The following is a 57,671-nucleotide window of genomic DNA, read 5'->3' on the forward strand; positions in this document are numbered from 1 at the left end:
TCACAGGATGCGTAACAGTAGCCGTCTTCTGTGTAAAAAATTTCTAGCAGTATTCCTCGGTATTTTTCGTAGAGTACTACCATGTCAAAATTCCATTTTTGTCACATTTTAGCTGCCTACTGGAGAAAAGGCGTTTTTATTCAAATTAGTCAAAATTAAATTCTGGTTATCCTTGCTGAATGAGGATTGTAGCGGATAGTGTTTGCTTGATTTAGTCAAGATTTAGTCAAGATTTAGTCAAGGATAAAATCTAGAGGCTGAAAGTAGTGGGTGACGAGGGATAAGAAAGCGCAACCAATAGATTAAGAGTCTACTGCTCTGAATGAGTAGCATTTGAGTAGCGCGATCGCTGGTTGCGATCGCTAAAAATCGGGGCAAGACATAGCTGTTTTGAGTAGCAAATGAGTAGTAAATTAGGATAGGTGCAGTAGAAGCCTTGTTATTCAGGGATTTGTTTCGGTTTTGCCAGAACCGGAGACACCCATTAGGATAATAATCATTGACTGTTTAATCATATTTTACTTAAGAAAAGTTAAGTTATTGAAACGGAGTCATAAGTCAGGACTCCTAAGAACAATTAAGCTGTTCTACAAATAATCTTGCATAATTAGGGCGAGCTTTTCGCCCCACCTCACAAGAGTTATAATTTTGATTTGCGGAAAACACCAAAATGAGAAAGCAAACTGGGGTTTGAGAAAGTAATTGCGGATTTTGCTTATTAGACCTCTTGCAAAAGTCCCTAACACCCCACCCCCAACCCCTCCCCGATATTTTGGGGAGAGGAGGGTAAGTTTATTCAAATGCAGGGTGGGGTTCTTTATTTTTGATTTATGCAGGAGGTCTATTGAAGTCAGATTTTAATGCAATAAGCAATTAAATCTTTCCTCAAAAAAAGATCCCCGACTTATTGGAGAAGTCGGGGGATCTGTCTTTGGTGCAATGCCATTAGGGATTTCCAAGAAATAAATTATCCAAATAAACGAACCTTTCTAGGCGCAGAGAACACAGAGAGAAGAGAATAGAGAAGATTTTTGTGTCAGTTTTGGGATATTTTTTTACTTGGAAGTCCCTTAATTCCGATTTAGAGCGATCGCTAAAGTTGGTGGCTCACTGGCAATACTGCTCGGATAAGACTAAAAACCTTGTGTAGAGACGCGAAATTTCGCGTCTCTACAGGTCTAAAACACTATCGAAAAATCCAAAAACCGAGCAGTATTGGGCTCACTGGTAGAAAAGAACAGCAGTATTTTGTTACAGCGATCGCGCTATATACAGACTTTCTTTTTACATCTAAGTAGGTAGGCAAGATAAAACTAAACTATGTAACGAAAAATAAAATCTCTGTATTTGGCTCCTAGTTGTGCTGTCTTGCGCTTTAGGACAACTACGAGCCAGTGATGATTTGATTATTTGCGCCCACTTACTTACAGCTGATAAGAAGCCGTCAAAGCTACCGCCAAAGCATCCGCAGCATCATCAGGCTTGGGAATATCATCTAAATCCAACTCCCGCGCTACCGCCTCTTGCACATCTAATTTATCAGCATTGCCATACCCCGTTAAAGCTTGCTTAATTTGAGCAGGAGTAAACTCTACGTAGGGAAGACGGCGCTGGCCTAACACCAAAATAAGTACACCCCGCGCCTGTGCAACTAGGATTGTATTTGACATTCGATAGAAGAATAGCTTCTCGATCGCAACCAAATCTGGTTTAAATTCTTCCATCACGGTGTGTAAATCATCAAACAAGGTACATAAGCGCTGTGCCATTTCTACATCTGCTGACGTTTTTATTACCCCAAAATCCAGCATATTTACTCTAGTCTCTTGTACCTTGTTAAGAACTTGCGTGCAGGTAATTACCCCAAATCCTAAAATTGCCAGTCCTGGATCTAATCCTAAAATTCGTTTTTCCATTAAATTCACATTTATCAAGCTAGGGTATTGTTTACCGCACTTTTCAAGTAATTGAACTACACCATTCCCTATTCCCCCTCTTAGTTGTGGTCTAAATACCTGAAAAATGCTGTAAATAGAAATACTGGCAATCTTGACCACTTGCTCTTAGTCTAAAGGGATAGACAAATATAATAGTTTCACGCCAAGTGTTTTAAACCAACTGGTGTACATTTTCTGTTAATTATTGTTTGTAGCACAGCTCCAAATCAGGTATGTCAATTGGTTTTCTCAGACAAGCCCTCAACGCCCTGCAAAAGCAGTCGCGTTCTCGTACTTCCTATCGGGTTAACCAGTGGTTCAAATGGTTATCCCCTGGATTATCGGTAAAACGTTGGTTGTTAATCAGTGTTGGGGGTGTACTGCTGGCAAGTTTGGGGTTAGCTATCTGGATTAAGCTGACCCCAATTTTTTGGACTATCGAGTTGTTTAGGAGTTTTCTCTTAGTAATCACCAACATTTTACCCAACTATGTTAGTGGACCTTTGGTGCTGCTTGGCGGCTTACTGTTAGTGCTTTGGGGGCAAACTCGCACTGTAGGCTCAATTACTAAGGTACTAAGAGCAGAAGGCGGAGAGGAACTGATTGATGTTTTACTGGCACATCATCGATTGTACCGAGGCCCGAAAATAGTGGTAATTGGTGGTGGTACGGGACTTTCTACGTTGTTGAGGGGACTAAAAACCTACAGCGCTAATATTACTGCTATTGTCACTGTCGCCGATGATGGTGGATCTTCTGGGCGGTTGCGTCAAGAATTTGGAGTGTTACCACCAGGTGATATTCGCAATTGCTTGGCTGCACTAGCAGATGAAGAAAAGTTATTAACAGAATTGTTCCAATACCGTTTTCGAGCTGGAGATGGCTTAACGGGTCACAGTTTTGGTAATTTGTTTTTAACGGCAATGAGTGATATTACTGGAGATTTAGAACAAGCAGTTGCAGCCAGTTCTAAAGTGCTAGCGGTACGGGGACAAGTACTACCAGCAACTCTTAGTGATGTTCGCCTCTGGGCAGAATTAGCCGATGGTCGGCGCATTGATGGGGAGTCTAGCATTCCCAAAGCTGGCGGTAAAATCGTCAAAATTGGCTGCATTCCAGCTAATCCTCCAGCAGTACCAGCAGCTATTAAGGCACTTAAAGAAGCTGATTACATTATTATTGGGCCAGGTAGCCTTTATACAAGCCTGATTCCTAATTTATTAGTACCAGAAATTGCCGATGCGATCGCTCAAACAGATGTCCCCCGTATTTATATCTGCAATATAATGACTCAACCAGGAGAAACTGAAGGCTATACTGTTGCAGATCATATCAGAGCAATTGATGCTGCTTGTGGGGAAAGACGGCTATTCGATGCTGTACTGATACACAAAAAATCCCCCTCAGAGCAATCACTCATGCGCTATGCCGAACAAAACTCCCATCCCGTTTTCTTGGATAGAGAAGCCGTAACTCAGCTAGGGCGAAGGATTGTTCCAGCTAATGTTTTGTATGAAGATGAAACGGGTGTTATCCGTCACAATCCGCAGAAACTAGCACAAGTGTTGTTGCGGTGGTACGGTAAAGGTCATCACGGTAAATAGTCATTTGCCATTTGTCATTTGTGAACAACCAATGCCCCATATCTAATGCCCTATGACTAATTATGAAAATTTTTCTTGCAGATACAGAGGCGACGCTACGCTTAGGTATTAGTTTGGGTAAATCCCTGACTCCTAACAGTGTAATTTTACTAGAGGGTGATTTAGGTGCTGGTAAAACTACCCTAGTTCAAGGTATTGGCAAGGGTTTGGGAATTGCTGAACCTATTGTCAGTCCCACTTTCACCCTGATTAATGAGTACACGGAAGGACGCCTCCCCCTTTACCACCTAGATTTATATCGCCTAGAACCACAAGAAGTTGTAGCCCTGAATTTAGAAAGTTACTGGGAAGGTGTTGAAGTCATACCAGGAATTGTGGCAGTTGAATGGGCAGAACGATTGCCTTACAAGCCAGATAGTTATCTAAGTGTGAGCTTGATTTATGGAAATGAAGGCACTCGTCAAGTCGAACTCATCCCATTCAATTGTGACGTTAGCGAAGTCATTGCCACGATTTCAGCTCATCTCCCGACTTAGTACGAGAAATGTCACTTTCTTGAGAACATGCAATACGATAAAATTTTTGCAAACAGTCGAGGGAGAACTCCACACTCGTTCTATCTGCCACTACCACGCTCACCACTGTAAATCACTAACATTGTTATCTCAACCCAAAATAAATGAAGAGTTTTTACAGAACTTAGTCAGCTTGGTTTTACCCGATTGGTTCTCTACTGTCATTAAAAGAACAAATCTGGATTACTTAGCAGCCAAAGCTAGTAGAGAAAAGTTAAATAACATCAAGTTATCTAAAAGTTGTCTAACTTTTCCTTATCCTCAATATACCCAAATTAAAGTAGTAATGTATACACATAAACACTGAACTTTTAAAATTATTTATTTAAATTAATTTAAATAAATAATTTTAAATAGCAATAAGTTCTTCTCTTCACCTATGTAGTTAACACCGAGATTAATAAAGCTTTAAATAAAACATCTCGTATTTCGACAATAATTATCTAGAAATACGAGATGTTTTATAGCGGTTCTCGTTTATGTGAGGTATAGCAACCGCCAAGGCAGTTAGGACGCAATATGTAAGATATGCTCAATGGCATCTCGTAAACAATCAAACTGGTCTAGTTTTTTGCGGATTCGACTTTTTAACCAAGACCAGCATTTCTCAATCTTGTTAAGGTCTGGAGAATAGGGCGGTAGGTATAGAATTTCACATCCTGCATCCTGAATCAGTTGTTGAATACGCCCACCTTTGTGGAATGTTGCATTATCCATTACTACAAATTGTCCAGGTTCGAGTGCTGGAAGCAAACAAGTTTCTCTCCCTCGTTTCAAACACCATTCGATTACACGCTCCTTCACAAGTGAAGGGAGCTATTAAGTTTTGGTTACATAGTGCTGCAATCATGTTTACCCGTCCCTGACGTCGCCCTGACTTAAGTGCATCAAAGCGCTGTCCTTTTTCATTCCAACCGTAATCATACTGGTCTCGGCTATCCATCCCAGACTCATCGAGGTAAACAATCTTCTCTCTTGGTAGGGTGGACAAATTCGCTATAAACGCCTGCCGTTTGTCTTCATCGCGTTCACGGTAGCCGTAGGTCTTTTTTTTGGAGTGAAGCCAATTTTCTTCAATGCCCGTGAGATCGTGCGATCGCTAATTTGTCCCTCCCAAAGTGAGGCCATATCAACTTGGGTTTTATCGCCATGAGATGAAGCAAACTCACGGAATTTTTCCCAGTCGGTGATTTTATGACCATTACCGGGAGGCTTATTGGGCAAGGCTTGGAAATCGTCTGTTTCCGCTCGTCGCTTCAGCCATAAGTCTATAGTGTTGCGACTGATATTGAAAACAAGACTCGCTTCACTTTTCTTTAAGCCATCGAGTTCGATGGCTTGAATCACCTTTTGACGAAGGTCGTAACTGTAGGGTTTAGGCATATGTACAGCGATCGCGCTCCCCAGCAAAAGGAAAGAAACTATTTCCAGTTTATGCCCAAACCGCCTTGGCGGTTGCTATACATCAGTAGGGGCATGGCACTGCCATGCCCCTACACCTGGCGATATAATGTTGTACCGCATCTGAATGGGAGCTAATGTATTTTAAATTACTTTTACTAATATATCTACTTAGATATACTAGTTATCTTTAATGAAAGAGGCGATCGCCTCTTTTATCGGATAACCGGAGTCATCTCTGGTATAGTACGTAAGACCTTTATCAATGAATGCAGAAGTAGTATCTATTAACTGCTGAATAATCTCCGAACTAGCGTTATCTATTTCTTTACTGACTTTTTGCCCTGTAAATCGGTTTTTTCGATCTTCTGGAGGTAATACAATGCGAGGATCTTTATAAGTCTCTTCTGGCTTGGCTTTAAATGTCTCATTTAAGTCAAACTGAAGCCGTAAGTAACGTTTAGAATCGTATCCACCCATGATTTGTCGGCAAATAGTACTATCAATCTCAGATGTAGGTTCCATAAAGATATTAGTAAGATTTTGTACCCAGTCGAAGCCTCTCCATTTGCTTATTTGCTTATATTGATATGGTTCCCCAGTTTGACCTGTACCAATAGAAAGAATAGAAATATCTTCTAATCGCAGATTATCAAGTTTATATTTTTGTTTGATTGTTGGAGAGACTGAAGATTGACTGATCCTCATAACTAGACTCAAAGCTGCGAGACAGGGGTTGTTAGCAGAAACTCCTCCATCAATGTGTGGGAATTCCCAATCACCAAATTTTTCTTTATCTACAGGTTCTAATTTATATGGTGGAAAAAAAGTAGGAGCGGAGGCAGAAGCAGTACATATCTCCCATAAATAACAGTCATCGTACCATCTGTCTCCCAGATCGGGATGACAATTTGTAAAAAAGGTTGTATTACGATATAACGTATCGTAAGCAAGAATCAAAATAATGGGTTTTTCAATATCTTTTATTATTGTGGATTTATATGTATCTTTGAGGACGCTAATAATTCCATCATGAGAATATTTAGGTGCTGAAAATACATCAATAATTGGTTGGATGATGGACGGCAAGTTTTTATAGCGCTCTTTTCTATCCAACGGGAATATAATTTTCCCTCTATCTTTATACAGTTGAATCAGTTCATGACTCTCCTTTCCTAGAGCAATTCCTCCTGCTAATATTGAACCGGTAGAAGTGCCAGAAATCAGATCAAAGTATTCGTGTAAATAGTTTCCTTTCCCCTGGTTTCTAATTTCTTGTTCTACTTCTTGAAGTATTCGGGCTGCAATGACTCCGCGAATACCACCACCGTCTAAAGCTAAAATTTTGAAGGACATAGCAATTCTCCTTGATTCTTTCTATCGTTATGTTTACGGGCATAGTTTCTGGGAACAAGCATCATCAGATTTCTTGCAATACTACCTATCCGGCTGGAAGATTTAACCAACCACCAAGTAAGTAAGTGAGCGCAAATAATCATCACTGGCTCGTAGTTGCCCTAAAGCGCAAGAGGGCGCAACTACGAGCCAAATACAGAGATTTTACTTTTCGTTACATAGTTTGGTTTTATCTTGCCTACCTACTTACGCCATCGCGCAGCGTCTCGTTAGAGAAGAATGCCTTGCAGGGAAAAGAAGAATAAATAGGTAATCTTATAGCGCGAAGGGAGTAGTTATTGAAAATTTGACTTCAAACACTTATAAGCTTAAATAAATATTTCCTATAAGAAAGTTAAAGCTTGACCCCGCACTTGTGTATTTACCTGACCTTTGTCATAAACTACCTCACCGCCGACAATGGTGGTTGTAGCCCAGCCGGTGAGGCTCCAGCCTTCAAAGGGACTCCAACGGCATTTGGTTAAGAGTTCTTCGCGCCGGACTGGACGGTATGTGTTTAAATCTACAAGTACTAAATCGGCATCATAACCAGGCGCGATCGCTCCTTTTTTGGGAATACCATAAGCCACAGCTACATTTTTTGACATCCAGTTAACAACTTGAGCAATAGTACACTTTCCCTGCATCGCCGCAGTTAACATCAAAGCTAAAGAAGTTTCCACCCCAGGCATTCCCGAAGGGCTATTGGGGTATTCTTGAGCTTTTTCTTCTAAGGTGTGCGGCGCATGATCTGTGGCGATGAAATCAATCACGCCATCGCGCAAAGCTTGCCAGAGAACTTCGTTATCGTGGGGCGATCGCAAAGGTGGATTCATCTGTGCTAAAGTGCCAATCTTCTCATAAGCACTGGTGTTCAATAACAAATGCTGTGGTGTTACTTCTGCTGTTACCCAACTAGGTTTCTCCTGACGCAGCAAATCTGCTTCTTCGGCAGTTGACGTATGCAAAATATGCAAACGACGTTGATATTTTTGAGAAAGTTTTAATGCCAGTTGGGTTGCTAGCAATGCCGCTTGATTATCTTGAATTTGCGAGTGAACGGCTGGATCGTGGATGTTGGCAAATTCTTGGCGACGTTGGTTGATTCTAGCTTGATCTTCGGCATGAACGGCAATTAAGCGAGCGCCTTTAGCAAATATCGCAGACAGTGCTGTTTCGCCGTCAACTAGTAACTGACCATGCATCGACCCCATGAAAATCTTAATTCCTGGTGTTGGGTTTGCTAAAACCAAATCTGGAAGATTCTCTGCTGTTGCCCCAATAAAAAAGCCATAATTAACCAAGGACTTTTGTGAGGCACGTTTTAGCTTGTCGTCTAAAGCCTGCTGTGTCGTTGTCAGGGGGCGTGTATTGGGCATTTCTAAAAAAGAAGTGACCCCCCCTTTAGCACAGGCACAGCTGGCGGTGAATAAATCTTCCTTGTGTTCTAGTCCAGGTTCTCGGAAATGTACCTGCGGATCAATGACTCCTGGCAACAAAGTTAACCCTTCTGCGTCAATTTCTGTGGCTAGTGCTATTTGGGAGATTTCTGGGGCAACTTCGACTATTTGGCGATCGCGGGTCAACACATCCCCAATCATCAGTTCACCATTGGGTAGAATTATGCGAGCGCGGCGAATCAGTAAAATTTGTGCAGATGACATAAGGTTAATTTTGTTGAGAGAGGGAGCTATGTATTACAGAAAACTATGCTTTTAGGTTAAACTTATTCGCGATCGGAGTAACCAATTTTTGCCGCCTCTTAAAAAAAAGTTTATTTTTAATTTATGAGTAACCCCGTCAATCAATTTTGGATTTTAGGTCGCACCTTTGGTGCGCTTCCAGCGCAACTTGGATTTTGGATTTTGGATTAACCGTAGCCTAGAGGGGATATTAAATCAGTTAACGGGAGCATCCCAATGAGTGGTTAAATCTTTTCCCTCAGCCCCTCTCCCATATGACGGGAGAGGGGAGACATAATTCTAGGTTCCCTCTCCCAAATGATGGAATTCGGGGTTAGGGGATGAGGGCTATCAAGGTTTTTGCACCTGACGGGATGCTCCCCAGTGAACAGTCAACAGTTATCAGTTATCACGGTTTCAGTGCGGGGGTTTGAAGAAAGACACCAAATACACCACTTGTTAGAAGTGGGGGACTCTGACTCCCAATTTACAATCAAATTCTTAACTGATAACTGATAACTGGTGACCGTAGCCTAGAAAGGATGCAATTTGGCTATTTTATATTGGTTTTGCCCAACAGAGGCAAGTCATAAACCACAACAAACACCCCAATCCAAAATCTAAAATCCACAATCTAAAATTGGTAGTCAAGATGGGAGCATGACTAGGAAATTAAAATTTTCCCCTTAAGATTAACAAAAAAAGTCTCGCTAGGCGAATTAATTACCTACATCTTTCCTTCAGTTAAGTAATTTCATGCAAAATAAAGTGTCTGATAACAACTCTAGTCAACAACCCGATAATTCTTGGATCGCAGAGCTAGGTAGAACAATTGTATTGAGCATTGTTTTAGCTCTGGGAATTCGTACCTTTGTTGCTGAAGCACGCTGGATTCCTTCTGGATCGATGGAACCAACTCTACATGGTACGCCAAACCAGTGGGAGGCAGATAAAATCATTGTCGATAAGTTGAAGTATAAATTTGCGGACCCGCAACGGGGAGATATTGTGGTGTTTTCACCTACGAAAGAGCTACAAAAAGAACAATACCAAGATGCTTTTATTAAACGTGTAATTGGCTTACCTGGAGAAAAAGTACAACTTAAGGATGGCAAAGTTTATATCAACAACAAACCTCTACCAGAAGGCAATTACCTCAGTTCTGGTCAGACTACAGTCATTGATGTTTGCCAATCAGGGCTACAGCCACCTTTTTTGGTAAAACCCCAGACTATACCAACCGGTTCATATTTAGTACTAGGTGATAATCGTAATAATAGTTACGATGGTCGTTGCTGGGGTGTTGTCCCCCGCGAGAATATTATTGGACGGGCTGTAGTTCGCTTCTGGCCTCTAAATCATGTTGGAGGAATAGATAAATCGCCTATATATCCATAATTAACAATATTATTGACGCTCCTCTGGTTAAACAAGTAACGCGAGTGCTTACTTGTTCGGAAAACTAGGGGAGTCATTGGTCATTGGTCATTGGTCATTGGTCATTGGTCATGGGTCATTGGTCATTGGTCATTGGTCAAGAGTTAAGTAGCTAGGCAAGATGAAACCAAACTATGTAACGAAAAGTAAAATCTCTGTATTTGGCTCGTAGTTGCGCTTCAGCGCTAAAGCGCAACTACGAGCCAGTGATAATTATTTGCGCCCACTTACTTAGAAATTCTTCCCCTGCTACCTGCCCCCTGCCCCTCCCTCCCCTGCCTCTCAATGTGATGCCTTACCTAGCCAAGATTTTACTGTATCCAGTTAAGTCACTTGATGGTGTTGAAGTTCATAAGGCTAGAGTTCTTACCAGCGGCGCACTACAGAATGACCGCGAGTTTGCCATTTTTGACGAAGAAAATAGATTTGTTAATAGCAAACGTCATGCTAAAATCAGCTTATTAAGATCGCAGTTTGCACTCTTAAATAGAACTATCTCGTTGTATATCCCAGGCGGTGATTCACAACAAATTTTTCATCTGGATAAGGAACGGCAAGCATTAGAAACAACTATGAGTAATTTTTTTGAGTTTGCTGTCAGATTAAGGCAAAATTCTTTGATGGGTTTTCCTGACGATACAGACTCACCTGGCCCAACGGTAATTAGTACAGCAACATTGGCAGAAGTAGCTTCTTGGTTTCCCGGTTTAACTGTAGATGAAATGCGCCGTCGGATGCGTGCCAATATCGAAATTGATGGTGTACCAGCATTTTGGGAAGATCGGCTATTTAGTAAACAAGGTGATTTAGTCTCCTTTCGAGTGGGAGATGTGGATTTTTTTGGAGTTAATCCATGTCAGCGTTGTATAGTCCCAACACGCGATTCTTACTTAGGAAAAGCTTACCCAAACTTTCAAAAAATCTTTGCAACCCAGCGACAAGCAACTCTGCCAAATTGGGTTGCTTCATCGCGTTTTAATCACTTTTACAGATTGAGTGTCAATACCCAATTACCCCAATCATCAGCCGGAAAAATTTTCCAAATCGGCGATGAGGTTGACATATTTCTACAAGAAAATTAATATTTATTTAAAATAAAAAATATTAAGTAATTTTTTTTATATTGACTCTGTATTTGTATAAAAATTTGAAAATTATTTTACTTATTTTTGTACAAGTTCAAAGGTTTTGAGACGGGAAAATCAAGACATCAGCGATTAAAAACTAAATTTAGGATTGCGTGCTAATGACGACCTGAATTTTAGAATGGCATACTGTAGCTTATCGGTTAAATTTCAGTTCATCCGAGAAAATTTAATAAAACTGAGTAAATTCAGGGGGAATGTCTACGACGCGCTATAACGCTTGATAGCGCAGTGTTAGCACGGTAGCGAATCATCGAGCGGTCCGACCCGCTAAGGCAACTTTTGGAGACGTTATGCGTAGCAAGATCCCCGTAGAGGGACGCTATCGGCGTCGTTAAATCTGAAAATTAAACGTTGGAGGAATTTAGCCAGTCAAAAAAGTAGAAAATAAAATTTTTGTAGTTTTTTATACTTAGAAACTTAAATAAATATTATGACAAACGCATAATATGTCGTAATTATCCTGATATTAAGTGTAGCTGATATGGCAAGAATACTCCTAATATATGCTGGGGAAGAATTAAACAACAATGTTATCCAAACTTCAGCCGATCAAATCTATTAATCGCTTAGTTGGCAAAGTTTATACCAATATGCCCCTGAGGTATGTTCTGATTGTGCCGTTTATATTGCAAATTTGTGGCGCGGTTGGACTTGTGGGCTATCTTTCGTATCAAAACAGCCAAAAAGCGGTAACGGAGCTTGCTAATCAATTAGAAAATGAGATATGCGATCGCATTGAACAGCATCTTGATGACTATTTAACAAACCCGAAGCAAATTAATCAAATCAACTTAGATGCGATTGAGCTAGGTTTGCTCAACCTTTCGGATTTTAAAACCACCGGCAATTACTTTTGGAAACAAATGCAAGTTTTCAATGTTGGCTACAACAGCTTTGCCAACTCCAAAGGTGAATTTATCGGTGTTGAACGTCTAGATAATGGCAAGCTCTTAATTAATGAAGTTAGCGAAAAGCATGACCTCGGCAAACTTTATGTTTACCCTACAGACAACCAAGGGAATCGCCGCCATTTACAGGAAGTTAAAAATTATGATCCTCGCCTAGAAGCTTGGTATACAGATCCAGTCAAGTCAGGTAAACGAGTTTGGAGTCAAATTTATCAATGGGAAGATAAACCAGAAGTCTTATCCATATCTTCCAGCTATCCTGTTTACGATAAAAATCGCAAATTTGTTGGGGTGATTAGTGTTGATTTGCTTTTATCACAAATCGGCAAATTTTTAGCCAATTTAAAGATTAATGATTCGGGGAAAACTTTTATTTTAGAGCGTTCTGGGTTAATAGTGGCTTCTTCTACTAGCGAGCCACCATATATTATTATGAATGGTAAGGGAAAACGTCTATCAGCATTAGATAGTCAAAATTCTTTAATTAGACTCACAACAGAGTCTTTGATCAAACGCTTTGGCAGTCTTAAGTTTGTTGGAGAGAAGCAACAGCTAAGTTTTACCGCCGATGGAATGCGTTATTTTGTGCAGGTAAAAAACTGGAGGGATGAACTGGGTTTAGATTGGCTAATTGTGGCGGTGATTCCCGAAGGCGAATTTATGGAGCAAATTAATGCCAATACCCACATCACTATTTTGCTGTGCCTAGTTGCTTTTTTAGTCGCTACAAGAATTGGGATTTTGACTAGTCGCTGGGTAATTAAGCCGATTTTACAATTAAACACATCAGCGAAGAAAATTGCTAAAGGTGAATGGGAGAAAATACTAGAAATCCAGCGTTCCGATGAACTGGGGGAACTAGCCAAGTCATTTGAAACTATGGCAAAGCAACTACAAGTATCGTTCAATACTTTAGAAGCAAAGAATGCTGAGATGCAAGTGTTAAATGAGGCGCTATCTCACAGTCAGAGTCGGCTAACTCAATTTTTAGAAGCTATGCCGATAGGTGTATTTATTGTAGATGCTGAAGGTAAACCTTACTACACAAATAAAATTGGGCAGCAAATTCTAGGTCAAGGAGCGATGGCAAAAGTTAGCAGCGAATTGTCAGAGGTGTATCAAGCTTACCTTGCCGGGACAGATCAACTTTACCCGAGCGATCGCTTGCCGATTTTGAGAGCATTGCTTGGGGAAAGTACCAGGATTGATGATATGGAAATTCGTCATTTTGATAAAAGTATTCCCATTGAAGTTTTAGGAAAGCCAATTTATGATAAATCAGGAAATCTTACTTTTGCGATCGCTACATTTTTTGATATCACCCAACGCAAACAAGCAGAAAACTTATTAGCAGAATACAATCGTACCTTAGAGGCTCAAGTAAAAAAACGTACTGAAGAGTTCCAGCAAGCTATCGAGCAACTGCAAATCACCCAACAAGAACTAATTCAATCGCAAAAAATTGCCGCACAAGAACAACAAGCAGCCATTCGTGAAGCAGCGCGAAGCACCGCCGCTAACCTCGCCAAAAGCGAATTCCTTGCTAACATGAGCCACGAACTGCGTACCCCACTCAATGCCATTCTCGGTTTTAGCCAAGTCATGAGCCGAGATTATTCGCTATCTGGCGAACATCAAGAAAACTTGGCAATTATTAATCGTGCTGGCGAACATCTACTCAACTTAATTAACGACATTCTAGAAATGTCCAAAATCGAAGCTGGGAGAATCACATTAAATAAGAGCAGCTTTAACTTAATTAATGTATTGAAGAAATTAGAAGAGATGCAACACGCAAGTGCTGCATCTAAAAATTTAGAACTAGTGTTTGAATATGCCCAAAACATTCCTAAATACATAGATACGGACGAAAATAAACTGTGTCAAGTCTTGCTCAACCTCTTGGGAAATGCCATTAAATTTACTAATACTGGGAGGGTGACACTAAGGGTGAGACTGGGGGCTGGGGGCTGGGAAACTGGGGAGCAGGGGGAGATGAGCGAGGAAAATCTTCTTCATCCCCCTCATCTCTTCTTCGAGGTACAAGACACTGGCTGCGGTATTTTCCCACAAGAAATTGACTTGTTGTTTGAAGCTTTTGAGCAAACCGAAATCGGCAGAAAATCCCAACAAGGGACGGGACTGGGTTTGGCGATTAGCCGGAAATACGTGCAACTGATGGGAGGAGATATTACTGTCAGCAGTATACCGGGTGTCGGTAGTAAATTTGCCTTTAATATTCAGATTGCTTTAGCTTGCCCTACAGAAATTCCGACAAACCAAATTAGATACCAAATTCTAGCTTTAGCGCCTACTGAGAAAGCATACCGCATCTTAGTAGTTGACGATTCCAAAGAAAGCCGGATGTTACTAGTTAAAATTCTCACATCTATTGGCTTTGAAGTCAGGGAAGCTACAGATGGTAGTGAAGCAGTTGCTAATTGGGAATCTTGGCAACCACACTTGATTTTTATGGATATGCGAATGCCGGTCATGGACGGTTACGAAGCGACAAGAATAATTAAAGCTAAACAAATAGGGTATGGGGTAGCCAATGCGTTGCGGAGGTTCCCAAACTCGGAACATCTGCTGTCGTCGGGGAGCCAGTACCTTGCATCTGGGTTCCCCAATTCTGGTGAGTCCGAAGTTCTCAAAATTTTACCCCTATTCCAAACCCAAGTAGGTGTAGCGTCTCCCACACCAGTTGCTTCTGGTGTCATGGAAAATGATGCCAATGGTGCGTCTAAAAAGCGATCGCCAACAGCCCTAGCTCTCCTTTGTGACTTATCTGGGACAGAGCAGAATTGCTCCAATACAGACACGATCGTTATTGCCCTAACTGCTAGCGCCTTTGAAGAAGAACGCCAGAAAATTTTATCTATTGGCTGTGATGATTTTATTCGCAAGCCATTCACACAAGAAGTATTATTGGAAAAACTGAGCCAACATCTGGGTGTAAAGTATACCAACCAAATAGAAACCACAAACACAAAAGTTGTCGATCAACCTACACAGATATTTATCAGTGTTACTGAACTCCTGAGCCATTTATCCCAAATGTCACCTGAGTCGCTCCGACAGATTTACTATGCCGCAGCTAGCTGTAGCGATGAACTGATTTTAGAGTTACTCAAGCAAATTCCATCAGAAAATAGTCAAGTTTTCAAAGTTCTCAGGGATTTAGCGAATAACTACCAGTTTGAGAAAATCATGGAATTGACTAAAACATACGTAGAATGAATTACGAGTATTTAGACTCTAAGAAAAAAGATATTTTGATCGTTGACGATATAGCTGATAACGTCCGAGTTTTATCCGCCATATTGACAAGGGAAGGGTATAACGTTCGTAAAGCCTTGAACTGGCAAATGGCACTGACCGCAACTCAGATAGTATTACCGGATTTGATTCTACTTGATATTATGATGCCAGAAGTAGATGGCTATGAAATTTGTCAGACCTTTAAAGCTTGGGAGCTAACATCTGATATTCCGGTGATTTTTATAAGCGCTTTAGATGATGTTTTTGACAAAGTTAAAGCCTTTAGGGTAGGTGGTGTAGACTATATCACCAAACCTTTTGAGTTTCAAGAAGTTTTAGTACGCGTGCAAAATCAACTGGCATTGAGGTCAGCGCGATTAGAAATATTGAAGCTAAATGTCGAATTGGAAGATCGGGTAAAACAGCGAACTGGGGAGCTAGAAAAAACTCTCCAAAAACTCGAAGAAGAAATAAATTCCCGTCATAAATTGCAAAGTCAACTGCTAGAGATAGCGCTGCATGATTCCCTGACTGGATTACCAAACCGAGTTTTGTTTATTAGGCGACTAAAAAATGCTCTAAATCGAGCTAAGAAAAAATCTAGTTATCAGTTTGCTCTCCTTTTTTTGGACTGCGATCGCTTCAAAGTTATCAATGATTCCCTTGGACATCTGGTGGGAGATGAATTACTGATAGCGATCGCTCACCGCCTGCAAGCATGTCTCATACCTATTCATACTCTAGCACGATTGGGCGGTGACGAATTTGGAATTATCCTAGAAAATATCACAGATATCAATATGGCAATTCAAGTTGCCGAACAGATTCTGCAACAGCTATCACTCGGTTTTAAGCTGTCCAGATATGAAGTATTTATGAATGCCAGTATTGGGATTAGTTGGGGTAATAAAGATTACGATCATCCTGAATATTTGCTGCGGGATGCTGATACGGCAATGTATCGGGCTAAGGCTCAAGGAAGAGGCAAGTATCACGTTTTCAATCCAGCGATGCATCAGGAAGCTATTCAGCTTTTAGAATTAGAAAATGATCTGCGAAGGGCTGTTGAAAGAAAAGAATTCCTCGTTTACTATCAGCCAATTGTTTCCCTCCCTACAGGCAGAATTTCTGGATTTGAAGCCTTGATACGCTGGCAACATCCGATTCGCGGTCTGGTTTCTCCCATAGAATTTATTCCTGTGGCAGAAGAAACAGGTTTGATTAATGCTATCAATATTTGGGTATTACAGTCAGCTTGTCATCAACTCAGCATCTGGCAACATTATCCAATAACACCAGAACCTCTAACTATGAGTGTAAATTTGAGCGCACGGTTATTTTTACAGCCTAATTTGTTAGAGCAAATTGACCGAATAATTTATGAAAATAAAATAAATCCTGCATACTTAGAATTAGAAATTACAGAAAGTGTAATTATGGAAAATACTAATGCGATTGAAATAATTCTTGAACAATTAAAGCAGCGAAAAATAAAGTTGATTATGGATGACTTTGGTACAGGATATTCCTCTTTGAGTTACCTACACAGCTTTCCTTTAGATGCACTCAAAATTGATAAATCTTTCGTTAAACGGATGCAGGAAAACAAAGAGAATATGGGACTAGTCCCAGCAATGATTGGCATTGCCAACTCAATGGGCATGAGTGCGATCGCTGAAGGTGTCGAAACCCAAGAACAGCTAGCCCAATTAAGAAGTTTAAACTGTAATTTTGCTCAAGGATATCTGTTTTCTAAACCTATAGAAGAACAATTGGTTACTAAGTTTATTGCCGCATCACCTCAATGGTAGTTATCAAATAATACCTGGAAAAAGTTTAGTGTTGAGGGTCGGCTAGATAATCTGGCTCTATTATCTACTATACTGCTATAGGAATCCGATTTGATTCCTGAAATTATTTGCGTAGGCTGAGAGTAGGGAGTAGGGAGTGGGGAGTAGGAAAGAAGACTTTTTGAGTTGAGGGCGAGTTTTTTCACGCAATCAAATCATACTCGTATATAAGCGGGCTATCAAGTTCGCAAAGTTCCTAATTGACTAATGGCTGTGGTAGTCTGTAGAACTCTTTAAGCAGTGTGGGAGTTAGATTATAAATACAAGTATTTCGGTGAAATTGATAAAAAAATTTTAAGATTATTTTAAATAAGCATTTACTATTCTTAATTTTTAGAAATATAGCTTTTGATACATAATGGATTTAAATCAAACTAACCATCATAAAAGAAATATTTTAGTGGTCGATGATACCCCAGATAATTTGCGACTTTTATCGGCGATGTTGACTGCACAAGGTTTTGAAGTTCGCAAAGCTTTAAACGGTAAAATGGCACTGACTGCTTGCAAAATGGTTTTGCCAGATGTGATTTTGCTGGATATCAATATGCCCGATATGGATGGCTATCAAGTTTGTCAACAGTTGAAAGCTAACGAGAAAACTTGTGAAGTCCCAGTAATTTTTATTAGCGCCCTAGATGATGTTGTAGATAAGGTAAAAGCCTTTGATGTTGGTGGTGTAGATTATATTGCAAAACCTTTTCATGGGGCAGAGGTTGTGTTGCGAATTCAAAATCAGATTAATTTACGTATGCTTCAAGTTAAACTGCAAGAAAAAAACTTATTACTCCAACAGGCTATTGACGGCTTGAAAGCCTCTCAAGTTCAACAGATTCAGAACGAAAAGATGGTGGCGCTGGGACAGTTAGTGGCCGGGCTTGCTCATGAGATTAATAACCCCATCAGTTTTATTTATGGGAATCTCCAATATGCTGGTGAATATGTGAACGACCTAATTAATCTGATCGAAGCTTATCAACAGGAATATCCCAAAGCTACACCAAAAATTCAGCAAATAGCTAAAGATATAGACCTGAATTTTATGATTAAGGATCTGCAAAACCTGATAGGTGCAATGTATAGAGGATCTGATCGCATTCAGGAAATTGTACTAGCATTACAACACTTTTCTCGGCATGATGAAGCAGAGATGAAGCAGGTTAATATCCACGAAGACATGGAAAATACTTTGGTGATGTTACAACATAGACTCAGGGAAACAGCAGACCGTCCCGCAATTGTTGTAGTGAAAGATTATGGAAAATTGCCCTTAATTACTTGTTATGCGAGTGAATTAAACCAAGTATTTATGCATCTGTTGAATAATGCTATTGATGCAATAGAAGAGGGAGTGGGGAAACAATTTTCTACTCCCTACTCCCTACTGCCTACTCCCCAAATTCGGATTCATACAGAGGTGACATTGAATACGATCAAAATTGCGATCGCAGATAATGGCCCTGGTATTGAAGAGTCGTTGCGATCGCGTTTATTTGATCCATTTTTTACCACAAAACCTGTGGGGAAAGGTAGTGGGCTAGGATTATCGATTAGCTATCAGATTATTGTCCAAAAACACCGAGGAAATATTACCTGCACTTCTTCTGTTGGGCAAGGAGCAGAGTTTGCGATGGAAATTCCCATTGAGCAAGAGCCTTAGCAACAGCGAACTCGGTTAATGAAGAGGGCAGTTCTTGCTCCCCTGCTTATAAAAATCACTAATCACTCTGACAGGGTTAACGGCAGTTGAACTATGAACGTTGTCCAGCCCTGAGAACTGGTAACTTCAATTGTGCCTTGGAGATATTCTACTAACTTCTTCACTAATGCTAAACCTAATCCTGTACCGCTATGTTGCCAGCGATCGCTTTGAGGAATTCGGTAAAACGGCTCAAAGATCCGAGATTGTTCTTTTTTAGGAATTATTACCCCAGAATTGCTAATTATGATTTGAAAGAATGAAACTTGAAGATTATTTAATATATCAGATTCAGCATTCTCATTTATAATACTTTTTGTGGTGTCGATTAGCCGAACATTCACCGTAATCTGTTCATTAGGAGGAGTAAATTTACAAGCATTTTTGAGTAACTCTGAGACAATTTCGGTCAAGCTAGCCAAGTCTGTTACTAAAGGTGATAAATTTGGAGGAACACTAACTTGGAAAGTCTGTTGCCTAACTCCAGCCTGTTGCTCAAAATACTCGGCAACGTGAGGCAGCCAAGTTTGCAGTTGAATTGAAGTTAATTCCAACGGATAGACATCTGCATCAATCATTCGCATATATAGTAAATTGTCTACTAAATCTAGCTCTTGTTCGCACTGTTCCCGCAGGATAGTTAAGTAGCGGCTTATAGATTCAGAGAAGGAAAGTTCGTTTGAATTTAAGATCCCCTGCCGATCAAGAAGATTTTCTAGCACGGAAATAGTCATTTTGATGTTTGACAAAGGCGTTCGCATTTCATGAGAAGTGGTTGCGAGAAAATCTTCTTTCAACTGATTTAGGCGTTGGAGTTCTGCCACTTGAATTTCTAGTTGCTGGGTACGTTCAGCTGCGAGATTGCGTTCTTCAGTTAGTCGTCGTTGTGTGTCATCCCGAAAAACTAGTACAGCTCCTGTAATTACACCATTATTATTTCTCAGCAAAGTAGCGCTATCAGCTACTGGTATAGTTTTTCCGTCTCTAGCAACTAGTAAGATCCGATTGCCTAAATAGATAGTAGTTTCTTGTTGCAGGGCTGTGATAATTGGATTTTGGGTGGGGATCTGAGTTTGTTCATCAACAAGCTTGAATACCTCGGTTAACATCTGTCCCTTGGCTTCATCGCATCGCCACCCTGTCAATGCTTCAGCAACCTGATTTAGGTACTTGATTGTTAACTGAAGATCGACTACAATCACCCCCTCCCCCATTCCTCGAAGCACAGAACTCAAAAATTGCTCGCGATCGTAACAATTGAGTGCTGTTTGAATGGCAACGTAGAGTTCTTGCTCCTTGATTGGTTTAAGAATATATCCAAAGGGAGATGTCAGCGTTGCCCGATCTACAGTACTCTTATCAGAGTGTCCAGTGACGTAGATAGCAGGAATTTGCAAATTATGCCAAATTTCTTCTGCTGCCTGGATGCCGTCCATTTCACCGCTTAACCTGATATCCATTAGAATCAGATTTGGGCGTAATTCGGTTGCTTTTACAACTGCCCCTTCTGCGGAATCGGCTATATCTAAAACAGTGTATCCCATAGACTCTAAACTTTCTTGCAAATTAATTGCAAGAATGTATTCATCTTCAACAATAAGGATTCTAATTGTCTCCTTTGTCTCTAGATTTAATGGGATGCAAATCGTGTTCATGCCCGGCTGTTTGTAAAAGTAATTTTGAACTGTGTTCCCTGGTGAGAGTTAATTTCGAGCTTTGCTCTTAGTTGCTTGACTAAACCCTGAATAAGGGTTATACCAAGTGTTTTAGCTTTCTTGCTATCAAAATTTTCAGGTAACCCAATACCATTATCTCGGATAACGAGTGTCAAAGTAGACTTTGATTCTTGAGAAAATTTAACCTCAATTTCCCCTCTCCGATTACCAACAAAGGCGTATTTTAAAGCATTGGAAACCAGTTCATTGATAATTAAACCACAGGGAATAGCGGTTTCGATGTCGAGGCTAATATTATCAACTTGAATCTTCAGTTGAATTTGGCTAGAACTGACATTATAGGAATCAAATAAATGAGTTGTTAAATCTGGGATGTATTGAGCGAAATCAATATCAGCGAGGTCTTCAGAGCGGTATAACTTTTCATGAACCAAGGCAATGGAGGCAATGCGGTTTTGGCTATCGCGCAAAATTGCAGTTACTAAAGGATCTTCTGTGCGTCTGCACTGCATTTGCAGCAAACTACTGACAATTCCTAAATTGTTTTTAACACGATGGTGAATTTCTTTGAGTAATACCTCCTTTTCTTTCAAAGAGGCTTTGATTTTTTCCTCTGCTTGTTTATTCTCAGTTATATCTTGTTGGACAGCGACAACGACGCTTCCATACTCAGGATGCTCAAAAATGCAAGCTTTCGCCCTACACCAGAACGGAGTGCCATCTTTTTTAAGATTATAAACTTCATAGGTTGCTTGTTTGTGTTGCAAGACAGCAGTCTTAATTGCCTGGTTAATTTCTTCAGGTGTATTATGTTCATCACCATAGTTGACAATCGACACATGCTGACCGATTAATTCACCAGATTCATAGCCAAACATCTGCTCAAATTTAGGATTAGCGTAAACAAACACGTCATCTGTGGCACGAGCTAGACAAATTCCCTCTCCCATATTGCGGGTAATCACTGCTTGCAGTTGTAACATCTGTTCAGCACGTTTGCGATCGCTGATTTCAACTACAACAATGCCTATGCTAATGGGTTGATCGGTTTCAGACTGAATCGGAAAGTAGGAAACTAACCAAGTCCTGATTATACCTGGGAATTTTGGGGTTTCTCCACTGATTTCTAAATCCAAAATCGGTTCACGCGTTCTCAAAACATGTTGAAACACCTGCTCCTGTTTTGGTGCCAAATCAGGGACAACATCCCACGGTGTCTTGCCAATATGGGCGGCTGCGGGAATGCCATTAATTTTTGCTAATGCTTCATTAATGAATGAAAAACGCAGTTCCCCATCAAGAATGGTTATACCAACAGGTGCGTTAATCATAAAAGTATCTAATAACTTTTGCTTGTGAGCCAGTTCTCGCTCCAAAATCTTGCGTTCTGTGATGTCGATCGCTACCCTACCCACTAGCTTTTGTGCAGACAATCCCACAATCGGGAACTTATATACCAAGAACTCTCCAAGGGTGCCGTCTGGTCGGGAAGCAACTTCCATCGCCTCAATTACCTGATTTGTCTGTATAACGGTCTGAATGCGATCAAAATGCTGCCGAGCAATTTCATCTGGGTAGAGGTCAAAAATGGATTGTCCAATCACCTGTTCGGGTAGTAATTTGAATGTATCCAGGGATGTTTGGTTTAAGTAAAGTACACGCCCGTTTGGATCGGTGATCCAAGCTAGCACCGGGCTATTGTTCATAAATGCCTGGAACCGCGCTTCACTTTCTTGCAGGGCTGCTTCTGCTTGCTTGCGTAAGCGAAGCTCGTCGTAGACATCGCTGATATCAATAATTACCCCTAACATCCGAACAGCCTCACCTGCTTCGTTGTAAATGCCGCGTCCTTTCCCCATCAGCCAGTGAACTTTGCCATTGGGATAAATCGCTCGATATTCACCTTCAAAATTAGTATGTTGTGCTAAAGCATCTAATAAAGCTTGTTCAATTCGGTCAACATCCTCTGGATGAACCCGATCGCGCCATCGCTGATAGCTGGCTGTTAATGTTTCTGGCTCTAAACCTAACAAACGAAAATGGTTGTCATTCCAGATAACTTCATTTGTTTTAACATTCCAATCCCAGATACCGATGTGGTTAAATTCTAACGTTAGTCTGAGTTGTTCTTCACTTCTGGCTAAGGCTGCTTCAGTTTGTTTGCGTAAGCGAAGGTCATCGTAGACATCGCTGATATCCCGATGAGTACCAGTCATCCGCAAAGGGTTACCCTGTCCATCTCGGATTACAACTTTACCGTAGTTGGCAATCCATTTGCATTCGCCCGATTTAGTTCGGAGTCGATAGTTAAATTTGTAGAGGACTGAATTATCCTTTAAGTGATCTGCTAAGATTTTCTCAACCCAAGGCAGATCGTCTGGATGAACTAATCGCTCCCAAGTACTAAAATCCTGTGGAAGTTCATCGAAACTGTATCCAAGCATTTCTAAATAGCGCGGGCTGTAATAGACCTCTTGAGTGAGAATATTCCAGTCCCACAAAGCATCCCCAGAAGCTTCTAGTGCTAATTGTAATCTTTCTTCACTTTCTCGGAGTTTTTCCTCAGCTTGTTTGCGTTCGCTAATGTCTCCAAGTGAACCGACCAATCGAACTGGATTTCCTTGCTGATTCCAGATACCTTTGGCCCGCGATCGCAACCAGCGATAATTGCCATCTTTGCACCGCAGACGATACTCAACATTATAATCGGCAACTTGCCGAAGCAAATAAGCTTCTTGTGCAGCCATTACTCTGGTATAATCATCAGCATGAATGCGAGTACTCCACTCATCATCGCAATCGCTGATTTCGTTGGGTTCATATCCCAAGATTGTGAACCAACGCTCAGACCGGAAGGTTTCATTAGTAGTTATATCCCAATCCCAAATTGCTTCATTAGTACCTGCGATCGCTAATTGCCAACGTTCTTGACTTTGGCGTAATGTTTCTTCAGCTTTTTGGCGATCGCGCAATGCAACTTCCTGTCCGGTGACATCTTGGGCAGTACCATAAAGGCGGATTACCTGTCCATCGGCGTTCAATTCTGCATGTCCAATGGCCTCAAAGTAGCGATGAGAACCATCTGGCTGGGGTACACGGAGAATTTCTTTGTAGGATTCACCAGTGGCGATCGCTTGCTCAACAACTTGGTGCAATTTCTCCCCATCTTCAGGGTGATACAATTGCAGATTTTCCTGATAATTTGGCTCAAGTAGTGCGGGTTCTCGATTGAAGAGGTCAAAAAGCCCCTTCGACCAGGTAATTTTGCCACTAGCAAGTTCAAACTCCCAATTACCAAGACCAGCAACTCGCTGCGATTCTTCTAGCAGGGTTTGACTTTTGCGTAGTATTTCTTCACTGCGCTTGAGATCGGTGACATCTATCACCAATCCATCCCAAACCACACGCCCATCTTTCAACTGATGTGGTGTAGAGCGAAAATGAAACCATTTGAGTTTACCACTGGGCGTTCGGATTCGCAGTTGAATATCAAATACAGACAGATTCAGGCAAGACTCTGCAACGGCTGCTTGTAGGCGGGGGATATCCTCTGGGATAAACTGGCGATAAAGCAGAGATGAATCTTTGAGTGCATCTTCTAGCAAGACTTCCATTAGTCTTTCAATTCCCCGACTCAGGTAAGAAAAGCGATCGCTACCATCCAATTCGCGGATCACCCGATAAACTGCGCCATTGGACAGATTATTTCCAATCAAGTACAACATGACTTCACGTTCAGACAAGGCGAGTTCTGTTGCTTTGCGTTCGGTGATATCTCGCCCTTCTGGAATCAACAAAACAACTTGGCCTGTCTCGTTTGGCAACGGACGCAGTGAAAAATCGATTGTTGCTACTCGGTTATTTGCGCCGAGAACATCAACTTCATAGCGGACAAATTCTCCTTGAGCTGCACGAGCGATCGCTTGTTTTAATTCTTGTTGAGTTTGAGGTGAAATCGTCCACCAGTGTGCTTCCCAAAAAGGGCGATTAATCACATCTTCAAGCTTAAGTCCGCCAAAACTTAGCGCAGTCTGGGTCGCCTCCAATAAAATACCATCTGGCGTTAGCAGTCCTGTTAATTGGAAAGTGTTATTGAAAATTGCCCGGAATCGGCGATCGCTTTCCTGTAGTGCAGTAGTGCGTTCCTCCAGTTTGGCTTCTAACTCAGTCTTGAGGGTTTGTAGGTTGTCGTGAAGTTGGGCTTGTTGGATAGCGATCGCTAGTTGCACCGTCAGTTGGTTAAGGAATTCTACCTCAAATGTTTGCCATTCGCGGGGGGCAGAAAATTGATGCACGATGAATAACCCCCATTCAGCTGCTATCCCTTGGTTCTCTAACAAAATAGGCACAACTAAATTTGCCTTGACTTGAAACTGTTCCAATTGAATATGGCGATCGCTTAAACCAGCTTCGTAGATATTCGTCGCTGTCGAGATTTTTCCTTGGCAGTATTCTTCCCCTTGGCTATGCTGAAAATGCTCCCTTTCCTCTTGTTCAATCTCCAGTCCCAAGGTTGTTGTCCATTGGGGTAAAATCGACTCTGCCACCACCTTACCCCGCATCTGATCGGTAAATTGATACACCAACACGCGATCGGCCTTGAGTAACTGGCGGACTTCTTGGACACTTGTAGCAAGGATATCTTGAAACTTTTTGGACTTGAGAATATCAAGAGCGATCGCTCCAATCAACTTTTGTTGTTCCTGTAGCTGTTTTAGCTGCTGCATTAATTGTAATTTTTAGCTTTTAACCTACGTATAAGTACTCAATCCTTTGTTCCTCAAACGCAACTTCACTCATGGAACCCCGGCAGATGAGTGGCTCCCCAACCTACATTGGAGTTATTTTTTAGGCAAAACCTACACAATATTGGAATAACTCCAAACTCCAAACTCCAAACTCCTAACTCCTAACTCCTAACTCCTAACTCCAAACTCCTAACTCCTAACTCCTAAGTAGGTAGGCAAGATAAAACCTACCTATGTAACGAAAAGTAAAATCTCTGTATTTGGCTCGTAGTTGCGCCCTCTTGCGCTTTAGCGCAACTACGAGCCAGTGATAATTATTTGCGCCCACTTACTTAACTCCTAACTCCCAACTCCTAACTCCAAACTCCAAACTCCTAACTCCTAACTCCAAACTCCTAACTCCTAACTCTTAACTCTTAACTATTTTGCCCGAAGCCCTAAATCAAGAAATCCGGACTTTTTCTTGATTACAGACTACTATTTTTAGTCGCATAAACGCATAATAGAATAGTGACTGATCTGTTCGCCCCTTTACAATCTCTCAAACAAGGTGACTGGTTCAAGCTGATCTGCGGAGCCAGCTTCCAGCATTTACCGGCAGTCAGAAGTTTAACGTTAGCCTATACTTTGGCGGGCGCTGACTGCATAGATGTTGCAGCTGATCCAGCCGTAATTGCAGCAGCGCAAGCAGGGCTACTTGTAGCTAAATCTCTGGCTACGGATGCTCAAAAGCGAGGCTTTAGCTACAAAGGCAACTCACCCTTTTTGATGGTAAGCCTGAACGATGGAGAAGATCCCCATTTTCGGAAAGCAGAATTTAATCCTACTGAGTGTCCTAGAGACTGCCCTAGACCCTGTGAACGGATTTGTCCGGCACAAGCAATCGTGTTTAATAATAAAGAAAACTTTTCGGGAGTAATATCACAAAAGTGCTATGGCTGCGGTCGTTGTATACCAGTTTGTCCTTATGGTATAATTGATACAAATTCATATATGTCAACGCCCGGAGCGATCGCGCCATTGGTAATCTCAACGGGAGTAGATGCCGTAGAAATCCATACAAAAGTCGGGCGGTTGACAGAATTTAAGCAATTATGGCAGGCAATTTCACCGTGGGCTGATCAATTAAAGCTATTAGCTATCAGTTGTCCTGATGGCGAGGGGATGATTGACTACCTAAGAGCAGTATATGACCTGATTAGCCCACTCAAGAGTGCCTTAATTTGGCAAACCGACGGTCGTCCCATGAGTGGTGATATTGGCGATGGCACCACAATAGCCGCGGTGAAATTAGGGCAAAAAGTTTTGGCAGCTGAGTTACCAGGATATGTGCAGTTAGCAGGCGGGACAAATAGCTATACCGTTGCTAAGTTAAAGGCAATGGGACTACTCAAAGAGGCAGAGGTCCAGGGGGCGGGGGGCAGAGGAGAAGAATTTTTCCCCCTGCTAATAGCTCCCTGCTCCCCCTCCTCCATCGCTGGGGTCGCCTACGGTAGCTACGCCCGCGTACTGCTGTCACCAATTCTTGAACAGTTAGAGAATAAGGAGGTAAATAACACCAATGTGCAAACGAATCTTCGCCTCGAAGAAAATGATGTATTACTTTGGCAAGCTGTAAAACTTGCCCATTCTCTCGTTTCCCAGATAAAGTCACAGTACGAGCGCTAATCGCTATATGTTTTGAGCATTAGGATGAGCATCTAAGAAAGAGCGAAGACCGAAAGTATTGATTTACGTTGTTTCCGTCACCAATAGAAAGCATGACGATTACAGACGATCTCCAAAAGTTATTAGATATTTTGCCCCAAGACCTGCAACAAGTACTAGAGAGTCATCCCAAACGAGATAGTTTAGTAGAAGTGGTCTTGGATTTGGGTCGTCGCCCAGAGGCTCGGTTTCCTAATCAAGCTGAGTATCTGAGTGAAGTACCTGTTACTCAAGAACAGATAGATGATTGTATTCAACGAGTTGGAATCTTTGGCGGAGATAATCGAGCAGGAATTGAGCAAACTTTGCATCGGATCAGCGCCATCCGCAACCGCACGGGTAAGATTATTGGCTTGACCTGTCGCGTTGGTCGAGCGGTATTCGGAACCATTGGCATGATCCGCGATTTGGTAGAAACTGGTAAATCGATTCTCATGCTGGGGCGTCCAGGCGTGGGCAAAACTACTGCCTTACGGGAAATTGCCCGTGTTTTGGCGGACGATCTGCATAAACGGGTAGTGATTATTGACACCTCCAACGAAATTGCTGGGGATGGTGATGTTGCTCACCCCGCCATTGGTCGCGCTCGGCGGATGCAAGTGGCTCATCCAGATCAACAGCATCAGGTGATGATTGAGGCAGTGGAAAACCACATGCCAGAAGTCATCGTCATTGATGAAATTGGCACAGAACTGGAAGCTTTAGCGGCTCGTACCATTGCCGAACGGGGTGTACAGTTGGTAGGTACTGCCCACGGGAATCAGATCGAAAATCTGATAAAAAACCCCACCTTGGCTGATTTAGTTGGGGGTATCCAAGCAGTGACGCTGGGAGACGATGAAGCTAGACGGCGAGGTTCTCAAAAGACTGTTTTGGAGCGGAAAGCCCCTCCTACCTTCGAGATTGCTGTGGAAATGTTGGAGCGCCAACGCTGGACAGTACACGAAAGCGTAGCTGACACAGTAGATAATCTGCTGCGGGGGCGTCAGGCTACCCCACAAACAAGAACCGTTGATGACCAAGGTAAAATCGCTGTTACAAGGCAGTTAGCTGTTGTCAATGGTCGCGGTGGACAGCTAGCGACAGTGGAAGAATCTTTCCCACCGGCGCGACCGTCTAATGGCTGGCGTTCATCTGGACAAATGGTAGCACTGCCGCAATTGCCTGTAGAGCGGGTGACTGGGCGCAGTGAGTTTGACCGTTTGCTGGATGAATCCTTCAATTATTCTGAGACCATTGATTTTGATGCTGCTACCAGACAGCCTGGGCCAAATGGTGAAGATTTGCCCCTGCACGTTTATCCTTATGGGGTTAGCCGCCATCAACTCGAACAGGTGATTAGTGTGTTAACTTTGCCCGTGGTCTTGACAAAAGATATAGATAGTGCTGATGCAATTTTAGCACTGCGATCGCACGTCAAAAACCACGCCAAATTACGCCAAATGGCCAAAGCCCGTCATGTACCCATCCACATGATTAAGTCCAGCACCATTCCCCAAATTACCCGTGGTTTGCGGCGATTGCTGAACATGGACGATCCCGAAATGGCCGATGACCTAGAATTGCAACTGTTTTTGCACAATGGTAGCGATGATGAAATGGATGCCTTGGAAGAAGCTAGACTTGCTGTTGAGCAAATTGTGATTCCCAAAGGACAGCCAGTGGAGTTATTGCCGCGTTCTCCCCAAGTTCGGAAAATGCAACATGAGTTGGTAGAACATTATCGCCTCAAGTCGCATAGTTTTGGTGAAGAACCAAATAGAAGATTACGGATTTATCCGGCTTAACCTCACCCCCAACCCCTCTCCGAAAAGGAGAGGGGATGTCACTAAAAGACACTTAAGTTAATGTCCTATAGAGAGTTTTCTTTAAGAAAAGTAAAACAAGACTTTAATCTTATCCTAGTTGAAGGTGGGCGATTTTTACCTCCTATAGAACCAATTTCACCGAGTCCTCTGCTGGCTGAATTTTTAGCAGAAAGTATCCAGTTAGCAATTGCAATGGGTTCTGAAAAAGCTAGATCAGAATTGATTATCAGCCCAATATTGTTTGAAGTCCGAAAAATTCTCAACAGACAAATCAGTTTTTTTTCTGGAGAAGAATTTAATGTTGAACCAGAAGTTGGACTGGTGGGATTTTGCGATTTTCTAATTAGCCTTTCGCCAGAACAGTTATTTATTGAAGCCCCAGCAGTGGTGATAGTGGAAGCCAAAAAGGAAAATCTTAAAGGTGGTTTGGGGCAGTGTATTGCAGAAATGATCGCCGCCCAAAGGTTTAATTCTAAATACGAAAAACCGATTGCTACTATCTACGGTAGTGTTACTAGTGGTAACTTGTGGACGTTCCTAAAGTTAGAGGACAGCACTGTAACTATTGATTTAACTGAATATTTAATTAGTCCAGTAGAGCAAGTCCTAGGTATTTTAGTGTGGATGATTCAGTCACAATCAACTTACAGCAGTTTTCATGTATTTAGACCACAATTATAAGACCTAACCCCCAGCCCCTTCCCTGCAAGGGAAGGGGAGAAAATCAAAGCCTCTCTCCTCGTAGGAGAGAGGAATGGAAGTGAGGTCTATTTGTGGTTCATTTACCTGAAAATCGCTGTAAGTTGAGGTTTTACTAGGATGGCCTCTGTAACTACAAATTATCTCATCGGCAATCTACGGGTACGTACACTAGCATCTTCTATAGTTACAGCACCACCTTCCCTAAGTATTTGTTGTACTTGAGAAATTGTGTTCATGAGCCTTTTAGTAATGATGTCTGGGTCAGTTAATGATAATCTCAACGTGACTAAGCTTGGTTGACTGTAGCCTCCCAAGGCTAGCAACATAGAAAAGTCTAAATCTTGAGTTATAACAACTCTATTTTCCTGGCGGGCAAATTCTAAGATTTCCAAATCGGATGTAGTTGCAGGCAAAACATCAGAGACTCGAATAATATCCCATCCTTCCCCTTGCAACGCAGCTACAGTCTGAGGTGAAATATTCATGTCTGCTAATAGCCTGATATCAGTCATACTATGTCCGCATAATTAGTTATGATTCTCACAATCATTTCACCCCACCCCCAGCCCCTCCCCTTGCAAAGGGAAGACGAAGCGTAGTTTTGATTTAATAAGTAATTAAACGGACATGATATCACAGATATTCGTCAAGCAGTTGGGACTATCTGAATTTGATCGGAAACAACCCAAGCGGCGTATTTGAGTGCCTGCTGAATATCTTCAGCTTCTAGTTCTGGATAGGCTTGTAATACGTCTGCCACTGACTTACTATTCGCTAGCATCTTGAGGATGACACTAACAGTGATTCGCATACCCCGAATAGTCGGTTGCCCCAAGCAAATATTAGGATTAAGGGTGATGCGATCAAGTTTTTCCATGTTTCTCTGCGTGCAGCTGCCTTGCAGTTCAATTATAGTGCGTACACGCGCTAATTTATCTAGTTTAACCGTTGTAGTCAGCGATCGCCTCTTTATACTTTTTAGTATTTTTTAACAGTAATTTTACTTCTTCATCTCACAAAAAATTGTAAATAAAAACCGTGTTGACTCTGAAGCCAAGAATGATGTTTCTGTTGAATCATTAAGGTATTTAAGCTAACCACATACTTGTAAAAATACTGAAAAAAATGGCGACTGACTTTAATCAAAACCAAACCCCAGATTCTCCTTGGAATCCTTTCCTGCCCACTAAAAGAGATATAAGGAGAACTGAAGAACTAGCAGAAAAAAGCCCTGTAGTTGCTGGTATATTAACATTTTTTCTTGTCCCTGCTGCTATGATTTATCTCAACAGAGGAGTAAATAATCTGAAAATTCTTGGATATGTATTTGTCACTGCTTTTATGGTAAGTATAGTTTCATACAAAGAAAACGATGCTGGAAAAATGGAAGGAATGAGTAATCTAGTTGGATTCTGTGGACAAGTAGCTATAATTACCGAGAATGTCAAAGCAGTTACTCTAGCCCGTAAGCGATTAGCTTCTAAGCAGTCTTAATAATTACCAAGTGTTAAGTACTGTACCTCAGCAAAAAATTCCAAACAAGCTTTTACTACTTAGTATATAAGTTTGCCACTAGAGAAAAAAGCCTGCTTTTGCAGGCTCAGATATATTTAACACAAAGGCGAAACACTACTCCGGTAACTTATATTGCCCAACAATACGCTTGGCAAATTCTGGAACATGCGCTTCTAATTTCTCTGGATAATTTCGCTTTACATACAAATAATTCCGAGTAAAGTGAGAATCAATGGAAAACCGCGCATATTCCAAACCCTTGGGGCCGATTCTTTCGATTACCACACCCATGAGTTTTGCCGCCCACATCGGCAGGGTAACGCCTTTATCGTAAGCGGGAATACTTTGCTGTACAGCTTCCTTCCGGTTGCCTTTAGATGTCACTGGTTGAGTATCTAACTGGTCTTTCACCAAATCCAGCATTTCCTTACCTATGTCATTTCTAACTACAATCCATTGCCAGCCGAAGGGTGCGCCCATATAGCCAACGACTAAATCGGCTAGGGAGTTGACGTAATCAAAGCAACTCATACAAGATGGGGCAAAAACATCTTTAAGCTGGTTAGTCTTCAAGCCAAAGAAAGGCACAGTTTCAGATGAGCCATCCTCATGTTTGAAGTGAACCCGGAAGTCTTGCATGAATTCGTAATGCACAACTGTATCAGGCGATCGGCTGGTGGTTTCTAAGAATTTTTGCAGACCGGCGCGGTTCACATTATCTACGCAGGGTGTACCCAAAACATACAGCTTTTCTAAACCAAGTTGTTTTTCTACGGCTCGTAATGCCTGGATTTGACAACCAACACCAATTACTAATAGCCGTTTCATCCCCGATTTTTCTATCTGTTCCAACACAGAAAGGTTCGGGGAAAGTGTTGGTTTATTTACCCGCGCTGCTAGTATTTCTTCTGGAGTCCGGGCGATGATCGGCATGGGTTGAAAGCGGTCTTCTTTGGTATTTTGCACACAGACGACACCTTCAACTAAGCCGCGATTGAGCATTTCAATGGCGATGCTGCTAACAATACCCGTCCATTGTGCGCCTTCGATGGGCTGTTGTTTCCGCGCCGCTATCATGTCTTGATGAACACCAAAGTAGAGTTCATCGGGGTTGTCGAGATGGCGCGATCGCGTGTGTGTTTCTTCTTCAAGTTCACCTATCTGCTGATTAATAAAAGCGCAGGCTTCCTTGACATAGTGGATATAGTATGTATCGCATAGCCCACACTCGCTACAGAGTTCTTTAGCAGGGCGGCGGCTAGTAGGTTTTAAGGCTTTGGCTTTTTTGTGCTTGCTAGAATCAACTGAAGTCATATAAATTTTTTGTTTTATTCAGGAATAGCTTTTATTACAATACCTTCACTGGCTATGAACTTCACGATAGAGATTGAACAAGAAGAAGATGGACGCAATAAGCTCAATAAAAATGATAATCGTGTGTGGGGGAGGGGAGTTAAACCAATAATGTTTTTCCACAATCGGCTGGTGATATAAAGTCATTAGCTGATTAGCATTTAAACCCACATTCCGCACTTCAAAATGTATTATCTATCTTTTCAATAAAAATTCCTAATAATGTTCAAATTATTAAGTATTAATATTGAATACCATTGGCGATTTATGTTGTTGATTTAACCATTTTTTTCCACCTATGGGAAATCTACGCATATTACACGATGAAGTGCGGAAAGTCGGTTTAAAGTTTCTACTGCATAAGCTCGTCCTGTTAAGTCGCTGAATTCTACTTCAAAAACTCCAGGCTCATATTCATCTACAATCGTTCCTACTTGGCCGCGATATAACTCCAATTCTGGTAAGTCTTCGGTTAGGGCAACGACATCTAAAAATTGTAAATTATCATTCATTGTCTTGATAAGCTTTAATTTTTTCGTACAAGCTATCAACATCCTCCTGAGCAAACAGCTTGTCTTTTAGTTGTAAATAATCACCTTCGCCTAATTTACAAGCTGCCCAAAATTTCATCACTTTGGATGGCTCTAAATGTGCGAGTAAAACCTGTATTACTTCTTGTAGGTTTTGCTGTTCGTTAATAACTTTAATTGTCATTTTCTATATCCAAAATAAAATCAGTGGGGTTGATTGTTTTGAGTGTTAAACCTTGACAGCGATTGATTAATCTCTTATCGCAAGTGATAAAATAATCACTTTGAGAAGCTTCGGCACAAGCAACGTGGAGAGCATCAATGGCTTTAGTCCCTTGTTGTTCTAGGTGTTTTGCTCTCCCTCTAATGTTTTCATCTAGCAATACTCTCAATGTAGCTATTTGTAAGTATCGCTCCATTGACTGTTGGTTTATAGGAAAAGGGTTACGGCTATTTTCATATTCTAGAACTGAAGAACTAACTAATTCTATTAATTTTGCTTCGACCATTTGTAAAATAAAGATGACAGCTTGTGTTTCTAGAAATACTTTTGGCTGTGTTTGGTCATCAAAGGGGCGGTTATAAATACTTGTGTCTAAATAAACTCTGGCCATTTAAGCGCCTCTAATACTTTTTCAGCTTCTTTGACGCGGATTTCGCCTGATAGGAGTTTGGGGAGTAAGGTGTCACGGATAGATGCAAGTACTTTTGACTGTAAACCATTTGCCTGTCGTTTTTTAAAGAACTGACTCACTATTGTCTCAAGAGAATTTTGGCCTTTTGCTGCTTTGCGTAAATTACTGGTGACGTTGTAGCTTATGTTTCTTAAGCTGAGGTAGATCGCTTCCGTGATTTATCAACATTAAATTAAGACAATAAATCTTATGCAACGTTTATTTCAAAAGGCTAAAAGACTGATTTCGATGTGTATAGTTACACTACTTATAGTGACTAGCGCTCTGACTATTTCACCTGCTCCAGCTAGGGCATTAGGAGATGTAAAGATAGAAATCTTCAAGTGTGAGTCAGAATGTGGAAATATGACGGCATTTGCTGCGGGAGTGGCTTCGGGCAGCGCGGTAACGCTGGTTGCTACGGGACACGCGGCAACTCTAGCAGTGGCTGGGGCTGCGGTTAGTTCAGCAGTAACAACGGCTGCAAGTGGAACTATAGCCGCCGCGGGGGCTGCGGTTGGTTCAGTCGTAGCAGCTCCGGTATTAGTTCCAGTAGCCGTAACAGCAGGAGTTGGCTATATTGGATACCGCGCATGGGAAGCTCTTAACCACAGTGAGCCAAACGCTTAAATTTAGTTTATTACAAGAGTTGTGCAAGATTAAATTTAAACTTTGCACAGTACCTCTGGGACAAATATTATTTTTAGCCCTTCGGTGAACTTACCGAAGGGCTTTCACTATTTCATAAATCTCTCTTCCTCTGCTTTCTCTGCGCCTCTGCGGTTTATTAAAAACTTACATATCCTATCAAGATTTCATAAATTTCCCTGAAGTCAGAAAAATTTATTAAGTCTATGCTGTAAGGAACTTAAACTACCTATAAATAAAACCAGTGACACAAAACTCTAAAACAGGTGCAGCATTTATCGCAGGCGGAACCCTAGCAGGTGCTGGTGTTTCTGCAACTGTAGGCGGGATGGGATTAGCAGGCGGATTTGGTGCAGTTGGTATTGGTGTAACTCCTGTAGTAGCTGCTGGCGCTGTGGCTGGTGCAGCTGCTTATGGCGCAATTAATGCGATCGCACAGGGAGATGCAGCTGCTTTTGGTACAATAGGAATTGGTGCAGTCGGCGGTGCTGGCATTTATAACGTCGTCGGTGGTATGGGTTTAGTCGCACCTAAAGTAGGGCTGGCATTTGGGATTGGTGGAGTACCGATGGCAGGAATTGGTGCAGTGGTGGGACTCGCCGCCTATGGGATTGCCAAACTGTTAGATGAATCGGGAATTAGCGAAACTCCAGCACAGCTTTTTGAACGAATGGAAGAAAAAGTTTTGCTGATGGACTACTATTCCGAAGCAGTGATGGAATTAGAAGCATTTTTATCTGGTGAGGATCTCAACCAAAAATTTGCTGCTTTGGAAGTCGAAGATGAGTTACAAGCACTTAAGGCTGAATTCAAGAAAAAATCAGAATTTGTTACCCCTAAACCTTCTATTCCCAATATTGAAGTAGAAAGAATATCTCTGACAACCCAGCTACCTGAAACCTGGAGATGTGTACGCACACTCAAAGGACACTTAGCGGCAGTTAATGCGATCGCTATCAGTCCTGATGGTACTACCTTAATCAGTGGCAGTGATGACAGACAAGTTAATTTGTGGAATTTGAAAACCGGAAAATGGCTTTACACGTTCTCTGGACAAGCAGAGGCAGTTTTATCTGTTGCTATCAGCCCTGATGGACAGCAGATTGCAAGTGGTAGTGTCGATTGCAAAATCAGCAGTTGGCAGATGGATACAAGAAAATTTCACGGGACATTCTTTTATTTAAGTTCTCCTTACAGTCATAATGGCTTTGTTAACTCGGTAGCATATAGTCCTGATGGGGCAATTCTTGCTAGTGGTAGTGCTGATAAGACAATTAGAATTTGGGGACGCTACACGGGAACAATAAAACGCACCTTAAATGGACACTCAGATCCAGTTTTGTCTGTGACAATCAGCCCCGATGGTAAAATCCTTGCAAGCAGTAGTGCTGATAAGACAATTAGAGTTTGGGATTTAAAAACTTGGCAACAGCGTTATATTCTCACTGAACATTTGGGAGCGGTGAATACAGTTATTATTAGTCTTAACAGTCAAACTCTTATTAGTGGTAGCACCGACACCACAATAAAGCTGTGGAATCTCCAAACTGGAGAATTACTCAGTACTCTGGTTGGACACTCAGCAGCAGTTTTGTCTGTTGCCATCAGCCCCGATGGAAAAACTCTCGCCAGTGCCAGCAGAGACAGTATCATAAAACTTTGGAACCTACATACTGGGGAACTGCTACAAAGTCTTTCTGGGTGTAGTCCTGTTGCTTTCAGTGCTGATGGCAAAACGCTGGTAAGTGGCAGTAATGGCGGAAGCATCAAGATTTGGAGTCAAATACCAAACTTTGATAAATTTACTCTCGACTCTGTATTATCTGGGGAATGGTGGGAAGTCTTGGGTGTAAATCAGAGCGATCGCCCCAAACATGTCAAACTTGCTTACCTTCAATTAGCAAGATTGTATCATCCTGATATCAACAGTTCTACAATCGCAAAAGCCTCAATGCAAGCAATTAATCAAGCTTATAAAGAATTCCAGGAGCAGTTAAACGCTCACCAATGTCAAATGCGGTAAAATATATAACTCTTCAGAAGTATTGACATCTTGACTTTTTGAATAATTCATCTTGCATATTTTGAAAAAACGTTATAAATTATTAGATTATAGGGGAATAATCTGACTTCTTAGTGTCAAAAACTAATCCGGATCAAGTAAATATACTGCAACTAATTTTAACTTCATGCAAATCCTAAACAGCACTGAAGATATGTTCTTATTTGGTAAAGCAAAAATTCTGTACATGAAACGGAACAATAAATAATCTAAAAATATATCTTGTGTGACTGTTTTAAAATCATGTTACTGCTTGCGGTGAGGAACAACAACTATAATTCACCAAAAGAGTAATCTATTATAAGCAAATTAACTAACAATAAAGCTGCATCTGTAAGCCGATTTATTCGTTTTTAGTTGATTAATTTTTCTCCAAATTATATTTGCTATTCAAAGAATCGTTTTTGTTATGCTGAGAATGGCAAAAATAATAAATGAAGACGCATCTACCACAAATTCACAATCCAAATGGAGCTATTCTGGCGATGCATGTAAACGAATTGGAAACTACTGAAAATTTAAAAGAAGTCGAAGAAGCTTGGCGAACACTAGAAAAATCAATTCTCTATTATCAGGGACGGCCTGTTGGGACGGTAGCCGCTTATGATGCATCTGTAGAAGCGCTTAATTATGACCAGTGCTTTGTTCGGGATTTTGTCTCTTCAGGTCTAATTTTTCTGATCAAAGGTAGAACAGATATTGTTCGCAATTTCTTAGAAGAAACCTTAAAATTACAGCCTAAAGAAAGAGCATTAGATGCCTATAAGCCTGGACGAGGATTAATTCCAGCTAGCTTTAAAGTTGTATCAGAAAATGGGCAAGAATATTTAGAGGCTGATTTTGGTGAACATGCGATCGCTAGAGTTACACCCGTAGATTCTTGCTTATGGTGGATTATTTTATTGCGTGCTTATGTAGTCGCCACAGAAGATTTTTCTCTAGCCTATCAACCTGAATTCCAAAATGGTATCAGGTTAATCATGGAAATCTGCTTGGCGAATCGTTTTGATATGTACCCAACGCTGTTGGTTCCTGATGGTGCTTGTATGATTGACCGTCGTATGGGCATTTATGGACATCCTATAGAACTACAAGTACTTTTTTACACGGCATTGCGTGCATCTCGTGAACTGCTAGTTTGCCAAGGTAATTCTGATATTGTTGCAGCCATTGATAACCGGTTGCCTCTTTTATGCGCTCATATTCGCCAGCATTATTGGATAGATATTAATCGCCTGAATGCAATTTATCGCTTCAAAAGTGAAGAATATGGCAAGGGTGCTATTAATCTGTTCAACATATATGTAGATTCTGTTCCCTATTATGAATTAGATAAGTGGCTGCCAAGAAAAGGTGGTTATCTAGCAGGTAATGTCGGTCCGTCGCAGCTAGATACTCGCTTCTTTTCACTCGGAAACTTAATGGCAATCATTTCAGACTTAGCCACCGAAGAACAGTCACAAGGAATTATGACTCTCATTGAGGAACGATGGGATGATTTGGTGGGAGATATGCCAATGAAAATTTGTTTCCCAGCTTTAGAACATGAAGAATACAGAATTGTAACTGGATGTGACCCTAAAAATATCCCCTGGTCGTATCATAATGCTGGTAGTTGGCCAGTTTTAATGTGGATGTTAGCGGCGGCGGCGGTGAAAACTAACAAAACAAGTCTTGCACAAAAGGCTATTGAAACTGCCCAAGGACGCCTCAGTACAGATGAATGGCCAGAATATTACGACGGTAAGAAAGGGCGACTAATTGGCAAACAAGCTCGCAAATATCAAACTTGGACAATTACTGGATTCTTATTAGCAAAAGAACTGATGGCAAACCCCACTTATTTACCATTAATCAGCTTTGGTAAATTACCAGCAGAACAGGTTTCGAGAGCATGTGAGTTTGAAATCGCCAGTGTAGACCCGTATATGACTTGATAGGGAAGTTAGGAGTTAGGAGTTGGGAGTTAGGAGTTAGGAGTTAGGAGTTAGGAGTTAGGAGTTGGGAGTTGGGAGTTAAAATACAGAAGCCTCCTGACTCCTGAATTAAGTTTCCATGACAAACCCCCGTCAACTAGCTTTTATCGCCCTGCGAGATGTTCATAAGGGGGCTTATGCTGATGTTGCCTTAGATAGAGTGCTGCAAAAAGTTAGTTTGCCTGATAGCGATCGCCGCTTGCTGACAGAATTGGTTTATGGAAGCGTCAGAAGGCAGCGCACTCTTGATACTCTCATCGATCAACTCGCCAAAAAGAAATCTCATCAACAACCGCAAGACCTCCGTACTATCTTACATCTGGGCTTCTACCAACTGCGTTATCAACAGCGTATTCCCGCCTCAGCTGCTGTTAATACCACCGTCCAACTCGCTAAAGAAAACGGTTTTTCTGGACTCACAGGTTTTGTAAACGGTCTATTACGCCAGTATCTTAGAAAAGCAGGGGGAGCAGGGGGAGCAGGGGGAGCAGGGGGAGCAGGGGGAGCAGGGGGAGCCAGGGAAGAAAATACTCCTTTATCCCCCCACATCGATCCGTTACAACTTCCAGAAAACCCAGTCGAACGGTTGGGTATTTTACACAGCTTTCCTGACTGGATTATTCAAGTCTGGTTAGAACAACTGGGTTTGGTTGAGACAGAACAACTGTGTAAATGGATGAACCAAACACCAACAATTGACTTGCGTATCAACCCACTTCGCATTTCCATCGAAGAAGTTGAGGCGGCTTTGCAATCTGTTGGTATTTTGGTGAGACGGATTGCTCATTTACCTCAAGCTTTACGATTACTTGGTAATGCTGGGTCAATTCAAAAACTACCTGGTTTCAAAGAAGGTTGGTGGACTGTCCAAGATAGTAGCGCCCAATTGGTAAGTCATTTGCTCGACCCCCAACCCGGTGAGGTGGTAATTGATGTCTGTGCTGCACCAGGGGGTAAAACAACCCACATTGCTGAGTTAATGGCAGATAAGGGTAAAATTTGGGCTTGCGATCGCACTCCCTCTCGGCTTCGCAAACTCCAAGAAAATTCTCAACGGCTGAATTTACAATCTATTCAAATTTACACTGGTGACAGCCGCCACTTCAACCAATTTAAAAACACCGCAGACCGGCTATTATTAGATGCTCCATGTTCTGGACTAGGAACTATGCACCGTCATGCTGATGCTCGTTGGCGACAGACACCAGAATCTGTCCGGGAACTTTCGGTGCTGCAAAAAGAATTATTAACACATACATCAACTTATGTCAAACCTGGTGGTGTACTAGTTTATGCCACCTGTACATTGCATCCAGCAGAAAACGAAGAAGTAATTTCGGCATTTTTAGCTGAGTTTCGTGATTGGCAAATTCAGTCTCCAAGCGGCTTTGAGTTGCCTGTGTCTGGATATAGCACGCCTCAAGGTTGGTTTAAAGTCTGGCCTCATAGACAGGACATGGATGGCTTTTTTATGGTGCGCTTAAGAAAAACCAATAATTACGAATGAATACTGTTTGGGATTGTACTATTTGGTGGAGGCTTGAATCTACCAGAGGAGGCAGCAATGGTTACCCCTTACAATGTCAAAAACTTAGTTAAAATCCTGATTGGAGCCGCCTGGATTGATGGCAGAATCCAACCAGAAGAACGGCAATATCTCCGCGAAATAGCTCAAGCAAAAGGTTTGGCTAACGATCCAGAAATTAAGCCTTGGCTGTATGAATTCGTTCCTGTACAGCCAAAAGAATGCTATGAATGGGTGCGGGAGTATTTAGGCGATCGCCCCAGTCTTGAAGATTGTGAAAATCTAATTGAAGCAATCAGTGGCTTAATTTATAGCGATGGCGAAGTTGCCGTCGAAGAAGCCAGACTCTTGACCCAATTACAGGATATAGGGAAGCCGAATGATTCAACTCAACCGGCTCACAATGCACTTCTCAAACAAATTCAAAAGCTTTACCGTCGTTGGGTTGACGTGCAAAACTAATCATAGTCAAAAGTCCATAGTCTAATAACTAATAACTAATGACCTTCACGGGTGATGCCTCCGGCACGCCAAGGGCGAACGCCAGTCACTCATGGGGGAAACCCCCAAGACCGCGCTGGCTCACTAATGACTAAATTATGACTTCGGATCGCCCAGACCCGGAGTTTCTTCTTTATCAACCTTAGGCACAAAATCAGGACGCTCTTTGCTTTCCCAACCTGCGGGGCGTTTCGAGTTGTACCAAGCTATTGAACCAATGGTTACAGCAGCAATAAAACCAACGACATACACCAAGGTGAAAGCAAAAGGAAACTGACCACCACCTGTTGCAACTGAATCTGCTGCCTGCATCAATATAAGCATGAGTATATTCTCCAATGTTAAGTAACACTACTTGACACACTATAGAATGAGCGTATCACTTAACATCCCTCTGGAGTTTAGTTTGAGTAACTTCATATTGCATAGAAAAGAGGATGGGGGCAGTTCTTGCTGGGGGATGAGGGAGCAGGGGAAGAAGAACTATTGATTATTGACCAATTCCCAATGCCCACTTGCCCTGAGCGACTTATGCCAAGCGTTGCCAAGGTAAGCCGTTCGCGTAGCGTCTCCAAGAGTTGGGATGCCCAATGCCGATTAGTTAGAAGGTTTAAGTCTATCGCGCCAGGATGGCTGTGATGATGAATCTGAAGAACCGGAACTATTTGCCGGAGAAGACGAGCGCCGACTTCTTTGAGGCGTGGGAGAAGAATCAGATTCTCCTCTTCTAGATCGCCTCTGTGGACTTGATGATTCTGAGGAAGAGTTATTGGAACTTGATTCTTCGGTGCGTAGGCGTAGCCCGCCGTAGGCATCGCGCCTTCTGTGTCTTGGGGTATAATCGCTCGATTGCTGTTCTTCTTGAGAATAGCTCCTCCTCTTACGTCTCCTAGATGAACTACTATCTTCAGAATTAGAATTTCTAGCAGTTTGCCTTTCCCCTTTTGAGTCATTCTCATCAGAAGAGATAGAACGATTCAGCACTTGTTTGGGCTTGATGGTCTGGGCTTTGATGGTGCCTTTTCGACCTTCTAAATTGGGACGTTTGGGAAACTTTTCTATCGGCATCCCTTCTGCGGCTTTTTCCATAAATTCGTGCCAGGTGTAAGCCGCACTACCACTACTGCCGTCTGTGGGGTGGTTATCATCGTTACCTAGCCAAACGCCTGTCACCATTTGGGGAATGTAACCAATAAACCATAAATCGCGGGCTTCATCGGAGGTGCCGGTTTTGCCTGCAACTGGTCTATTACCTAATTGAGCAGCAGCACCAGTCCCCTCTTCTACGACGTTGCGTAACATCCAAGTCATGATGGCGGCACTGTCAGGGTCAAGGGCCTGTTGTGGCTTGAAATTAGCTGACCAGATCACCTTGCCTTGGCGGTTGAGGATGCGAGTAATACCATGAGGCTCTGTGTGCAATCCCTGAGTAGCAAAACTGCCATAAGCGCTGGTCAACTCTAGCAAATTCACTTCATTTGAGCCGAGAGCTAAGGAGTAGGTGGGCTTTAACTCAGATTTTATCCCCATATCATGGGCAAGTTTAATTGTTGGGGTAAACCCTACATCAATCAACACTTTGACCGCAATAATATTAACAGAGCGGGTGAGGGCATCTCGCATGTTCATGGAACCGTGGAACTTTTCACTATAGTTTTTCGGTTCATAACCATCTACGACAAAGGGCGCATCTTCATAGCTATCGTAGGGGCTTTTACCGCTAGCGATCGCAGTGGCATATACAAACCCTTTAAATGTCGATCCTGGCTGCCGTTGTGCCTGAGTAACCCGATTAAACTGGTTTTTACCAAAGTCTTTTCCCCCAACCATTGCCTTAATTTCACCGTTGCGGGGGTCAATGGCTACCATTGCTCCTTGCTTAAAGCTCTCCCACCGTCCTTGATTTCGCAGGGTTTTGGCAACTGCTTCTTCTGCGACTTTCTGCCAAGTCGGGTTCAGCGTAGTTTCTACTACTAATCCCTCACTTTTTAGCACGTTAGCAGAAACATACTTCGGCAATTCTTTTTGGATGTAGCTGGTAAAGTAGGGTGATTCTACTTGCACTCGCTTGGGTAAACTGGTTTTGAGAGTCAGTGGTTCTTGGACTGCTGCCTGCCTTTGTTCTGGTGTAATTATTTTATCTTCTTGCATCCGTTGCAATACTAAGTCCCGCCGCCGTTTTGCCGCTTCTGGATTCTTGTCTGGAGCGTATAAGCTAGGAGCAGGGGCTAATCCAGCTATCGTTGCCATTTCGGCTAAAGAAAGCTGGTCTGGCGTTTTACTAAAGTATACCCAGGATGCATCTGCCACACCATAAGCTCCACCTCCCAAATAAACCAGATTTAGGTAACGCTCTAAAATCTGATCTTTGGTTAATTCATTCTCCATTTTTTGTGCTAGACGGATTTCTTTGACTTTGCGCCAGATTGTCTGTTCTTGTTTCAAAAACAGAATCCGCGCTAGCTGTTGGGTGATGGTGCTAGCACCTTCTACCACACCTTGCGATCGCAAATTATTCAAACCGGCTCTGGCAATCCCTTGTGGATCAAATCCGTTGTGTTGCTTAAATCTTCTATCTTCTGAGGCGATGAAAGCTTTTTTTAAATTATCTGGTATTTGTTCCAGCTTTAGCTGTTCTCTGGCCGTTTCACCTTGTTGTTGTAATATAGTTCCATCAGCAGCTTTTATGGTCAGTGTTTGCTCTCTAACCACGGCATTCAACTGTGCCTGATCTGGCAAAGTCCGATCTATTAAATTGATGCCGTAGATGAAGGCAGCTATCCCACCACCTACACCCAAGCCTGCCCAAAACCAGATGCGACGATAGAGTGGTTTACCACGAGTTGCCTGATTAGCCTTCATCCTAGATGGGAAAATTTTCATTTGCTCAGTAACTGCCTCGCCTGCGCCAGATGTGCTAGTGGTAAGCTTCTCATTTGTTCCTCCTTGTCCAGAGTCACTCAAATTAGTTGGTCTTCGCTTGAACCAGGAGGTAAGCTTCCCCACGTCAGTTCCTCGCTCAAAGTAGCAAATGTATAACCACCATTAATCAGCTTTGGGGTTATAGCACTACCTCTGTGTTAGTATAATATCCTATAAATAATTAACTAAATTCACTATAAAAAAAAATAATGTCTTTTAGATTTGATTAATTGAGTTTTGTAAAAAAATTGCAACTTTGATAACTATTCGGAATATAAAACTTATTGGCATTTTTTGGAACTGGTATACCGAAGTATCCCCATATACAGCCCAACTCTAGGTTAATTAAGGCGAGCTACGCCGAAGCAGAGCTAAGAAGAAGCGCCGTTGCCCTTGGTAGTAATATCGGCGATTCACAGACAATTTTAGAAACAGCTATAGAAACTTTAGCCCAAACCCCAGGTATTGTCTTAGAAGCTAGATCAAATTGGTATCAAACCAAAGCTGTCGGTCCCCCACAGCCCGATTACCTAAATGGCTGCGTCACATTGCAGGTAGAAATCACAGCCCAAGAGTTATTAGAAACTTTGTTAGGAATTGAACAACAATTTGGGCGTGTGCGTCAGGAACGCTGGGGGCCACGAATCCTGGATTTAGATTTGTTATTATTTGATGACATTATTCTTGATACACCAAATCTTCAAATTCCGCATCCACGAATGCGGGATCGAGCTTTTGTGTTAGTTCCACTGGCAGAAATTGCCCCAGATTGGATAGAACCAGTATCCGGGTATGTTATTAAAGAACTGCTGAAAGATGTAGACTGTTCTGATGTACACTTATTGATGGGCAATTAAAAATACCATCATTAAACGCAGAAGAAGGCTGATTTCACCTCTGTATTCACAGATAATCAGATTTTATTATGCCATTAGGTAGAGAATTACCACAACTACTAAGACAGCGCCTGTTTTATAAAGGACGCAAATTTGATTTTGAAGTTAATCGCTTGCGTTTGCCTAATAAATCAGAAGGAGAATGGGAATGTATTCGTCACCCTGGTGGCGCTCTAGCTGTGCCGATAACGCCAGAGGGTAAACTTGTTCTCGTGCGCCAGTATCGTTTTGCAATTCAGGGACGGATATTAGAATTTCCGGCGGGAACTGTAGAACCAACTGAAGAACCTTTAGAGACGATACAGCGTGAGATTCAAGAAGAAACTGGCTATAGTGCCAAAAAATGGGATAAACTAGGCGAGTTTTTCTTAGCTCCCGGCTATTCTGATGAAATTATCTATGCTTTTCTGGCACGAGATTTAGAAAAGCTGGAAACACCACCACCACAAGATGGAGACGAGGATATCGAAACTGTGTTTTTGACTCCCGAAGAATTAGAGAAAGCGATTCTGGAGGGAGAGCCGGTAGATGCTAAATCAGTTTCTAGCTTTTTTATGGCGCGTCCGTTTTTAGTTTGATCCGAATATGCTGCTAGAGTTAGGGATTGCAAATGCTTACGGTGCACGCTTTGAATATAGTGACGAGATAATCGTTAACAATGATTTTAGTCGATACGTCGAACATCCGCGTTTTCAACTCAATCCTGGCAACTACACCGACGACACCCAGATGAGCATTGCAATTGCTGAAGTAACTACATTTTTTCGATATTCTTACAGTAATTCAGGTAAACATAAAGCTACTCTAACCTCCACTAGCTGAAAGTTGGGGTAGTAAAGTACACATTGTCGGCTTAACTATATGCCTGTATATATATTGAACACATTAACTGCTCAGTTATATGAAAATTGACTTAGAGCCAAAGTTATAAGAGTATAGCCCGAAGAAGCTTACAACTCCGTATGTGTCTCTAAGTAGGTAGGCGTAATTAAACATAAGATAAAACCTCACCCTCAATCCCTCTCCGAACTCGCAAAGAGGGAAGCCGAATTGAGGGTGAGGTTTTATATTTAATTTGACTAGTTACTTATGCAAGACACATACATGTTTCACACAGATGAAAAAAAATACAACTTTTAACAGTGCTGGTAAACTAACTGCTCTTTTGTTCCTAATAACTCTCCTTCTCACGCCTTGTGTGATTGTAAATGCAGGTGAACGTGGTGTATTGATGAAATTTGGCGAAGTACAAAACCAGATATTAGGTGAAGGACTTCACTTAATTATTCCTGTAGTTAATACTGTAAAAAAGTTGAGTATTCGAGTCCAAAAACAGGAAATTTCGGCTGAGGCTTCTTCTAAAGATTTACAAAATGTTTTCACTGATGTTGCTATCAATTGGCATATTATTCCCCAGCAAGCAAATGCTATTTTTCAAGAAATTGGAGATGAACAAAATGTAGTTATTCGGATTATTAACCCAGCAGTTGAAGAAGTGCTAAAAGCAGTAATGGCAAAGTATACTGCTGAAGAAATTATTACTAAACGAGGAGAAGTCAAAGGCGGAGTAGATGATGCATTATCCACACGATTGGGTAGCTATCACGTTGCAGTTGATGATATTTCTCTAGTTCATGTCCGTTTTTCTGAAAGATTTGGTGAAGCGGTGGAGGCGAAGCAGATTGCTGAACAAGAAGCAAAACAAGCAGAGTTTATCGCCTTGAAAGCAACAAAGGAGGCTGAAGCAAAAGTCAATTTAGCAAAAGGAGAAGCTGAAGCACACAGATTATTACGTGATGGTTTAACTCCCGAAATTCTGCAAAGGCAAGCAATAGAAAAATGGAATGGTAAGTTACCATTAATTATCAGTAAGGAGGCTCCAAAATTGTTGAATTTAAGTGAGTTTTTAAAATTTGATGAAAATTGAGATTATTTTTCAATGATTTGCTTTATACTGAGACGATTCAGATCGCCGACTTCTTTAATAAGTCGGCGATCTTTTTGTTATGTATAAATGTGATAAACTAAATTAACCGTTGGAGAATAAAATAGGAGAATCAAGTATTTTCAACTGGAGCAATAGCATAATCAACAAGGTATAAGCTGTTGAAGAAATTAAACCGGTGATTAATTCTTTTTTGAGGTTATGTTGAGGTTCTTTTTGAAAAATGTCTTTAGAACCGAATTGCATCAAGAGAATCCCCACAATATTAGAGAGCCAATATCCGATAATTGAACAAGGTAGAAGTAATTTTGGGGAAAGTAAACTACATGCATACCCAAAACCATAAGCTATTGGCAAATTAAATAGTAGGTCATTCCACCAACATAGGGGTGACAATAAATATCCTAGTACTAAAAAGAATCCACCTCTGAGTTTTTTGAAAATGTCTTTTTTGAACTCTTTTGGAGTGAACTGTTCTAAGTCCTCCAGAGTTGTGTCTCCTGCTACATTCAACTCTTGACTGACGTTTTGGAGGCTTTCCATAAAAACCCATTATTTCTATCGGCTTACTGTAGTTTAATATATAAACTAAACCAAAGTCTAGTAAAGGAGAGATTATATTTTGGCTTTTTTATGCTGAAAATTTTACCAGTGTATAGTTTCAGCAAAATAGACGTTTTGATTTATATCAGAGATGCGTGAGTGCAAAGCCGAATAGCCAGCACAACTCTTGGAGACGCTGCGCGAAGGACAAGCTTAGTGAGCATCGGAGACATCGAATCTTGCAAAATCTGACTTTGTTCTTTGATAAGCTGGAAAACATCTAAGTAGGTAGGCAAGATAAAACCAAACTATGTAACGAAAAGTAAAATCTCTGTATACTGAGACTCATGTTAGAGTTTGATTTTTTTCTGTGTCTATACGTCATATCAAATCCGGTAGCATCTGAATGATTAAAAAATCGCTCCAGACGCAGAGGGAGAGGAAAGAGCAATAATTTTTATACAAACGGATTTGATATCAGCCTAAAAAATAAGCTTTTAAGCAGACATAATATTACTCCTTAGTTATCAACTCTCTTTCTTCAGGGAGTAAAGTAGTTTCATCCTCAGGGCGATCGCCATTTACGGTGGCTATAGTTCTAGAGGGTTTGATAATTAGACTAACGCCAATTGTCCAACCTAATGCAACCATCCAACCCGCGAGAATGTCACTGGGAAAATGTACCCCCAGATAGAGACGACACCACGCAATAGCTATTATGTATAAACTGCCGAAGATGAGAACCAACCAACGTCGGGAGCTATCCCAAGTTAAGAATAGCAAAACTGCTACTACAGTTACACTCGTCATCGCATGACCACTGGGAAATGCAAAACTAGACTCAGGCGCAATAGACTGCCACAATTGTGGACGCACTCGATGCATTAATTGCTTTGCTGTGCGGTTGATGATCACACTTCCCACTGAGGTGGTGAGTAAATAAGCTAGCGATCGCCAGCGTTTTTGAAGTAATAATATTAGTGCGATCGCAGCTAAAATCGGTATCGCCGTCCAAGGCAATCCAATTATAGCTAGCATCACTGCTAAAACATCAAGCTGTGGGTTTGCTGTAGAATGAACTGCTAACAGAATAGGCACATCCCACGGGAAGCCAGGTTGATTTTCCCATATTTTCACTGTCAAAATTTCAAAAACCTGCAAAGGTAAGTATACTCCTATCAAGAGGAGTAAGAGCGATCGCCAACGGCCAATCAACAGGTTTTTCAGAAAAGAAAGAGGCGACTGACTCTCTATATTGGCTTTTTTCACTTTTTCCATATTAAGTTCGTTGTCATCAATTAACTAAAAGTTATTTCTTAATGTCATCTATCAGTAGACAGTTTTAGTTATTTTTAATCAAAAACATCAAACAAATTTAATAGTGTTGTTCTGAATTAAGCATATCGAAATCACGACACCGATTACAAAATATTAAGATTTTGAGAAGCTCCACAATGTTTACAATACGGCAAGTTTTTATATGTAAGATTATGACAGTTTTGACATTCAATGTCTTGATAATAACCACAGTGCGGACAGTAAGTATCAAGTTGTCGAATTTTCTTGGCGCAATTTACACAGTGTGATTTTTGGACTCGGCTAGCTGCCTGGACTTTAACGTTAAAGACAACTTTTTGAAAAAACTGAATAATTCCAAAACCGATAATTGGAATCAGTAAGATATAAACATAATTTATTAAGAAAACTAAACCACCAAAAAGGACGCTAATAATATCAAAGAAAAATTTAAATATTGCCCCGACTTGAAAAAATTCAAATATTTTAACGATTAGTGGAATAAAAAAGATGACTAGCAAATGCCAGCTAATTAGCGAGATTAGTCCAAATCCTCTTCTTTGAGCAAATTTGTGAACTAATAAAGCAATGAGAATCAACGGTAGAAGAAAGACAAACTCAAAAGCAAGCTGGATACTTGGATACCAAAATGATGCATGTTGATAGCCTTTGTCAACTTCTTGGAAGTGATTATCATCTTTAATAAAGGTTATAAAACTAATGCTTTCCGGTTTGGCAAGCAGTTCATTTTTAAGAGTATAATTTTCTTGTTTAAGGGTAGAAATTTGGCGATTATTTTGTTCTAATGTCTGTTTAGCTTTTTCAGCACTGACTTGATTAATTGATTGTTCACGACCCTGACCTGCAATTTTTTCTAATAGCGTTGAGTCATATTGGGCTTTAATAGTGCGATTGGCTTGTTCAAGCGTACTGATTTTCGCTTGTTTTTGCTCAATAGTTTTGATGATTTGCTGCTTGTCAGGGTTGTTAATTTTATCCTTGTAGTCGGCATATTGCAAACACGTTTTAGAAACATTACCCAGATGTCCTGCTTCGGCTTGTTGATAGTTTCGCTGAAAACTGAGTTGATTATTCGGATTATCTGGCAATGAAAGTTTAACAATTTCATAGTCTTTATCTTGAGTGGTTTTTGTCCGGTAATTTTGCCACTCTGAATAACATGGATAAGCTTGGGTCGGGCTGATATGCCATCTGCTAATATCATCGAGTCCGCTAAAAACATTAATCAAGATAAAAATATCAATTAAAATAATAACAATCAAGCTTACTTTATTCAGTGGTTCGTTATTGATTGTCCTTGAGTTCCTAAAAAATTGGTTCAAAATTTGACGGATTCTAGCAAACATATTGTATGTTGAATAAATTGAAATTCAATTTTAGATGATAAATAGTGAATATAGCGGTTTCCATTCAGATGCGGTACAACATTATATCGCCAGGTGTAGGGGCATGGCAGTGCCATGCCCTTACCGATGTACCTCACATAAACGAGAACCGCTATAGCTGGACAAAAATACATTTACCCATCTGAAGATTTGTTAATTGCTGACTTGAAACTTGATATATAGGAATCCGGTTTGATTTCTGAAAATATGCGTTTGATGTGTTAGCGATAGCATAACGCATCAAACCCTTGATAATAGTGCGTTACGAACTCCGTTCTAACACACTCTACAATATGTATCAGGTTAGATGTTTTCAGTTGAACCACGAAAACATCCAAAAAATCACTGATGCTATAAAGCTAAAATTTTTACAAAATATAAGCTGATATCTACTTAATTTCAAGAAGTATGGGATTGATTGTGGTGGTTCTGATCATCAGCTTATCACTTGTCTTAATTAAACTGTGGTCATCTCAACCACGGGGCAAGGGTTCTAAGCCATACTTCAGTGACCCGAAAAACAGAAAACTGCAAAAACGTTTACTGATTTTACTTAACGGTGATGCGACAACAGCCGAACGATTACTTAAACAGCAGCGCCAGAGGCGTCCGAGTGAATCCGATGAATGGTATTTGGAGAAAGTGATTTATGATTTGGAACGCGATCGCCGTTGCTAAAACTCAATTATCCAAGCACGATCTTTGAATCCGTTGTATAAACGCACATCTGTGCATTTGTGTCAACAAAACCCTAGAAATATCTTAAATGTTGGCTTCCTCACCCGCACCCGCCTGGAAGTAAAGTTCTTTGGCTTTTAGCTAAAGTCTACTTCAGTAGACTAAAAATTTTTGGCTATATTTAGTCATCAACAGAAGACTTCTGCTATTAGCCAAGGAACTTCAGTTCTTTGCGGGACATCACTTTTAAGTTAATTTGACACGTATGACATCTGTGCGCCCCTAGTGAAAACTATTTAGCGGCGAAGTAGGCTTCTAATGCCTCAGAACCACCAATTAATTTACCATCGATAAACACTTGGGGAACTGTTGTCGCACCTGTAACTGCTCGTAAGGAACGTGTGGTGATATCCTTACCCAAGGTAATTTCCTCGTAGTTGATATCATGTTCCTTGAGCATCGCCTTAGCACGCGCACAGAAGGGACAACCCACTTTGGCAAACAGAGAAACGAGTTCAGGCTTCACTGCTTGGGGGTTGATATATCTGAGCATTGTCTCAGCGTCGGATACCTTAAAAGGATCTCCTGGCTCGTCTGGCTCAATAAACATTTGGTTAATTACACCATCTCTTACCAGCATCGAGTAGCGCCACGATCGCTTCCCAAATCCCAAGTCTGATTTATCTACCAGCATCCCCATCACTTCAGTAAATTCACCATTACCATCGGGAATGAGTGTAACATTTTCTGCTTCTTGATCTTTTGCCCATTCGTTCATTACAAAGGTATCATTGACAGAAATACAGATAATGTCATCAACCCCATTTTCTTTGAAAACTCCGGCCAATTCGTTATAACCAGGGAGATGAGTTGATGAACAAGTCGGTGTATAAGCACCTGGTAAGGAGAAGACAACCACTGTCTTATTAGTAAACAATTGATCCGTTGTCACATCCACCCACTTGTCGCCCAAGCGTGTATGAAAAGTGACATTGGGAACTCTTTCTCCTCGGCGATTGGGGAACATAATGTTGCTTGCCTTTAGTAATCAATTCCAGTCATAACCTATCATGGCAACTCTGGTATGATCTAACTATCAATCAGCTAAAAAATTTCATTAATAAATGGTGCGATCGCTGCAACAAATTCAGCAGTTGATTCATAGGGTAAAACATTGCGCCCATTTATTTTTATACCTCGACCTTGAGGCAAACTGGCGAGGTAGTGAGTCAAGCGTTCGTCTGGCGTTTCTTTTTTACCTTTTTGACTAATACTCGATGCAGTCTCCCCCATCACCGCTAATGTTGGTTCCTCAATAGAGGCGATAGAATTAGTATAATCCTGTCGCCAGAACCCTGCTAGAAAAGAAAACACTGCATAACGACTAGCAGGATTTTCTGCACCTGTAAGCAATGTATTCAACCACTCTGCATCCACAGCATTCTCAGAAGCAAAAAGTTGACGAGTCGAGAAAGAATGTAAAAACTTTCGGGTGCGTGCATAGCGATAAAAAGCACTTCCAAAAGGTGAGTCTAACAGATTCCAAGTAAATTTTTGCCGCCATTCTGGTGATTTATTTGTCATCAAAGCCCAGGTTGGAGGCCCAGAGAGGACAAGTTTGGCAATTAAGTTTGATTGCTTTTGGACTAATGCGATGCCTGCGGCGGGCAAAGCCAACGCAACTGGTAATAAAGCACCTTGTACTACTACAATCACAGGTTTTTGCACTACTGTTTGTAAAAAGTGCTGCAACTGTTCTGCCCAATCACTAGGAGTATAAGCCATATAAGGCATATCACTTTCGCCACATCCTAGTAAATCAGGGTTGTAAATTAAATTACGCTGACCTCCATTATACCATTCGCCGCAAAATCGCTGCCAAAATTGCCGCGACAATCCAACGCCAATCGGATGAATTAACAGTAAGGGAATGCCTTCAGGTGTTGTGTTAGTTGGTTGATGAACTTCGTAGGCGCAACGATAATTATGCCAAGTGTAAAACTGGCTAGGAGATGCTGTCAAATTTGTTGTGTTAGTTATACCAGATGGTTGCATAATTCCTAATTTTTAATACTTCCTAAAAAATCATCTGTGGATGAATTAACTGGTATCCAGCTTCTTTGAGCTTTTCATTCGATACCAAAGCATTATATGGACGGGTACTTTTAATAGAAGTATCCCAGATAACTTTGGGTAAATTATGTTTTTCAAATAAACTATCTAGCAAATCCCGACTGGTGAGATGTGCATCATCTACCAGATTATAAATCCCTTGCAAACGACGGTGACGGGCAAATTCTATCGCACCAACAATATCATCCAGGTGAATCCAATTTGTGATATCCTCGCCGCCGGGACGGGTTGTACCAGAATATCTGCTAAATATTTTCACCAGTTCTCTATCAGGGCCATAAATTCCTCCTAAGCGAAAAATACAAACGCGGAGATTTTCGCTAGATGCTGATAGCAGCACATCCTCTGTTTTTCGCAGAATTTGTGCATTTAAATTAGCGGGTGCAAGCGGTGTTTCTTCATCTACCCATACACCATTTCTGTCACCATAAACTGCATAGCTACCTGTGTATATTAATTGTTTTACACTCGGAACCTGCTGTAAGGATGAAACTAAAGTTTGGGCAGTTTGTAGATAAGTTTCTTCATAAACTTCTGCACCTTTTGCACCAACGCTCAAAAGGACAACATCTTGATTGTACAAAATTGATTTTAGAGTATCTAAGTCATTACCACGGCTAACTACAACTCTTTCGGATACTGATTTAAGTGCAGGGACACGCTCAGAGGAAGTTGTGGTTACACTGACAACAAAATCCCTCTTTTCCTGCCAATATTTAGCAACTTTATAACCAACATAACCACAACCAATGATTGCAACTTTCATGACAAATTAAACACAAATAAATTAAACTACTTCTTGAGACAATATTCTCAATTAAGGAACTGGACGTAAATAAATCTAACATTCTATACCTAACAGTCAATATGACATAACTTTTTACTTAATGATTAATAACTATTTAGCTAATTCTTTCTCAATTATGGCAATGATTTCTGGTGAATTTGGCTGGACACTACTATTAAATCTAGCTATCACTTCACCTTGTTTATTAACTAAAAATTTTTCAAAGTTCCAAGCAACAGTTCCCGTTGGCTCAACGGCTTTGGTAAGTTTCTCATAAAGTGGATGCTGCTGCGAGCCTTTGGCATGAACTTTATCGAATAGTTCAAAGGTAACACTATATTTACTCGTGCAAAATTTCACAATCTCTTCATTGCTTCCTGGTTCCTGCGCTCCAAAATCGTTACAGGGGAACCCCAAAATACGTAACCCTGTTTCTCCATACTTTTGGTTCAACTTTTCTAACCCCTCGTATTGCGAAGTATAACCGCAGTAGGATGCCACATTGACAATTAACAGTACCTTGCCGGTATAGTCGTTTAATTGTTTATCCTCACCATTGATCGTCTTAACTGCAATGTCCGAAATTGTGTTACTCATCTTGAATCTGATTTATAGGGAATATTGCCAAGTCTCCCATATTACAGGTACTTTAAACCCTCTTTTTTTCAGGAAATTAGATTTGTTAGCCTTGTTTCCTCCTAGTGTTCTATTTAATTCAGGCTATAAGCTTGTATGGGAGTTTCGATAGATTTTTCCGTCATTGATTACTGCTTAATGAGCAAGGCTATATTTAACGACAAGCCAGAAGGTGGAGAGTCTTTGCTCAACTAGTAGTCTGTCAAGCCAACAATGCTTAAGTAAGCCAAGTTTTAGAATCTTTCTCTCTGTGTTCTCCGTGCCTAGAGCGGTTGGTTATTTAATCCAAGCATTGCTCCCGCTTGACTTCTATCCGACTTATTTAGACAAAATATAGCAGGATGCTTGCGAGTATTGACTCAATAATGCCACCATGAATCTGCCCGATCGGAATCAAAGTTAAAACTTAATTTCAGCAAAACTTATTTTACCTTAAGAAATTTTTATGGTTAGAGGATTAAGAATTAGTATGATGCTATTGGCAGTTATAGGAAATCTGGCGTGGTCATTTAGTGCCAAGGCAAATTTTAACGGCAAACTCACCGTAGAAATTGATGGCTTGAAGAATAAACAAGGACAAGTGTGTGCCAGTATATTTGCTAACAGTAAAGGATTTCCTAGCGATGGCGATCGCAGCTTACAAAAGCAGTGTACCAAAATTACTAGCACTCCCTTAATCATTACCTTTGAGAACTTGAAAGCAGGTAGTTACGCCGTTGCTGTCTTCCACGATCAAAATAACGATGGTACTCTCAATAGGAATGTTTTTGGTATACCAAGCGAAGGCTTTGGATTTTCCAGCAATCCAGAAATTCGCACAAGGGCTGCCAAATTTAGCGAAGCAGTATTTTTGGTGGCTGGGCCAAACACTGATATCCGCATCCAATTGAAATATTTTTAGGTTTATTCTTGTGAATCGTTATGTGAATCTTCTGGTAGACTTTGTTGTTCCGGCAAACCACGCATTCGATTCATCTGAGTTAAAGCATATCGTGCTGTTGCTTGCACCTCGGCATCTGGGTCATCTAAGGCGTGCTGCAACATCTGACTCATTTGACCCATCATGTCATAAACGCGCGTCAGGTCACGGATCGCATTTTGCCGTACTTGTGGACTTTCATCTTGCAGTGACATTGCTAAACCACGGTTCATTGGTTTAAGTGTGCGGATGCCAATTTCTGCCAAAGCTGCCAAAATTAAGCTGCTTTCTTGAGAATCGGCATCAATCATCAGGTCAACCATAGGCTGAATTGCCCGCGAATCTCCCTGTTGACCCAAATCCCAAATGGCCTTGCGCCGCTTCGTTGGGTCAGAACTGCGTAAGTCTTGAATTAATTCGTCAACAATATTGAGTTTAACAAGCCGGGAAGTTTTTTCTGGTAGCAGTAATTGTGTAGTGAATGGTGGCGTAGCTGTTTGTGGATTAGTTACAGTCTCTGGGGAGGGTGATGTCATGGGGTTTTTGTTAGCTTCACTCAAACTTTTAGTCTCTGATATTTCCGATTGCACTTGTTTGGACTGACGAAACCACTTCAGCAGGTAAACAAGTGCGCCAATACTTCCTAGAACTGCGATGGATAATATTAACCACCAGATAAAACCTTTCTCCCTTGGCTTGGGTGTTGTAGTTGGTTGGGAAGTCGCAGCAGCATCAATAATTGGAGAAGCAACAATCTGATTTTTGGCTACCATTGCTGCTTGCAGTCTCCCCCTAGTCGCCAGCCCAGCAAGACCATCTACTTTTAAACCCTTTGCTTTCTGGAATTTAGTTACAGCGATTTCCGTACTGGTGTTATACTCTCCATCTACCACCCCACTGTAGTATCCCAACTGCTTTAATTGGGTTTGTAATGTCTGTACATCTGATTTTCGACTACCATATCTCAAAACACCCGAACTAGCAGCGACTGGCGAACTAGCTTGTGCAAGTTCTAAAATTTCAGGTGCTAGGTTAGGTGTTGCTGTGCTTGCACGATTTGGGTAAAAACCCACGCAACAAAAACAGGTAAATATCAAAATTGAGGAACGGCATAGCCTCATATTGCAAGTTTCAGCCTGAAGGTGCTTTTGAAGTATTCGATACCACAATACCTTCAAGATTACCAAATTACCAAATGTTAACTGTCATTTTTTATTGGGCATTGGCCAAAACATTGCTGAGTTAGGAGTTAGGAGTTAGGAGTTAGGAGTTAGGAGTTAGGAGTTTGGAGTTTGGAGTTATTCTCCCCTCTGCCCCACTCCCCACTCAGCACGGGCTAAACCCTAGCTATTCGCTAACCGAACTCAGCACTCTTGAGGGGCATTGGGCATTGGTTATTAATTCTTGTCCCTCATCCCCCTACTGAATTACGAACTTGTACTGAGCGACTTGCCTTGTTGAAAGTCGAAAGGAGCCGAAGTATTACGAATTATCAGTTAGGGTAAAATTTCTCGTTCAGATTCTCTCACTCCAAAAGTTATGGGGTTTAATTTTTTAGCAGATGCTTCTAAAACTGGTTGCTGTATATTAGCTATTTCGCCGACAGTAACTGTGTCGTTTTGCGCTGCTAAAGTATCACGTTGATTAATCAGATAGATGCTGATTAAAGTTAGGAAAACACCTACCCACTGCAACGGACTGAGGACTTCTGAGAGGAAGAGATTGCCGAATAGTAGTGCAAAGATGGGTGTGAGGAAGGTGAGGGAACTAAGACTGGTGAGACTGCCACTAGAGGCAAAGTAGAAGAATAATCCGTAGGCGATCGCACTGCCAAATACGGTAGCATAACCCAAAGCCACTAAATCAGATGCTCCCAGATTCTGCCATTGCTGAGATTCGACAACTGATGAAACTCCCCATAGTGGCAATCCACCCAAAATCATGTGCCATCCCGTAGCGGTTACTGGGTCAGAATGTCGGCAGACAAACCGAATCAAGACTGTTCCCACTGCCATTGATAGCGCTGCTAACAACATCAACCATTCGCCACTAGCAAACAAATCTTGCCAATTGCCAATTGTAATATTTGCGCCTGAGTCAAGAAAATGTAAAATCAACTCATCAGGTAAGCCGATTAAACTAATGCCTGTGACACCCAAGCCTAGCCCCAGCCATCCCCAAAAACCAATATGTTCTTGAAATAGCCACAACGACATTAAGGCAACAGCCAAGGGTTGCGAGTCAATCATCACAGACCCTAACCCCGCACTGGTTCTAACTAATCCCTCTGCCAAAAAACTTTGAAACAGCGTCCCATCTATGAGCGCAAATAAGGCAATCCACAGCCACGCAGCCCAACCCTTCGGCTGGGGTTTACCCATGAATGCTCCTGCAATCAGAATTAACATCCCTGCTGGTATCAGACGCACTCCCGCCATAAATAGCGGTGTGGTATGGGGTATTACTCCTTTCATGGCTACCATTGCCGTTCCCCATAGGAAAAAGGGGGCAATTAAGAGGAGAGGGGCGAAGGGAAGTTTAGATGCACTTAGTTTCAGTTGCATGGGTTTGCTGATGCCTTTGTTGTAACAAGCGCAAAAATTGCTTTACCCAATTTTACCGAAATTATGTAGTTTTGCGTAGGCATAGCCCGTCGTAGACATCGCCTCTTTACTCGCACCAGAACTTTTAAAATCTGGCAAGCCTAGTAGCACTGTCGCACTAACCCTGCCATCTTCTTCATTTTCAATCAGTACATCTTAATTTAGCTTAGGTATAGTTTTAGTCGGGGAAGTTTATACAGATAAATTAATCAGGTTTTTCATATCAAGCTTTGATCTCGATCAAAGCTCCCAAACCTGATGAATTATCACAATCAATATGTGTAATCTTTATGGTGAAGTCTGAGTATTATCACTCGATAAAACTGAGCAATTTAAACTGTTTAATTAAAATTTTACATAACGATATCTAAGTTTTCCCAGCTTAGATATCCAATAGCAACATAACCCGACTTTCCGCACTTCATCGTGTAATATGCGTAGATTTCCCATAGGTGGAAAAAAATGGTTAAATCAACAACATAAATCGCCAATGGTATTCAATATTAATACTTAATAATTTGAACATTATTAGGAATTTTTATTGAAAAGATAGATAATACATTTTGAAGTGCGGAATGTGGGATA

General features: G+C 41.3%; 46 protein-coding genes and 1 pseudogene. 22 read left to right on the forward strand and 25 right to left on the reverse strand.

Going from position 1 to position 57,671, the window contains the following annotated elements; all coding sequences use genetic code 11:
- Positions 1 to 1,424 precede the first annotated feature (1,424 nt).
- On the reverse strand, positions 1,425 to 1,916 hold the full coding sequence (ruvC, locus tag V7K32_RS00995) for a crossover junction endodeoxyribonuclease RuvC (RefSeq protein WP_334989874.1): 492 nt from the start codon (positions 1,914 to 1,916) through the stop codon (positions 1,425 to 1,427).
- A gap of 254 nt (positions 1,917 to 2,170) precedes the next feature.
- On the opposite strand from ruvC, the gene V7K32_RS01000 reads away from it, so the two are divergent.
- Together V7K32_RS01000 and tsaE are read left to right on the forward strand one after the other, a co-directional pair.
- Positions 2,171 to 3,541: a gluconeogenesis factor YvcK family protein gene (locus V7K32_RS01000; RefSeq protein ID WP_334989504.1), complete on the forward strand. Its 1,371-nt coding sequence runs from the start codon at positions 2,171 to 2,173 to the stop codon at positions 3,539 to 3,541.
- Between the two features lie 62 nt (positions 3,542 to 3,603).
- Positions 3,604 to 4,077: a tRNA (adenosine(37)-N6)-threonylcarbamoyltransferase complex ATPase subunit type 1 TsaE gene (gene tsaE, locus V7K32_RS01005; RefSeq protein WP_334989506.1), complete on the forward strand. Its 474-nt coding sequence runs from the start codon at positions 3,604 to 3,606 to the stop codon at positions 4,075 to 4,077.
- Between the two features lie 546 nt (positions 4,078 to 4,623).
- Here the strand turns inward: tsaE and V7K32_RS01010 are convergent.
- From V7K32_RS01010 to V7K32_RS01030, 4 genes and pseudogenes are all read right to left on the reverse strand, one after another.
- Positions 4,624 to 5,059, reverse strand: a pseudogene (locus V7K32_RS01010) (IS630 family transposase).
- A 53-nt stretch (positions 5,060 to 5,112) separates the two neighbouring features.
- Positions 5,113 to 5,499, reverse strand: a complete 387-nt coding sequence (locus V7K32_RS01020) for an IS630 transposase-related protein (RefSeq protein WP_334989512.1) — start codon at positions 5,497 to 5,499, stop codon at positions 5,113 to 5,115.
- A 198-nt stretch (positions 5,500 to 5,697) separates the two neighbouring features.
- The gene (locus V7K32_RS01025) at positions 5,698 to 6,873 is read right to left on the reverse strand and encodes a patatin-like phospholipase family protein (protein WP_334989514.1); all 1,176 of its coding nucleotides are present in this window, start codon (positions 6,871 to 6,873) and stop codon (positions 5,698 to 5,700) included.
- 383 nt (positions 6,874 to 7,256) lie between these two features.
- The gene (locus tag V7K32_RS01030; protein ID WP_334989516.1) at positions 7,257 to 8,576 is read right to left on the reverse strand and encodes a dihydroorotase; all 1,320 of its coding nucleotides are present in this window, start codon (positions 8,574 to 8,576) and stop codon (positions 7,257 to 7,259) included.
- A gap of 774 nt (positions 8,577 to 9,350) precedes the next feature.
- Here V7K32_RS01030 and lepB point away from each other — a divergent pair.
- The 5 genes from lepB (at position 9,351) to V7K32_RS01055 (ending at position 18,858) form a co-directional block, all read left to right on the forward strand.
- On the forward strand, positions 9,351 to 9,992 hold the full coding sequence (lepB, locus tag V7K32_RS01035) for a signal peptidase I (RefSeq protein ID WP_334989518.1): 642 nt from the start codon (positions 9,351 to 9,353) through the stop codon (positions 9,990 to 9,992).
- 329 nt (positions 9,993 to 10,321) lie between these two features.
- Entirely contained in the window at positions 10,322 to 11,113 is a 792-nt protein-coding gene (locus V7K32_RS01040) for an MOSC domain-containing protein (protein ID WP_334989519.1), read from the forward strand.
- Positions 11,114 to 11,706: 593 nt separating this feature from the next.
- The gene (locus V7K32_RS01045) at positions 11,707 to 15,327 is read left to right on the forward strand and encodes an ATP-binding protein (RefSeq protein WP_334989521.1); all 3,621 of its coding nucleotides are present in this window, start codon (positions 11,707 to 11,709) and stop codon (positions 15,325 to 15,327) included.
- Positions 15,324 to 17,159 carry a two-component system response regulator gene (locus tag V7K32_RS01050; RefSeq protein WP_334989523.1) on the forward strand — a complete coding sequence of 612 codons (1,836 nt, stop codon included), beginning with the start codon at positions 15,324 to 15,326 and terminating at the stop codon, positions 17,157 to 17,159. The genes V7K32_RS01045 and V7K32_RS01050 overlap by 4 nt, the downstream gene beginning before the upstream one ends.
- A gap of 397 nt (positions 17,160 to 17,556) precedes the next feature.
- Positions 17,557 to 18,858 carry a hybrid sensor histidine kinase/response regulator gene (locus V7K32_RS01055; protein WP_334989525.1) on the forward strand — a complete coding sequence of 434 codons (1,302 nt, stop codon included), beginning with the start codon at positions 17,557 to 17,559 and terminating at the stop codon, positions 18,856 to 18,858.
- 62 nt (positions 18,859 to 18,920) lie between these two features.
- On the opposite strand, the gene V7K32_RS01060 is transcribed toward V7K32_RS01055, so the two are convergent.
- Both V7K32_RS01060 and V7K32_RS01065 read right to left on the reverse strand, forming a co-directional pair.
- Positions 18,921 to 20,552 carry a hybrid sensor histidine kinase/response regulator gene (locus V7K32_RS01060; RefSeq protein ID WP_334989527.1) on the reverse strand — a complete coding sequence of 544 codons (1,632 nt, stop codon included), beginning with the start codon at positions 20,550 to 20,552 and terminating at the stop codon, positions 18,921 to 18,923.
- Complete coding sequence (locus V7K32_RS01065) at positions 20,549 to 25,300, reverse strand: PAS domain-containing protein (protein ID WP_334989529.1); 4,752 nt, start codon at positions 25,298 to 25,300, stop codon at positions 20,549 to 20,551. Before V7K32_RS01065 ends, V7K32_RS01060 begins: the two co-directional genes overlap by 4 nt.
- 531 nt (positions 25,301 to 25,831) lie before the next feature.
- Between V7K32_RS01065 and ldpA the strand changes: the two genes are divergently transcribed.
- The 3 genes from ldpA to V7K32_RS01080 all read left to right on the forward strand — a co-directional run bounded on the left by ldpA (position 25,832) and on the right by V7K32_RS01080 (position 29,517).
- Entirely contained in the window at positions 25,832 to 26,989 is a 1,158-nt protein-coding gene (ldpA, locus tag V7K32_RS01070; RefSeq protein WP_334989531.1) for a circadian clock protein LdpA, read from the forward strand.
- Positions 26,990 to 27,081: 92 nt separating this feature from the next.
- Positions 27,082 to 28,815, forward strand: a complete 1,734-nt coding sequence (locus V7K32_RS01075; RefSeq protein ID WP_334989533.1) for a R3H domain-containing nucleic acid-binding protein — start codon at positions 27,082 to 27,084, stop codon at positions 28,813 to 28,815.
- A 60-nt stretch (positions 28,816 to 28,875) separates the two neighbouring features.
- Positions 28,876 to 29,517, forward strand: coding sequence for a hypothetical protein (locus V7K32_RS01080; protein WP_334989535.1), 642 nt, complete (start codon positions 28,876 to 28,878; stop codon positions 29,515 to 29,517).
- Positions 29,518 to 29,675: 158 nt separating this feature from the next.
- Here the strand turns inward: V7K32_RS01080 and V7K32_RS01085 are convergent, their stop codons facing one another.
- Entirely contained in the window at positions 29,676 to 30,050 is a 375-nt protein-coding gene (locus tag V7K32_RS01085) for a DUF5615 family PIN-like protein (RefSeq protein ID WP_334989537.1), read from the reverse strand.
- 134 nt (positions 30,051 to 30,184) lie between these two features.
- Entirely contained in the window at positions 30,185 to 30,415 is a 231-nt protein-coding gene (locus tag V7K32_RS01090; protein ID WP_334989539.1) for a DUF433 domain-containing protein, read from the reverse strand.
- A gap of 248 nt (positions 30,416 to 30,663) precedes the next feature.
- Here V7K32_RS01090 and V7K32_RS01095 point away from each other — a divergent pair, with 248 nt between their 5' ends.
- On the forward strand, positions 30,664 to 31,032 hold the full coding sequence (locus V7K32_RS01095) for a hypothetical protein (RefSeq protein ID WP_334989541.1): 369 nt from the start codon (positions 30,664 to 30,666) through the stop codon (positions 31,030 to 31,032).
- A gap of 135 nt (positions 31,033 to 31,167) precedes the next feature.
- On the opposite strand, the gene V7K32_RS01100 is transcribed toward V7K32_RS01095, so the two are convergent.
- The 5 genes from V7K32_RS01100 to V7K32_RS01120 form a co-directional block, all read right to left on the reverse strand.
- Positions 31,168 to 32,367 (reverse strand): Coenzyme F420 hydrogenase/dehydrogenase, beta subunit C-terminal domain, encoded by a 1,200-nt coding sequence (locus V7K32_RS01100; protein ID WP_334989543.1) that lies wholly within the window; start codon positions 32,365 to 32,367, stop codon positions 31,168 to 31,170.
- Between the two features lie 335 nt (positions 32,368 to 32,702).
- Complete coding sequence (locus tag V7K32_RS01105) at positions 32,703 to 32,918, reverse strand: DUF4926 domain-containing protein (RefSeq protein WP_334989545.1); 216 nt, start codon at positions 32,916 to 32,918, stop codon at positions 32,703 to 32,705.
- Positions 32,911 to 33,120: a hypothetical protein gene (locus V7K32_RS01110; RefSeq protein ID WP_334989547.1), complete on the reverse strand. Its 210-nt coding sequence runs from the start codon at positions 33,118 to 33,120 to the stop codon at positions 32,911 to 32,913. The genes V7K32_RS01105 and V7K32_RS01110 overlap by 8 nt, the downstream gene beginning before the upstream one ends.
- Entirely contained in the window at positions 33,110 to 33,550 is a 441-nt protein-coding gene (locus V7K32_RS01115; protein ID WP_334989549.1) for a PIN domain-containing protein, read from the reverse strand. Before V7K32_RS01115 ends, V7K32_RS01110 begins: the two co-directional genes overlap by 11 nt.
- Complete coding sequence (locus V7K32_RS01120) at positions 33,532 to 33,690, reverse strand: type I restriction endonuclease subunit S (protein WP_334989551.1); 159 nt, start codon at positions 33,688 to 33,690, stop codon at positions 33,532 to 33,534. Before V7K32_RS01120 ends, V7K32_RS01115 begins: the two co-directional genes overlap by 19 nt.
- Positions 33,691 to 33,820: 130 nt before the next feature.
- Here V7K32_RS01120 and V7K32_RS01125 point away from each other — a divergent pair, with 130 nt between their 5' ends.
- The 5 genes from V7K32_RS01125 (at position 33,821) to V7K32_RS01145 (ending at position 40,283) form a co-directional block, all read left to right on the forward strand.
- Positions 33,821 to 34,240 carry a hypothetical protein gene (locus V7K32_RS01125; RefSeq protein WP_334989553.1) on the forward strand — a complete coding sequence of 140 codons (420 nt, stop codon included), beginning with the start codon at positions 33,821 to 33,823 and terminating at the stop codon, positions 34,238 to 34,240.
- A gap of 262 nt (positions 34,241 to 34,502) precedes the next feature.
- Entirely contained in the window at positions 34,503 to 36,281 is a 1,779-nt protein-coding gene (locus V7K32_RS01130) for a DnaJ domain-containing protein (protein WP_334989555.1), read from the forward strand.
- Between the two features lie 524 nt (positions 36,282 to 36,805).
- Positions 36,806 to 38,257, forward strand: coding sequence for a glycoside hydrolase 100 family protein (locus tag V7K32_RS01135; protein WP_334989876.1), 1,452 nt, complete (start codon positions 36,806 to 36,808; stop codon positions 38,255 to 38,257).
- A gap of 118 nt (positions 38,258 to 38,375) precedes the next feature.
- Positions 38,376 to 39,803, forward strand: coding sequence for a 16S rRNA (cytosine(967)-C(5))-methyltransferase (locus V7K32_RS01140; protein ID WP_334989556.1), 1,428 nt, complete (start codon positions 38,376 to 38,378; stop codon positions 39,801 to 39,803).
- 57 nt (positions 39,804 to 39,860) lie between these two features.
- Complete coding sequence (locus V7K32_RS01145; protein ID WP_334989558.1) at positions 39,861 to 40,283, forward strand: tellurite resistance TerB family protein; 423 nt, start codon at positions 39,861 to 39,863, stop codon at positions 40,281 to 40,283.
- A gap of 135 nt (positions 40,284 to 40,418) precedes the next feature.
- On the opposite strand, the gene psb35 is transcribed toward V7K32_RS01145, so the two are convergent.
- Both psb35 and V7K32_RS01155 read right to left on the reverse strand, forming a co-directional pair.
- The gene (gene psb35 / locus V7K32_RS01150) at positions 40,419 to 40,646 is read right to left on the reverse strand and encodes a photosystem II assembly protein Psb35 (protein ID WP_334989560.1); all 228 of its coding nucleotides are present in this window, start codon (positions 40,644 to 40,646) and stop codon (positions 40,419 to 40,421) included.
- Positions 40,647 to 40,919: 273 nt separating this feature from the next.
- Positions 40,920 to 43,205 carry a transglycosylase domain-containing protein gene (locus tag V7K32_RS01155; protein ID WP_442938680.1) on the reverse strand — a complete coding sequence of 762 codons (2,286 nt, stop codon included), beginning with the start codon at positions 43,203 to 43,205 and terminating at the stop codon, positions 40,920 to 40,922.
- 383 nt (positions 43,206 to 43,588) lie between these two features.
- On the opposite strand from V7K32_RS01155, the gene folK reads away from it, so the two are divergent.
- The 4 genes from folK (at position 43,589) to V7K32_RS01175 (ending at position 46,067) form a co-directional block, all read left to right on the forward strand.
- On the forward strand, positions 43,589 to 44,101 hold the full coding sequence (folK, locus tag V7K32_RS01160; protein ID WP_442938681.1) for a 2-amino-4-hydroxy-6-hydroxymethyldihydropteridine diphosphokinase: 513 nt from the start codon (positions 43,589 to 43,591) through the stop codon (positions 44,099 to 44,101).
- Between the two features lie 68 nt (positions 44,102 to 44,169).
- Positions 44,170 to 44,718 (forward strand): NUDIX hydrolase, encoded by a 549-nt coding sequence (locus V7K32_RS01165; RefSeq protein WP_334989564.1) that lies wholly within the window; start codon positions 44,170 to 44,172, stop codon positions 44,716 to 44,718.
- Positions 44,719 to 44,725: 7 nt separating this feature from the next.
- Positions 44,726 to 44,962, forward strand: a complete 237-nt coding sequence (locus V7K32_RS01170) for an ADP-ribosylglycohydrolase family protein (protein WP_334989566.1) — start codon at positions 44,726 to 44,728, stop codon at positions 44,960 to 44,962.
- A 295-nt stretch (positions 44,963 to 45,257) separates the two neighbouring features.
- Entirely contained in the window at positions 45,258 to 46,067 is an 810-nt protein-coding gene (locus V7K32_RS01175; protein ID WP_334989568.1) for a prohibitin family protein, read from the forward strand.
- A gap of 102 nt (positions 46,068 to 46,169) precedes the next feature.
- Here the strand turns inward: V7K32_RS01175 and V7K32_RS01180 are convergent, their stop codons facing one another.
- The 3 genes from V7K32_RS01180 to V7K32_RS01190 form a co-directional block, all read right to left on the reverse strand.
- Positions 46,170 to 46,628: a hypothetical protein gene (locus V7K32_RS01180; RefSeq protein WP_334989570.1), complete on the reverse strand. Its 459-nt coding sequence runs from the start codon at positions 46,626 to 46,628 to the stop codon at positions 46,170 to 46,172.
- A gap of 513 nt (positions 46,629 to 47,141) precedes the next feature.
- Positions 47,142 to 47,906 carry a phosphatase PAP2 family protein gene (locus V7K32_RS01185; RefSeq protein WP_334989572.1) on the reverse strand — a complete coding sequence of 255 codons (765 nt, stop codon included), beginning with the start codon at positions 47,904 to 47,906 and terminating at the stop codon, positions 47,142 to 47,144.
- Positions 47,907 to 48,049: 143 nt separating this feature from the next.
- Complete coding sequence (locus V7K32_RS01190) at positions 48,050 to 49,291, reverse strand: hypothetical protein (protein ID WP_334989574.1); 1,242 nt, start codon at positions 49,289 to 49,291, stop codon at positions 48,050 to 48,052.
- Positions 49,292 to 49,750: 459 nt separating this feature from the next.
- Between V7K32_RS01190 and V7K32_RS01195 the strand changes: the two genes are divergently transcribed.
- Positions 49,751 to 50,008, forward strand: coding sequence for a hypothetical protein (locus V7K32_RS01195; protein ID WP_334989576.1), 258 nt, complete (start codon positions 49,751 to 49,753; stop codon positions 50,006 to 50,008).
- Positions 50,009 to 50,300: 292 nt separating this feature from the next.
- Here the strand turns inward: V7K32_RS01195 and V7K32_RS01200 are convergent, their stop codons facing one another.
- From V7K32_RS01200 to V7K32_RS01215, 4 genes are all read right to left on the reverse strand, one after another.
- Positions 50,301 to 51,035: a glutathione peroxidase gene (locus V7K32_RS01200; RefSeq protein ID WP_334989578.1), complete on the reverse strand. Its 735-nt coding sequence runs from the start codon at positions 51,033 to 51,035 to the stop codon at positions 50,301 to 50,303.
- Positions 51,036 to 51,112: 77 nt separating this feature from the next.
- Positions 51,113 to 52,063: an alpha/beta fold hydrolase gene (locus tag V7K32_RS01205; protein WP_334989580.1), complete on the reverse strand. Its 951-nt coding sequence runs from the start codon at positions 52,061 to 52,063 to the stop codon at positions 51,113 to 51,115.
- 22 nt (positions 52,064 to 52,085) lie between these two features.
- Positions 52,086 to 52,907 (reverse strand): SDR family oxidoreductase, encoded by an 822-nt coding sequence (locus tag V7K32_RS01210; RefSeq protein WP_334989582.1) that lies wholly within the window; start codon positions 52,905 to 52,907, stop codon positions 52,086 to 52,088.
- Positions 52,908 to 53,039: 132 nt separating this feature from the next.
- A complete protein-coding gene (locus V7K32_RS01215; RefSeq protein ID WP_334989584.1) occupies positions 53,040 to 53,525 on the reverse strand; it encodes a glutathione peroxidase in 486 nt (161 codons plus the stop codon).
- A 484-nt stretch (positions 53,526 to 54,009) separates the two neighbouring features.
- On the opposite strand from V7K32_RS01215, the gene V7K32_RS01220 reads away from it, so the two are divergent.
- Positions 54,010 to 54,465 carry a DUF2141 domain-containing protein gene (locus tag V7K32_RS01220; RefSeq protein WP_334989585.1) on the forward strand — a complete coding sequence of 152 codons (456 nt, stop codon included), beginning with the start codon at positions 54,010 to 54,012 and terminating at the stop codon, positions 54,463 to 54,465.
- A 2-nt stretch (positions 54,466 to 54,467) separates the two neighbouring features.
- Here V7K32_RS01220 and V7K32_RS01225 read toward each other — a convergent pair whose 3' ends face one another.
- Together V7K32_RS01225 and V7K32_RS01230 are read right to left on the reverse strand one after the other, a co-directional pair.
- On the reverse strand, positions 54,468 to 55,604 hold the full coding sequence (locus V7K32_RS01225) for a peptidoglycan-binding protein (RefSeq protein WP_334989586.1): 1,137 nt from the start codon (positions 55,602 to 55,604) through the stop codon (positions 54,468 to 54,470).
- Between the two features lie 375 nt (positions 55,605 to 55,979).
- On the reverse strand, positions 55,980 to 57,047 hold the full coding sequence (locus V7K32_RS01230) for a DMT family transporter (protein ID WP_334989587.1): 1,068 nt from the start codon (positions 57,045 to 57,047) through the stop codon (positions 55,980 to 55,982).
- Between the last annotated feature and the right edge of the window lie 624 nt (positions 57,048 to 57,671).

It is taken from the genome of Nostoc sp. (assembly GCF_036917635.1).
Taxonomy (GTDB): Bacteria; Cyanobacteriota; Cyanobacteriia; order Cyanobacteriales; family Nostocaceae; genus Nostoc.

What these genes read in the sequence shown, in the direction of transcription:
- ruvC (WP_334989874.1), bottom strand. Translation starts at nt 1,916, where the DNA reads ATGGAAAAACGAATTTTAGGATTAGATCCAGGACTGGCAATTTTAGGA.
- V7K32_RS01000 (WP_334989504.1), top strand. Translation starts at nt 2,171, where the DNA reads ATGTCAATTGGTTTTCTCAGACAAGCCCTCAACGCCCTGCAAAAGCAG.
- tsaE (WP_334989506.1), top strand. Translation starts at nt 3,604, where the DNA reads ATGAAAATTTTTCTTGCAGATACAGAGGCGACGCTACGCTTAGGTATT.
- V7K32_RS01020 (WP_334989512.1), bottom strand. Translation starts at nt 5,499, where the DNA reads ATGCCTAAACCCTACAGTTACGACCTTCGTCAAAAGGTGATTCAAGCC.
- V7K32_RS01025 (WP_334989514.1), bottom strand. Translation starts at nt 6,873, where the DNA reads ATGTCCTTCAAAATTTTAGCTTTAGACGGTGGTGGTATTCGCGGAGTC.
- V7K32_RS01030 (WP_334989516.1), bottom strand. Translation starts at nt 8,576, where the DNA reads ATGTCATCTGCACAAATTTTACTGATTCGCCGCGCTCGCATAATTCTA.
- lepB (WP_334989518.1), top strand. Translation starts at nt 9,351, where the DNA reads ATGCAAAATAAAGTGTCTGATAACAACTCTAGTCAACAACCCGATAAT.
- V7K32_RS01040 (WP_334989519.1), top strand. Translation starts at nt 10,322, where the DNA reads ATGCCTTACCTAGCCAAGATTTTACTGTATCCAGTTAAGTCACTTGAT.
- V7K32_RS01045 (WP_334989521.1), top strand. Translation starts at nt 11,707, where the DNA reads ATGTTATCCAAACTTCAGCCGATCAAATCTATTAATCGCTTAGTTGGC.
- V7K32_RS01050 (WP_334989523.1), top strand. Translation starts at nt 15,324, where the DNA reads ATGAATTACGAGTATTTAGACTCTAAGAAAAAAGATATTTTGATCGTT.
- V7K32_RS01055 (WP_334989525.1), top strand. Translation starts at nt 17,557, where the DNA reads ATGGATTTAAATCAAACTAACCATCATAAAAGAAATATTTTAGTGGTC.
- V7K32_RS01060 (WP_334989527.1), bottom strand. Translation starts at nt 20,552, where the DNA reads ATGAACACGATTTGCATCCCATTAAATCTAGAGACAAAGGAGACAATT.
- V7K32_RS01065 (WP_334989529.1), bottom strand. Translation starts at nt 25,300, where the DNA reads ATGCAGCAGCTAAAACAGCTACAGGAACAACAAAAGTTGATTGGAGCG.
- V7K32_RS01075 (WP_334989533.1), top strand. Translation starts at nt 27,082, where the DNA reads ATGACGATTACAGACGATCTCCAAAAGTTATTAGATATTTTGCCCCAA.
- V7K32_RS01080 (WP_334989535.1), top strand. Translation starts at nt 28,876, where the DNA reads ATGTCCTATAGAGAGTTTTCTTTAAGAAAAGTAAAACAAGACTTTAAT.
- V7K32_RS01085 (WP_334989537.1), bottom strand. Translation starts at nt 30,050, where the DNA reads ATGACTGATATCAGGCTATTAGCAGACATGAATATTTCACCTCAGACT.
- V7K32_RS01090 (WP_334989539.1), bottom strand. Translation starts at nt 30,415, where the DNA reads ATGGAAAAACTTGATCGCATCACCCTTAATCCTAATATTTGCTTGGGG.
- V7K32_RS01095 (WP_334989541.1), top strand. Translation starts at nt 30,664, where the DNA reads ATGGCGACTGACTTTAATCAAAACCAAACCCCAGATTCTCCTTGGAAT.
- V7K32_RS01100 (WP_334989543.1), bottom strand. Translation starts at nt 32,367, where the DNA reads ATGACTTCAGTTGATTCTAGCAAGCACAAAAAAGCCAAAGCCTTAAAA.
- V7K32_RS01105 (WP_334989545.1), bottom strand. Translation starts at nt 32,918, where the DNA reads ATGAATGATAATTTACAATTTTTAGATGTCGTTGCCCTAACCGAAGAC.
- V7K32_RS01110 (WP_334989547.1), bottom strand. Translation starts at nt 33,120, where the DNA reads ATGACAATTAAAGTTATTAACGAACAGCAAAACCTACAAGAAGTAATA.
- V7K32_RS01115 (WP_334989549.1), bottom strand. Translation starts at nt 33,550, where the DNA reads ATGGCCAGAGTTTATTTAGACACAAGTATTTATAACCGCCCCTTTGAT.
- V7K32_RS01125 (WP_334989553.1), top strand. Translation starts at nt 33,821, where the DNA reads ATGCAACGTTTATTTCAAAAGGCTAAAAGACTGATTTCGATGTGTATA.
- V7K32_RS01135 (WP_334989876.1), top strand. Translation starts at nt 36,806, where the DNA reads ATGCATGTAAACGAATTGGAAACTACTGAAAATTTAAAAGAAGTCGAA.
- V7K32_RS01140 (WP_334989556.1), top strand. Translation starts at nt 38,376, where the DNA reads ATGACAAACCCCCGTCAACTAGCTTTTATCGCCCTGCGAGATGTTCAT.
- V7K32_RS01145 (WP_334989558.1), top strand. Translation starts at nt 39,861, where the DNA reads ATGGTTACCCCTTACAATGTCAAAAACTTAGTTAAAATCCTGATTGGA.
- psb35 (WP_334989560.1), bottom strand. Translation starts at nt 40,646, where the DNA reads ATGCTTATATTGATGCAGGCAGCAGATTCAGTTGCAACAGGTGGTGGT.
- V7K32_RS01155 (WP_442938680.1), bottom strand. Translation starts at nt 43,205, where the DNA reads ATGAAAATTTTCCCATCTAGGATGAAGGCTAATCAGGCAACTCGTGGT.
- V7K32_RS01165 (WP_334989564.1), top strand. Translation starts at nt 44,170, where the DNA reads ATGCCATTAGGTAGAGAATTACCACAACTACTAAGACAGCGCCTGTTT.
- V7K32_RS01170 (WP_334989566.1), top strand. Translation starts at nt 44,726, where the DNA reads ATGCTGCTAGAGTTAGGGATTGCAAATGCTTACGGTGCACGCTTTGAA.
- V7K32_RS01175 (WP_334989568.1), top strand. Translation starts at nt 45,258, where the DNA reads ATGAAAAAAAATACAACTTTTAACAGTGCTGGTAAACTAACTGCTCTT.
- V7K32_RS01180 (WP_334989570.1), bottom strand. Translation starts at nt 46,628, where the DNA reads ATGGAAAGCCTCCAAAACGTCAGTCAAGAGTTGAATGTAGCAGGAGAC.
- V7K32_RS01185 (WP_334989572.1), bottom strand. Translation starts at nt 47,906, where the DNA reads ATGGAAAAAGTGAAAAAAGCCAATATAGAGAGTCAGTCGCCTCTTTCT.
- V7K32_RS01190 (WP_334989574.1), bottom strand. Translation starts at nt 49,291, where the DNA reads ATGTTTGCTAGAATCCGTCAAATTTTGAACCAATTTTTTAGGAACTCA.
- V7K32_RS01200 (WP_334989578.1), bottom strand. Translation starts at nt 51,035, where the DNA reads ATGTTCCCCAATCGCCGAGGAGAAAGAGTTCCCAATGTCACTTTTCAT.
- V7K32_RS01205 (WP_334989580.1), bottom strand. Translation starts at nt 52,063, where the DNA reads ATGCAACCATCTGGTATAACTAACACAACAAATTTGACAGCATCTCCT.
- V7K32_RS01210 (WP_334989582.1), bottom strand. Translation starts at nt 52,907, where the DNA reads ATGAAAGTTGCAATCATTGGTTGTGGTTATGTTGGTTATAAAGTTGCT.
- V7K32_RS01215 (WP_334989584.1), bottom strand. Translation starts at nt 53,525, where the DNA reads ATGAGTAACACAATTTCGGACATTGCAGTTAAGACGATCAATGGTGAG.
- V7K32_RS01220 (WP_334989585.1), top strand. Translation starts at nt 54,010, where the DNA reads ATGGTTAGAGGATTAAGAATTAGTATGATGCTATTGGCAGTTATAGGA.
- V7K32_RS01225 (WP_334989586.1), bottom strand. Translation starts at nt 55,604, where the DNA reads ATGAGGCTATGCCGTTCCTCAATTTTGATATTTACCTGTTTTTGTTGC.
- V7K32_RS01230 (WP_334989587.1), bottom strand. Translation starts at nt 57,047, where the DNA reads ATGCAACTGAAACTAAGTGCATCTAAACTTCCCTTCGCCCCTCTCCTC.